Source organism: Polaribacter sp. (assembly GCF_965660385.1).
Lineage (GTDB): Bacteria > Bacteroidota > Bacteroidia > Flavobacteriales > Flavobacteriaceae > Polaribacter.
This window is the reverse complement of the sequence record NZ_CBFHZT010000001.1, coordinates 142,430-188,585: the sequence shown is the minus strand read 5'-3', so window position 1 is coordinate 188,585 and position 46,156 is coordinate 142,430. Positions and strand designations below refer to the sequence as shown.

Below are 46,156 nucleotides of genomic sequence, written 5' to 3'. Positions count from 1 at the left end.
TGTATTGCATCATCTTTACTTTTAGAGGGTGCAAATTTACGTTTATTCTTTGTAAGCGAAAAGAGGAAGTATTTTTAATTCTGGGCTATGATTTAAAAATACTAAATATCATATTTCTTGCATTTTTTTATTGATGAAACTATTTTTACATCTTAATAATTGTACTATTATTAATAAAAAACTTTCCATAAATTATAGAATCTTAAAGCTTTTGTGTAAACTTTTCTTGAAACATCTCTTTTTTTAAGCTTTTCTATTTAATAAAGAGTAGCTATTACTGTTTAGCATCCTTAATAGCTCTTTGTTGCATTTTTTCGTTAGGCACAATAGCTACATTAACTCGTCTGTTTTTTGCTCTACCTTCTGGAGTTGTATTGTCGTATTTTGGTTGCGTTTCACCATACCAAAGTGTTTCGAATCTTGAACTTGCTATACCATCACTAATTAAATAATTGGTTACAGATTTAGCTCTTTTTTCTGATAAAAGCATGTTGTATTCTTCTTTACCTGAGCTGTCTGTATGACCAACTACCAAGATTTTTGTATCTGGAAAATCTGTAAATACTTTTGCTAATTTATCTAAAGTTGCTTGAGATTTTGTATTGATATTAGCTTTATTCGTATCAAAATACACACCACTATTTTCATCAAAAGTAACCACAATAGAATTGTCTACACGTTCTACTACAGCTCCAGGAATCTCTGTTTCAATTTTTTTAGCCTGCTCATCCATTCGTTTTCCGATCAAAACTCCTGCTCCACCACCAAGAACGCCACCAATAGCTGCACCAAGTTTACTATTTTTTCCATTCCCAACATTATTCCCAATTATAGCGCCCAAAAGAGCACCACCTGCAGCACCAATAACTGCACCTTTTTGTTTGTTGTTTGCATTTTTTGTGGCTTCACAATTGGTAAGGGTGCATATAATTGTTAAGGCTAATGTAAATGTGAATATATTTTTTATTGATTTTTTCATTGTATTTATTGTTTTAAAAATTGCATATTAATTAAAAATGGAGTTCCGTTTACATTTATTTTTTGTCTCCAAAACATTGAGGTTTCTGTTAATTCCTTTAAATCAATTCTATACCCTAAATTATCTTCATTATTTTTAGGTTTTAACAAAAAGTCATAATATCCAGAAACAGGATCTACCTCTTGAATAACAAAAATAAAATCTCTATTACCTTCATTACAATCTGTATCGTTTACAGTATACACACCAGTGTTATTGTTGGGCACAAATTTCCATGTACTACCTTCTAAACAATCTTTAGTTGTATCATTAAAAAAGGTAACATTGTAATCACCTGTTTTACTAAAAGTAATGTTGGTAAGTGTCCAATTGCCTTTGATAATTTTGTGCTTTGCTTTTATATTTTTTGATGCTCCACAAGACAGTAAAGTGAGCGTTACAAATAGTATTACTAGTTTTCTCATAAAATAAGTGTTTTCACAAAGTACGTTTAAATTAAATTATATTTTGGACTCATAAGATTAAAAAAATGCTCCATTTAAAAAGAAATCACCTTAATATTTCATTTAAGTATTTCTAATGCTTTTACTTAAACTATCCCTTAGTTTTTTGTTCGTAGTACAAATCTATTTAATCGGTTTTGCACAACAATTTTTTTTCGATAAAGTGAGTTAAAAGCTCTTTAAATTATAGAGAAATTTGAGTTAAAAATAAATTTCTTGTGCTACACGAAATGTATTAGCATGCGCTTCTACAACAATATTTACGTCTTTAGAATACCCACCACCCATGGAACACATTACAGGGATTTTTGAGTCAAAACAAGTTTGTAGCACAAAACGATCTCGTTCTTTGCAACCCTCTATAGAGAGTGAAAGTTTTCCTAATTTATCCGTTTCTAAAACATCAACACCACATAAATAATAGATAAAATCTGGTTTTTCTTGGTTGATAAGTTTCGGTAGAATTTCTTTTAAAATTGATAAATATTCATCAGTTTGAGTATCATTTTTTAAAGCGATATCTAAATCTGATTGTTCTTTTTCAAAAGGATAATTGCTTTTTCCATGCATAGAAAAGGTAAAAACAGTGTTATCATTTTTAAAAATTTCTGCAGTTCCATTTCCCTGATGTACATCTAAATCAACAATTAATATTTTTTGAGTAAGACCTTTATTTTGTAAATATTTTGCTCCAATTGCTTGGTCATTTAGCATACAAAAAGCCTCTCCACGATTAGAAAAAGCATGATGTGTACCACCTGCAATGTTCATTGCAATTCCGTTTTGCAATGCAAATTCAGAGGCTTTCATAGTACCATCTGCAATAATCATTTCACGTTCAATTAAAACTTCTGATAAAGGGAAACCAATTTTTCTAGCTGCTTTTTGGTTAAGAGTAATGTTTAATAAATCGAAAAAATATTCAGGCTCATGAACAGTAAAAAAGTGTTTGTTGTCAGGAATTTCAGGTTCAAAGAAATTTTCTGGATTACAAGTGCCTTCATACAATAATTGTTGGGGCAGCAAATCATATTTTTCCATAGGAAAACGATGCCCTTCTTTTAAAGGATGGTTGTAAATAGGATGATGTGCTATTTTTAGCATTAACTAACTTCCTGCCCGTTTTTAACAGCCTTTTCAGGGGCAACAAAAGCCAATTTTCCATCAGGTGTATCTGTCATTAAAATCATACCCTGGCTTTCTACTCCTCTAATTTTTCTTGGTGCCAAGTTTACCAAAACTGAAACTTGCTGACCAATAACATCTTCAGGAGAAAAACTCTCTGCAATACCAGAAACAATGGTTCTTGTATCGATACCAACATCAACTTTAAGTTTTAATAACTTTTTGGTTTTAGCCACTTTTTCAGCTTCTAAAATAGTACCAATTCTGATGTCTAATTTAGTAAAATCATCAAATTCTATGGTTTTTTTTTGAGGAGTTACCACTTTATTTTCTTGCTCATTAGCCAATTTTGTTGCTTCTAACTTTGCTAATTGTGCATCAATGGTTTTGTCTTCTATTTTAGAGAAAAGTAATTCTGCTTTGTTAATTTGATGATTTGCTGGTATTAAAATATCTTTTTCAGTGATGTCTTTCCAAGAGTTCTCGACTGCGCTCGAACTGACATTTAAAATTGATTTTAATTTTGATGATGTAAAAGGTAAAAACGGTTCAGAAACCACAGCCAAGGCACTAGCTATTTGTAATGCAACATACATAATAGTTTTTACACGCTCTTCATCAACTTTAATCACTTTCCAAGGTTCTTCATCTGCCAAATATTTGTTTCCTAATCTGGCTAAATTCATCAATTCTTGAGAGGCTTCTCTAAAACGATATCTTTCTATAGATTTACCAATGATATTTGGAAACTCTTTTACTGCCGCTAAAACATCTTCATCAACTTCTGTAAAATTGTTGGGTTCTGGTATAATTCCACTATAATATTTATTGGTTAACACCACAACTCTATTGATGAAATTCCCAAAAATAGCCACCAATTCGTTGTTGTTTTTTGCCTGAAAATCTTTCCAAGTAAAATCGTTGTCTTTACTTTCTGGTGCGTTTGCAGTTAAAGTATATCTTAAAACATCTTGTTGATTCGGAAAATCTTCTAAATATTCGTGCAACCAAACTGCCCAGTTTTTAGAGGTGGATAGTTTGTTACCTTCTAAATTTAAAAATTCATTTGCAGGTACATTATCTGGCAAAATAAAATCGCCATGCGCTTTTAACATTGATGGAAAAATAATACAGTGAAACACAATATTATCTTTCCCTATAAAATGAACTAGTTTCGTATCGTCTTTTTTCCAATAATCTTCCCAGTTTTTACCTTCTCTTGCAGCCCATTCTTTGGTTGATGAAATGTAGCCAATTGGAGCATCAAACCAAACGTATAATACCTTGCCTTCAGCACCTTCAACTGGCACTGGAATTCCCCAATCCAAATCGCGTGTAACTGCTCTAGGACGCAAACCATCTTCAACCCAAGATTTTACTTGTCCGTAAACATTAGGTTTCCAGTCTTTTTTATGTCCTTTTAAAACCCATTCACGTAAAAAATCTTCGTGTTTATCTAAGGGTAAAAACCAGTGTTTGGTTTCTTTTACGGTGGGTACGTTTCCTGTTATAGCAGATTTCGGATTGATTAAATCAGTAGCATTATGACTTGTTCCACAGTTTTCACATTGGTCTCCATAACTTTCTTCAAATCCACATTTTGGGCAAGTTCCTACAACAAATCTGTCTGCTAAAAACTGATTTGCCTCAGCATCATACAATTGCGCAGTAACCTCTTCTACAAACTCGCCATCATCATACATTTTAGTAAAAAACTCTGATGCAGTTTGGTGATGAATTTTAGATGAAGTTCTTGAATAGTTATCAAACGAAATTCCAAAATCAGCAAAAGATTTTTTTATGATTGTATGGTATTTATCAATTATATCTTGTGGAGAAACACCTTCTTTTTTTGCTCTCATTGGTATGGCTACACCATGTTCATCAGACCCACAGATGTATGCAACATCTTTACCAATGTTACGTAGATAACGTGCGTAAATATCTGCTGGAACATAAACCCCTGCTAAATGCCCAATATGAATTGGTCCATTGGTATAAGGTAATGCAGCTGTAATTGTATATCTTTTTGGTGTACTCATCATAAGAAAATTTCGTTTGGCAAAAATAGAACTATTTTTACTTTATTTTCTTATTGAAATGAATCAATTAATCTTCAAAAATTTCACCGACATTAAATGATAAATCTGGAAAAATTGTGCTTGTAGCAGTTTCTTCTTCTATTAGCGGTTTTAGACCAATATAAATATCATCAATTAAAACAAAACGATAAATTACTTTTTCATGATAATCTACAATCCAATATTCTTTTACGCCATTTTCTTCGTACAATTCGTACTTGTTTTTCATCTCTTTTTTAGAGTTACCAGGCGATAAAATTTCGATGATTAAATCTGGTGCACCAATACAACCTCTTATATCGAGTTTATCTCTATCACAAATTACACAAATATCAGGCTGAAAAACATTAATAATATCCTCGTCTTTGGTGGAGTTTTTTCTTTTATCAATTAAGCGTACATCAAAAGGAGCCATATAAACTTCACAATTAGACTTATGAAAATGATTTAGAAATACTCTGCTCAATTGACTTACTATTTTTTGATGAGTTCTTGAAGGTGCAGGAGACATTTTAAAGACCTTCCCTTTTAAAATTTCAATGCGTTCTTTAAATCGCCATTGTAAATAATCTGCGTAGGTATAGGTTTTATCGTAATCTAAGATTGGTTCTTCAACTTTATTTTCCATATCCTTTTGTTTTTTTATAAAGTTACAATTTTTTAGAACAGTCGCAAAATTAGGATTATATCAGTATTTTTGATTTTATAATTTATGTAAACTATATGAAAAAGCTTACTTTTTTATTCTTTTTGATTGTCGCTACTACAAATGCTCAAGAAAAATTAAAAACTCCACCTTATTTAAAAATAGGTGATACTATTGCAATTGTTGCACCTGCTGGTATTTTAAAAAATAGACAAGCAACTATTGAAAAAGCTAAAAAATTAGCCCAAAGTTGTGGATTAAAAGTGGTTTTGGGTAAAAATATGTTTAATAATGGAAATCATTTTGCAGGTTCTGATGATGAGCGCTGTCAAGATTTTCAGGAAGCTTTAGACAACCCAAATATCAAAGCTATTTGGGCTGCAAGAGGTGGTTATGGCTCTGTAAGAATTTTAGATAAATTAGATTTTACAAAATTTCTAGAAAATCCAAAATGGGTTATTGGTTATTCAGATATTACAGCTTTTCATAACCATATTCATAACTTAGGTGTAGAAACTTTACACGGAATGATGGCAAGCAGTTTAGAGGAAGAACCATCAGCAATTATTGAAACAATTTCAAGCTTTAAGAATGCACTTTTTGGTGAGGAAATATCGTATACAATACCATCATCTAAATACAATAGAATTAAAAAATCAAACGAAATTCATGGACAATTGATAGGTGGGAATTTAGCCATTTTAACCTCAATGTTAGGTTCTGATAGTCAGTTGAATACTGAAAGTAAAATTTTGTTTATTGAAGAAATTGGGGAGTATAAATACGCTATAGATAGAATGTTGCAAAGTTTAAAACGTGCAGGATATTTTACAAAAGTACAAGCTGTTATTGTAGGTAATATGACTTCCATTAAAAAGAATTCCACAAAATGGGGTAGTTCTATTGAACAACTTATTCTAGATACAGTTCCCAGCGATATACCTGTTTTATTTGATTTTCCTGCTGGTCATGAAGCTGATAATAGAGCTTTGATTTTTGGGAGAGATATTCAGTTGACAGTTGGCAATATGCAGTATTCAGTAAAGTTTGTAGATTAAAATTATTTTTTTATTTCTTCCAAAATTTTTCTAGATAATTCCTTACCATTTTTGTCAATTTTAACAAACCAAACATTTGTTTTACATTTTCTATTGACATCAGTATTGTTTGGGCATTCTTGCTTTGTGCCTTTTAATAAAAAACCTTTATCTGTTTTTTCTGCTGAAAAACCATATTCGTTATAGAAATCTCCATACGTATTTTGCCAAATTTTGTTTCCTTTTTTATCAGTTTTAATAACAAACATATCATAATTACCATTTCCATAAGAACTTGTAGAACCAATAATTAAATAGCCATCTTTTGTGGCTAAAATAGAATTTGCTTTATCATAACTTTTACCTCCAAACTTTTTAAACCAAATTTCGTTTCCATTTGCATAATTTTTTGTTAACAAAATAGTTGAAGAATTTCCGTTTGTAGAACCAATTGTGGTAACTTGAATTGAGCCATTTTCTGTTTTGATTTTAGGTTGAAATTTTAGATTTGTTTTCTTCTTGAATTTGATATTTAAAACTCTATTTGTTGTCAATAAAATTTCTGTAACCCTATTAAATTGATCTCTTTGTATTTTTAAAATATAATCATTTATCAATAATTCATTTCTGTTTAAAATCTCAAGCTTTGATAACCTTTTTCTTTTACCAAAAGAAATTTTAAGCTGGTTGTCTTTCTCTAAATTTATATTAAAAAACACTTCTAATTCCTTAGAATAATATTTACCAACATAGCTTTCTAAATCTGCTTGTGTTGGTTTTTTACCTGCAATTTTTTTATATATTGATATTTTTCCAGATTCGTAAAAAACATTCAATTCATTTTTAAAGAAACCGACTTTTACATTCGGATTTCTTTTCATCTTATAAATATTTTGATTCTCTTGAACTAATTCTCTTGGATTATTATTTCCATTTCTCCAAAACAGTTTGTTTTCGTTTTTTTCAATTCGAATTAAATATGATCCTGGAGAAGTATATTGCCCCACAATATCATTAACCAGACTTAAATTTTGAGTGTTTTTAATTTTATCATCATAATTATTTTTCAACTCTTTAGAAGGCAACAAAACATTCGCAATTTCATCTGCAATTGCACCACTCCAAATTCTGCTATTGCTACTCATCACAAAAACAGTTATTTTTTCTTCTAAATATCTTACAACTTGAGAGTGATAAGAACCTGTTCCTCCTGAATGATGAACCGCATTTCTATTGAGTCTATCTTCTAATTCTAAACCAAAACCATAGGTTGCGATTTCGCTATTTTTTATAGGTTTTTGACTTTCGATTAATAGTCGATTGTTGTTATAATTTGCGTTTTGAACAGCTTGTTCAAATAGTAATTGGTCTTCTAAAGAAGTAAATAAAAATCCATCACCATACAAATTTGTAATCATTGGATATTGCTGCCAAACACCATCTCCCCAATCTGAATATGGCAAAACGATATTAGGAATTACATGCATATAATCTTTTAGAAATTGGGTGTTTTTCATTCCTAAATTTTCAAAAAAGTTTTTAGAATATTTATGAAAATCTTCTCTAGAAGCCACTGAAATAATTTTAGTTAAAATGGTATAACCAGAATTACTGTATAAATATCTAGAACCTGGTATGAAAGCTAAATCTTCTTGTTTTTCTAGCAATTCTAAAGCATCTTTATTATCTAAACCTTCTCTTCTCCACCAAGGATTTTGCTGAATGCTCATTAAATCGTAGAAATCTCGAATTCCACTTGTGTGATTTAGCAAATGTCTAATTTTTATTTTCTCCTTTACATTCGGGTAAAAAGTTGGTAAATATTTTCTAATATCATCTTCTAAACTTAATTTCTCTTCAATTGATAATTGTAAAATCATTAAAGCAGTAAATTGTTTTGCAGTTGATGCAATATTCGATACCGAATTTTTAGTTGCTTTAACTTGATGTTGTAAACTGGCTAATCCTTTCGATTTCTTATAAATAATTTTACCATCTTTTACAATCCCTAAAAAAAGAGCTGGATCATTATCATTTATTTTGGAGTTTAAAATCGAATCGATTTTTGATAATTCAGTTTGTTGCGCAGATAATAACATTGCGAAAAAAAGCATTACTGTAGTAATGTAAAGTTTCATAAGGATAAATTTGTTTTGATGCAAAGATGAAGTATAATTAGATTTTAAGCGCTTCAAATCTCGATTTGAGACTAATTTTTAGATAATTTTTGTATATAATCTTTGGGTGATATTCCTGTGCTTTTTTTAAATGCTCTGTTAAAAGTAGCTTTACTATTGAAACCACATTCAAGAGCAATGCCTAATAAAGTTGATGTTTTATGCTCACCATTTTTCAACTTTTCTTTTACAGCTTCAATTCTATAATGATTGATAAAGTCATTAAAGTTCATCTCAAATCCTGAATTGATACTACTAGAAATAGTTTTTGTATTTGTCTCTAATAATTTTGCTACATCAGAAAGTGATAGTTTTGGGTTTTTATAGACTTTCTCATCATATATTAATTGTAGAATTTTATCTTTCCAAAAATCAATATCAATACTTGTTACTGTTTGTTTTTCTTCTTCAATTAAAATAGGGTTTGTTATTTTTTGGGATACAAAAACAGAAGATTTAATGGTATTTTCATATCCTTTTAAGCCAATGTAAAAAGAAACAAAAGCAAAACTTAAAAAGTACCAAAAATGACTCCCAAATTCTGCCCATTGTTCATTAAAAATAAAAAATACTATTCTTAATATGATGAGTGTCAAAAAAGCGAATAAAAAATTTTGTATCCATTTAAATAAAATTGAATCAGCATAACTAACTGTATCAAAAATTACTTTTTTATACGTCTGATATGCTATCAAACTTTTGATTAAATAAAACGAAATAGAAACAAAACCAAGCAATTGATACCACTTTTTTAAGTCTTTGTCCCTGCCATCTGCGTAAAAATAAAATTCTTCTAAAATCAATTTATCAGTAACAAAAATAACGAGGCTATACAATAGGTATAAAATGGCTGGGATGAAATGAAACCACTCCTTTTTTGAAATTTTATAATCAGGATTTAATAAACATTTTGTGTAGCAATAAATGACAGGTCCAATTAGTAAAACCTGCATAAAAGGGATAAAATATAGAATTTCTCTTGTAGATTTAATCGAATACCAGCCTGCATAACCTAACATATAAGGAGCAATATACATTGCACATAAAAACAATAAGAAACTTAACCATTTGCTGGCTTTATTACTATTATGAATTCCTTTTCTAAACAGCAAAAAAGAAAATACGATTCCATGAAAAAAGAAAATTAATAAGAGTGAGCTTTTTTGCCCAAATCCAAATGGGAAATTCATGAATAAGTTTAAAATTGAAAACTATCCAAACTTACAAAAAATCAGGAATTAAATCTCCTTCTACGCTATATGGTTCAAAACGTGCAAATAACTCTTCTGAATACCATTGTAATTCTCTTGTTTTTTTTACCATTTCTGCATGTTTTGGATTTTGATAAGCATAATTCATCATTGCATCAGCAGAACTCCACAAAGAAAACGTGGCTTGCATTAATAAAGGGAATTCGCCAATTCCTTTAGAGAACACCAACTCGTTATAACCTTCCATTGATTTAGAAACCGAAGGCACGTATTTCCAAAATGTAAAAGCTAATTTTGGTTTAATGGTAGCTCTAGTAATTACTGCTAATGGCTTGTTTTTATCCATTTGAATAGCACTTTTAAACGGATTTTGCTTACTCCATTCACCATGACTTTTTATGGTTTTCATAAACACAATACTAAACTTTGCAGCTGTATTTTTATACTTTTGCATTGCCTCTGATTTTACAAAATTTTGAGCCTGCTCTTCTGTATTAAACACAGTAACAAAGCCATAAGTAGAAAAATCGGGTTTTATAGAAAAACCATTACCACTGCCTGTGCCTAATGGTTTAAAAAATGTAAGTCCTTCAATTTTATCAATAGCAATTGGTGGTCTTCCCATTCTTGCTAAAGCCTGCCAGCAATTTTTAAATCCTTGATATTTAAAAAAAGAAATAACCGTAGTTTGATGCATGGTTTGTTTTTAACAAATTTAATTAATCTGTTTTTGATGGTTCTAAAATTTATGTTATAATTCTTAACTTCGTTTTATGGCACAACACAATGATTTAGGTGAAAAAGGAGAACAACTAGCAGTGGAGTTTTTAATCAAAAATGGTTATAAAATTCTCGAAAAAAACTACCGTTATTTAAAAGCTGAAGTTGATATTATTGCGCAAAAAAATGATACGCTTGCTGCTATTGAAGTAAAAACGAGAACCTCATCTTATTTTGGAAATCCGGAAGAATTTGTAAATCCGAAGAAAATAAAACTACTAATATCTGCTATTGACCATTATGTTGTAGAACGTGATTTAGATGTTGAAGTTCGTTTTGATATTATCGCCATTATCACCAATAAAAAAGAAACCAAAATTGAACATTTAGAAGATGCTTTTTTGCATTTTTAAGTTTTATTAAAAGCATATTTTTTAATCTTTTTGTGCGCTACAAATACAAGCAAAAACTGAAGAAAAAAGTTAAATAAAAATAGAATAAAACTCACAAAAAGATGGGTTTCCAAATCATTTTCTTTCCTAAAAAATAAAAACACAATGCATACCATAGATAATAAGTATGACCGAAAATTTGGATAAGCAGTAACTAACTTTAATGAATTTTCTTGTTTCTTATAAACTAAATAGGGAGAAAAATAATCAGCTTTATTTTCAGGAAGATATAATATTATATATTTATAATTATCTCTAGATTTTACACTTATAGATGTTCCGTTTTTTAAAAATGTCTTTTTAAACTCCTTTTTTGAATAGGGTATAAAATTTCTTTTAATATGATACAAAATGTTAAATTACAATTTCTCCAAAAATGCCTTTACGTCTTTAATAACATTAGGTTTTGCGATTATTTTTTTGTTTTTATCTAACACCAAATAGGTTGGTGTAGAATATACTTGGTAGGTTCTTGCTATTTCATTTTCCCATTTGTTTAAACCTAAAATATTGTGCCAGTCTTTTAAATTATTCTTGGCATATGTTTCCCAAACCATGGCATCGTTTTCTAAAGCAAAAGCTATTACCTTCATATTAGGTTTGGTTTTCATATAGGTATGCAATTGTGGAATTTCTCGCAAACAATGTGAACAACTTGTGCTCCAAAAAACTAATACATAATATTCTGCATCATTTAAAGTAGATAATTTTAAGTTGTTCCCTTTTTCTTTCCAAGAAAAATCAGGTGCAATTCTACCAACTTCAATAGCAAATAAAGCTAATTTTTCTTTCTTATACTTAGCATCCTGCAAAGCAACAGGCAACTTATTATAATGATTTTCATATAAATAGTCAATAATCTCTAGGTTTTTAGTTTCCTCAAACTGTTCTATGATAAACTGAATAATATCTCTCTTATAAGCTTCATCATCAATTTTAGAAAGTATGGTTTTTATAGATTTTTTATGCAATTCTTGTTGCTCTTTGTCATCTTCTGCATAATTGATATAAAAAATATAATCTAATATTCTATTGGTGAGAAATGATGAATTTCTAAGACTTTGGCTAGAAAAATCAAGTCCGTCAAAAAAAGTATTGGAAACATTGTCTAAATAAGCATTTACGGAGGTAAACATTTCAGGTGGATTTGTTCTTGCACTTGCTTTTATAAAAGGTGCAATATATTTATCTGCTGCTATTTTCTCGTAAATAGCTTGTATTGAATCTACTTTTTTTAAAGATTTCTGATAATCTTTGGTTAAATCTAACGTAGGATTTTTTAAAACAGCCACTTGAATAGAATCTAATTTTTGTTGCTCATTTGAAATATCTGATATAAAATCTGCATACATTTTATTCTCTGATGATGCAGCAAATGCAATTGACTGCTGAGGATACTCTGGATTAAAAATAAACGTAACATCTTCTTTATTAAAGAAAAAATCTACAAAACCAGCATCTTGCAATTTATAGGTGGCTCTATATGCCCCTGGTTTTGCAGAAGAAGGTAATGGTATCTCAAAACTGCTTACGGCTTGTTTATTTCCACCAATTATGATAGAATCTGTTTTTATGATGGCATTGTTTACAAAAATTTGTTTTGTACCCTCTAATCTGTACAATATTACCCAGTCTGTTTCTATTTTTGGACTCATAGAGCCTTTAATAGTGTATTGAGCATACGATATTGAAGAAATTAAAAGGAATAGGAATAGTAACTTTTTGATCATTTTTATCAATTTTATTTATTTTCTTTTCAAGAAACATACCAAAAATACCATTTCTCTATTAAATTGAATATATTGTATCGTTAAATTAATTGATTATGTCTTTTTCTGATAAAATTATATGGATTACTGGTGCTTCATCTGGAATAGGAAAAGCCTTGGCTGTTGAATTATCCAACCAAAATGCTACATTAATTTTATCTTCTCGCAAAAAAGAGGATCTAATGTTGGTTAAAAATGCCTGTAAAAATCCTGATGCTATAAAAATCATCACATTAGATTTAGAAAAACATTCAACTTTACAAACAAAAGCAGATAAAGCAATTGCCGCTTTTGGTACAATAGATATTTTAATAAATAATGGAGGTATTAGTCAACGTTCTTTTGCGAAAGATACAAGCCTTGAAGTGGACAGACGTATTATAGATATCAATTATTTAGGTACTGTAGCACTTACCAAAGCCATTTTACCCCATTTTATAAAACGTAAAAGTGGGCATTTTGTAACTACGAGTAGTATTGTTGGAAAAATAGGAACTCCTTTACGATCTAGTTATGCTGCTAGTAAACACGCTTTACATGGTTTTTTTGATAGTTTACGTGCAGAAATTTATAAAGATAATATTGCTGTAACATTAATTTGTCCGGGTTTTGTAAATACTAATATTTCTAAAAATGCATTAACTGGAAATGGTACTCCACAACAAAAAATGGACACTGCTACAAAAAACGGAATAGCACCAAATACATTTGCTAAATTGATGGTAAAATCAATACAGCAAAGGAAAGAAGAGGTATATATTTCTGGAGCAAAAGAAAAATTAGGTGTTTATGTAAAACGATTTATTCCAAAAATATTTTCTGTATTAATTAGAAAGATGAGTGTTACTTAATACCATAAAAATTATAGCTTAACCAAACTTTAATTCAAATTACGTTTTTTTAAAACCTCATGCAAATCATTAGTTGTTTTCGGTTTTTTGATGAGTTTGTATAAAAAATAAATAGGTATTAACATTGGTATAAAAAAACCTATCCTTTTTTTTGGAGCTAGTAGCCAAGAAACTACTCCAAAAATTAAAACACCTGCAATAAAACCAATGAATACTGCATGTATTATTTTTGATTTTTTTAATTTCTTTTTTTCTTCTAGTAGTTCTTTATCTGTTAATTTTAGTAAATCTTCTTTTTCCACATTTGTTCTTGTTTACAAATTATTAGTTAAAATAGTCTATAGCCTCAAAATAAGAAACAATAGCTTCCTTCATTAAAACAGTTTGTTCACCAGGCTTTAGGTTGGGTAATTCTGTAAGTACTTTATAATGAGGCCAGCCATCATCATCAAAAAAATCGAATTCGTAATAGCCATAAGGCTCTAAAAGTTTACATATAGCAATATGCATCAGGTTCATTTTTTCGTCTTTTTTAAACTTTCTATGGCCTTGCCCCAACTCTTGTACACCAATTAAGTAAATGATGCCGTCTACATTTAATTCATCTCCTTCAGAAAAATCATTGGTGAGTTGATTTACCAAAAACGTCCATTTTTCCTTTAAATTACTTACTTTATCCATCAGAATTATTTAAAACGTAAAGATACAATGTGCATTTTTAAATTGTAAAAATAAGATGTAGATTTACACAAATTATTTAAAATGAATGTTTTTGACATCATCATTGCAGTTATTTTGCTTTTTGCAGCTGTAAGAGGGTTTATGAAAGGGTTATTTTCTGAAGTGGCTTCTTTAATTGCTATTGTTGCTGGTGTATTTTGTGCGATTCATTTTTCGTATTATGTAGAGTATTTTTTGAATGATTCTGTTTTAAAATGGTCTCACCAAACCAATAAAATTGTAGCCTTTGCAGTTACATTCTTAGCTGTGGTACTTTTTATTATTTTTATAGGTAAAGTATTGACCAAATTGGCAGATATTACATCTTTAGGCTTTTTAAATAAAATTTTAGGTGGTGTTTTTGCGGTATTAAAATCGGCAATAATTCTTAGTGTTATTTTTCTGTTTTTTGATAAATTCAATAAAACTATACCTTTTGTAAGTGAAAAAACCTTGAATGAGTCTGTATTATACAATTCTGTGAGAACTATTGTACCTACTTTGTTTCCTGCAATTATGGATAAAGACAACCCGTCTTTAAAGTTTATTAAGTAAATTTTACTTTTTTCTAGTTACAATTTTATTAATTTTCGAATTCAGCTTTGTGTGTGTGTGTGGATTTTTAAATCATAAACTATTTTTATGTATAATATAATAAAATTAAATAAAAATATATAAACAATAGGTATAGCTTTGCAGCATCAAACAGAGCAACTAATGAACGTAGATATTTTAATTAGCAACCTAACAAATCCTGTTTTGTTATTCTTTGTTCTAGGGATTATCGCTACAGCAGTTAAAAGTGATTTAAAAATTCCTGAATCATCCTCAAAGTTTATTTCTTTATATTTATTATTTGCTATTGGTTTTAAAGGTGGACAAGAACTTTCGCATAACGAATTTGATAATGAAATTTTATATTCTATTATTTTTGCGGTTCTTTTATCATCTTTAGTACCTATTTATACTTTTTTTGTTTTAAAAAGTAAAGTCGGTGTGCCCAATGCAGGTGCTATTGCTGCTGCTTATGGTTCTGTAAGTGCTGTTACTTTTGTTACAGCTGTATCATTTTTAGAAAATCAAGGTGTAGAATTTGGTGGACATATGGTAGCTATTATGGCTATTATGGAGTCTCCTGCAATTATAGTTGGTGTATTGTTAATTATACTTTTTGATAAACATAGAAATAAAAATGAGTCCATACCAAAACTAGTAGCCCACTGTTTTACTGGAGGTAGCGTACTAATGTTAATAGGAAGTTTACTGATTGGTTTAATTGCAGATGCAAATCAAGCAAGAGGAATTGAGCCTTTTACAACCGATATTTTTAAAGGGTTTTTATCGCTTTTTTTGTTAGAAATGGGTATGGTTACTGCTAGTAGAATTAAAGGTTTTAAAAAACACGGTTTATTTTTATTCGTTTTTGGGATAATTGTTCCACTTTTTAATGGTATGATTGTGGCTTATTTAAGTGGCTTTATCACTGAAAGCCCAGGAAACCGTTTATTATTTGCCATTTTAGGAGCTGGAGCATCATATATTGCTGTGCCTGCCACTATGAAATTAGCAGAACCAAGAGCAGATGCTGGTATTTATATTCCTATGGCATTAGGAATTACTTTCCCTTTTAACATTACCATGGGAATGCCTATTTATTACGCAATTGTGCAACTATTTTAAATTGATTATACTTTATAAAAAAACCATCAAAACTTGCTTGTTTTGATGGTTTTTAATTTTATGAGAATTGGTGGTTAATCTAAATCTAGTGTAAAGATATCATCTAAATGCGCTGCACTATCCATAGATACACGTAAGTCTTTAATAACGCCATCTTTAAGCCCATATACCCAGCCATGAATTTCTAAACCTGAATCATCTTTCCAGGCTTGTTGCACTATTGAGGTTTTTGCCAAATCGTAAACTTGTGCTATAACATTTAATTCTACTAATCTATCAAAGCGTTTTTGATCGTCTTTTATCTTTTTTAGCTCAGTATAATTATCATTATACACCTCTTTGATATTTCTAATCCATTTGTTAATTAATCCTAAAGATTTATTTTGCATGGCAGCTTGTACACCTCCACAACCATAATGTCCACAAACTATAATATGTTTTACTTGCAAAGAATTCACAGCATAATCTAAAACGCTTAACATATTCATATCTGTATGAACTACCATATTTGCAATATTTCTATGCACAAAAATTTCACCAGGTAAAGTACCTGTAATTTGATTTGCTGGTACTCTGCTATCTGCACATCCAATCCATAAAACAGGTGGTTTTTGTTTTTCAGCAAGAATTTTAAAATAATTCTCATCTTTTTTATGCATCTCTGCAGCCCAATCTTTATTATTTTGTAATAATTGATGGTAGTATGTGTTTTTCATAAAGTATTTTTAGTATTTATCTTTTACATTTTTATTAATCCATTCTATACATTCATAAAAATGATTAAAAATGTGTTCTCTTGGAATAAAATCTGGAATAATATCAATTCTTTCCATCATATATTTAGGTTGTTCTTGTAAGCCTACAAACAACACATCAACCTTTTTATTTTTTAAATCTAACAACATATCTTCCATTGCGTACAAACCAGATTGATCCATGTAATGCATTCTAACCAATCGCATAATAATTATTGATGCTGTATCAGGTATTTGTGTTGCCAGTTGCTGAAAATCACTTGTAGATCCAAAAAATAATGGTCCTTTAACGTGTTTTATAAACACCTCTTCTTTTAATTCCTTTGGAAAACTCTTTTCGTCTTGCCATGATTTTTCATCGATCGCTTTTACCAAACTTCTTTTACCAGTAATGTCTCCAATTTTTTTCATAAACATTAAAGAGGCAATTACCAAACCAATACCCACTGCATAAATTAAATCCCAAAAGGTAGATAACAGCAAAACCACAAGCATTATTAACACTTCTGAACTTACTTTTATAAAACCAATTTTAAGGTCTTTTGGTAAATGCGGTATTGCTTTTAGTCCTTTATAATCCATAACACCAATACCAACTGTAATTAAAATACCCGCTAAAACAGCTGCTGGAATTTTAGATGCTACTGGCCCTAATAAAAGCATAATTATAAGTAACATTACCCCAGCTATCATACCTGATAATTTGGTTTTTCCGCCTGCATTAATATTAACTACAGTTCTTATTGTTGCTCCAGCTCCAGGAATTCCGCCAAAAATTGCAGCGATACTATTTCCAATTCCTTGTCCAACCAATTCTTTATTTGGTTGATGTTTGGTTTTGGTCATATTATCTGCAACCACACTTGTTAATAATGAATCTATAGCCCCTAAAAGCGATAAGGTAAGTGCGGTAAAAATATAAGGCGTTATCGTGCTGAAACTAAAATCAGTGATAATTTCCCATTTTGGGATGGGTATCCCTCCAGGTATTTCTTGAATTGTTCTATAATCTAAACTAAAACCAACTGCGATTCCAGACATTACTATTAATGCCACCAAAGTGCTTGGTATGGCTGTTGTTATTCGTTTAAAACCATAAATAATAACAATAGTACCTAATGCTAAAATAAGTTCTAACCAATTGACATTTTTAATGGCTCTAGAAAATACTCGAATAGCCCCAATGGTACCAGAAGCATTTTTAGCTGCTAGAGTTTGTGCTTCTCTATTTATATCTTCTGGAGTAATCTTTTCTGCTCTATTGATGGTTTCTTTAAAATCTTCTAAAACTAAAATACCTTCACCAGCTTCATCTTTTAAGATATTTTCTAAAATAACCTCTTCTGCTTGAGCTTTAAATTTAGCAACAAACTCAGTATCTTCTTTTGGATAATATCCTAATGATGGTAAAACTTGAGTTAATAAAATAATAACTCCGATTGCAGTCATAAACCCAGAAACTACAGGGTAAGGTATATAACGAATGTATTTACCCAAGCCTAAAAATCCTAGCCCTATTTGAAATAAACCCGCCAACAAGAATACTGATAAAATAGCAGGTAATGCTTTAGAAATATCACCATCATTAGCAGCTACAATTCCTGCAATTACCACCATACTCACAGCTGTCATTGGCGCTGTTGGTCCAGAAATTTGAGTATTTGTTCCACCAAAAAGAGCTGCAAAAAAACTTATAAAAATAGCACCATACAAACCTGCTGTTGGACCTAAACCAGAAGACACACCAAAGGCTAATGCTAATGGTAATGCAACAATACCAGCAGTTATCCCCCCAAAAGCATCACCTTTTAGTTTAGCAAAAAAGTTTTTCATTTATGTATTTGTTTGATTGATTTAAAGAAGCAAGTTAACAAATCTATTTTAAATGAAAAGTTCTTTTTTAAATTCTAAAAACAGTTTGATAGTCAATAAAGATTCTTAAATGTAAAGCAGGTTTAGTGTTTAAACTATTGAATTTTGAAAACTATTTTATAACAATCTAGGCAGTTTGTTCTTTTTTATTCTTGTTGTGTAACACTTCATAAATTTCTGCAATAGTTGTTTTGTTAGCAATGCATAATTTATCATTATATCTCTTTGTAATAAAGTCGGTAATATTATCACTATTTAAGTTAAACAATCTTTTACGTTTTTGACCTAAGATGATAAAATCTGGATTATAACGTTGAATATGCTCAGCTATCTCGTTTTTAACATTACCAAATACAATAGTATTTTTTACTGGAAAAAATTCGTTTTTAATGATACTTCTTACTAAGTTTTTTGCTTGTTGGTCGGTTTTTACAAACTCACTTTTTACACTTCTTATTGCTGAAAGCTGACTGTGTGTGGTAACAACTTCATTGGGTTTTTTTACACAAAATAACTCAACTGCACCATTAATCTCTTTCGCAACTTTAATGGCGTAAGCGATAGTATCTTTAGCATGATCTTTAAGATCTGAAAGTACTAAAACTTTGTGCTTATTTCTATTCATCTTGTATAAAACTTTGTTTTTACACTATTCTAAAACACAAAGTTAGCTGAAAATCTGTATTAGTTTTTATTTATATATTAAATGATGATTATAATATATTTTAATGGAATGTGATTATAAATCAACGTAAAAGTAAAAAGTTTTTTTGGCAATACAAAGGAAGAAAACCAACTTAAATTAGGTTAGTTAACTATTTTAAAAAGTATCAATTAATTTTATTTCTGATGCAATAATCCAACCCAATTTACCGTCAGCAATTTTAATTTTTTTCCAGTCATCTATTGTATCTAAAACAATAACTTTTGTACCTTCGTGTAAGGTAAAGACTTCATCTGAATTTAGTGTTGGTGCATTTCTAACTTCTGTTTCTTCGGCAAAAACAATTGCTTCTTTATTGTTTTGAGCAAAAGAATATTGTTGATAGGTAACTACGAAAGCAAACAATAATAAAATAAAACTCAAGGTACTAACCACAAAATAAAATCGTTTTTTTGGTGGTGTATTTGCGAAATAGTAGCGTAAAAACAAAAAACTACCCAAAAAAGAAAATACCACCACAACAATTGCCCATTGGTTATAAGAGAGCTTTTGCAAAAGGTTCTCATTAATTTTTTGAAATACTGTTTTAGGTAATTCTTCAATATTATCTAAAGCCAAACGTTTTGCAAAAATTAAGTTATTGGCTGCATCTTCGTTTAAAGGATTTAACTTTAATGCTTTTTCATAATAATATATTGATGGCCCAACTTTATTTAATTTGTAATAAGCATTACCTAAATTGTAAAATAGTTCAGAAGATACCATTCCTTGCGCTTCTACTTGTTCATACAATTCAATAGCTTCTACTATTTGATCATTTTTGTATAAATCGTTGGCATCTTTAAAAAGCTCAACTGTATTTTGAGCACATATAGTGTTGGTAATCATCAACAATAAAAAAAGAAAATTTTTCATCTTACAACTGTTTATCTAATTCAACGATTACTTGTTTAGCTCTTTCAAATTCTTGTTTCATTTCTGTATCGGTTACAGGTGTATAACGTGCAAAGTCCGACGCTTTTAAAACATCTATAAAGTGCTTAATTGTTGTTTCACTTATATTTTTTTCTTCTAAAATTTTGGTAATATTTTCTTTACTTATATCACCAGTTTCTACCCCTAATTTTGCTTTTAAATAATTATGCAAAGCACGCTCTAAAGCTTCGTAAAAAGCCTCTTTTTTACCTAGTTGTTTTTGTGCTTCAGATAAATATTTCTTTGCTAATTTTTCGGCTCTTCTTAATTTTAAACCAACAACATCGCTATTGCGTTTTTCGTTGTTTTTGGCAATAATAATACCTAAAGGTATAATGATTAATGGTAAGAAAAGTAAGATGTAAAATAGATTTGATTTATAAAAATCATCATTTTCACTCGTTTCTAAATCAGTTTGAGTTTGTATGTATCTGAAATTTTTACCCGTTAAAACAACTGCTTTCTTTTCTACAGAATTTGTTGTATTTGCAGGCAATTCTTTACCTTCTGTTACATCAACATACAAATCGTTTGTGTTAATAGATTCGTATTTTTTTGTTTTTGGATTAAAGTACGAAAAGCCAACACTTGGTATTTTGTACTTTCCTTTATATTGAGGCACAACCGTATATACATCTGTTACTGAGCCTCGTAAACCATCTGTAGCAATTCTTACGTTTTCCTTTCTTTCTGGTTGATATTTTTCTAATTCAACAGGAGTAGTAACTTCTGGCAATTCAAATAGTTTTAAGTTTCCTTTGCCTGAAATTGCTACTTTTATTTGTGAAGATTCATTGGCTTTTAGTACTTCTTTACTCAAAGAAACATCAAAATTAAATTGCCCAACTGCACCTGTAAAATTCTCTGGTTTACCCTCTAAAGGAAGACTTTTGGGGCTTACTACTTTTTTTGGTGATGCAAATTCTTTTCGAATATTCTTAGTAATCACGTTTCCAAAAAAGTCTGCTCTACCTGTTGGAACACCAATTACAATATCCATTTTCATGGGATCAATAGTTAATTTACCTGTTTTTGTAGGAATCAACAGTGCTTTTTGTAGTACAATATATCTGTAATCTTCACCATTGTATTTTCCCATTTTTACAGGAAAACCGTTGATTTTGATTTCTTGGTTCCAGAAACCATTATATTGTGGTGCTTCTGTAACAGAAGTATCATAAACACTTATGTTTTCACTTACATAGAGTCTGTATTCTACATAAATTCCTTCACCTACAAAGGGTTTTGCTTTAGAAATTTCTGCAACTAAATGAATATTTTGCTGTGCAATGTATTCTGGATCATTTGGATTACTTGGTAAATCAATAGCATCTAAAACCACCACTTTAATCATTTTAGAATTGAGTGTGGCTCCATTTAATTTTATACTAGCAGGACCAATAATTAACTCACCTTTTCTTTTAGGTTTTATAATATAACTATATGATTTTGAAAAACTAACTTTACCATTGATCCAAGATTGACTGATGGATTGACTTGGCCCTTGAATTACTCTAAAATCGTCGAATTTTGGTGGTGTAAAGTCATCTGCACCTTGTTTATTGACAGAAAATTCTATTCTTAAGCGTTGATTTAAGCCCAATTTATTCTTACTAACACTTACTTTTAATTCTGGTTTTTGAGCAGATAAAGAAAGTGTAAGTAAAGTTATCAATAGCGATATGTAAAATTTCAACTTCATCTTCTTCTTAAAGGGGTCTAATTTACCAATCTTTTTCTTGTTTTACCTTTTTACCTTTTGCTTTTTTGGCATTCATTTTCTTTTGTGTCTTTTTTTCCTCATTATTTAAACTTTCTAGCAACTGCTTAATCTGTTGAGGAGACATTTTTCCTTGTTGTGGTTTAGGCTTTTGTTTTTGATCTTTTTGATCATCTTTTTTAGGATCTTGCTTTTTGTCTTTATCCTTATCTCCTTCACCATCTTTATCTTTGTCGTCTTTATCCTTTTTATCTTTCTCATCATCACCATCTTTCTTGTCCTTGTCTTTATTCTTATCGTCTTTATCTTTGTTTTCTTTATCTTTTTTGTCTTTGTTATCTTTATTGTCCTTATTCTTATCGTCCTTATTTTCCTTATTCTGCTTGTCTAACAATTTTTTAGCAACTGCTAAATTGTAACGCGTTTCATCATCATTAGGATTATTTCTCAACGAATTTTTAAACGCCTCAACTGCACCTTGATAATTTTTGGTTTCCATCATAGCATTTCCTAAATTATGATAGGCTTCTGCTTTTGTGTACTTGTCTTCTGCGGTTTTTGCAGTTAATTCGTATTGAGGAACCGCTTCTTTAAAATTTTTATTTTGATACAAAGCATTACCCAAATTATAGCTAGCTTTATCGTAATTTGAGTTATTGCCTAAGGCTTTTTGATATGCCACAGAAGCATCTGTAAATTGTTTTTGTTGATACAATTTATTGCCTTGCCTCACCATTTTTCTTGCTTTACGTTGTTGAGCAATAGAATCTTTTTGTGCTACAATTTCTTTTGATGAAAATAGCATTAAGCAAAGCACTACGATGTTTAAATAAATTTTCATTATTAATTATTGTTTTGATTTTTCTTCATTAAATAAATCAATCTTTTTTAACCATTTTGTTTTTCTATCTAACAAGAAAATATCTAACAGTAAAAACACGATAGCAATGGCTAAAAACCATTGAAATTGATCTTTATAATCTGAAAACTGTTTCGTTTCGAATTCACTTTTTTGTGCGTTGGCAATAATTTCTGAAATCTGTTTTACAGGATTTTCAGTAACATTACCATCAATATACCTACCATTGGCAACATCTGCAATATCTGCTAACACATCTGGCTGACGTTTTGTAATTACAGTTTCGCCTTTTCTGTCTTTTTTATAACCAATCATAGAGCCATTTAAGCGCATAGGAATTGGCCCTCCTTTTTCTGTACCAACACCAACTGTATATACTTTTACACCTTCATTAGACAAATTTTGTGCCATTTGTTTGGTTTCTTCTTGATGGTCTTCACCATCTGAAATAATGATTAAAAAACGGTTGGTTTGTTCATCATTATTATAATACGTTTTTGCCAATTCAAGGGCTTCATTTATGGCTGTACCTTGACTAGAAACCATATCTGGATTGGCGTTTTGCAAAAACATATTAGCGGCTGCATGATCTGTAGTAATTGGTAAAAGCGGATATGAATTACCTGCGTAAATGATAACACCTACCCTATCTGAACCTAGTTTATCAATAATTTTAGAGATGATTTGTTTCGCCTTTTCTAATCTGTTTGGTGCAATGTCTTCAGCCAACATACTTTTAGAAACATCTAAAGCAAAAACCACATCTACACCTTCTCTTTTAACCGTTTTTAGTTTAGAGCCCATTTTTGGGTTTACCAAAGCAATTACTAAAAAAGTGATTCCTAAAATTAGCATAATCAACTTTAACGTATTTTTAAACGTTGATGTATTGGGTGCTATTTTCTTTAATAATTCTGGATTTGAAAATTTACGTTGTGTTCTTTTTTTCCACCATAAAATCAATAGAAAAAAAACAATCAATATTGGAATGATTGCTAATAGATAAAAATAAGTTGGTTCTTCTAATTTGTACATTTCTATTTTTAGTTTAAAAGTTGAAAAGTAAAAACGTTATAAAGTAACTTTATAACTTTTGAACTTTCTTACTTTAAGAACTTATTTTAAATAAAACTCTTAAACACTGTATTTCTTAACAAAAACTCTAATAGTAATAAACCAAGGGCTAAAAACACCAAATCTCTATACATTTCTTGGTAATTGTAATATTTAAACTCTTCAATTTTTGTTTTTTCTAGTTTATCAATTTCATCATATATTTTAGCCAATTTATCGTTGTTTGTGGCTCTAAAATACTTTCCATTGGTTTCTGAAGCTATTTCTTTTAAGAGTGCTTCGTCAATTTCTACTTGTTGTTTTCTAAACTGTAATTGGCCTGTTCTTGGATCTTTTGCCCATGGAAAATCTGCCATTCCGTTTGTTCCAATTCCGATTGTATATACTTTTATACCCAATTCTTTAGCCAACTCAGTAGCCGTTCTTGGGTCTATATTTCCAGAATTGTTAACACCATCTGTTAACAAAATAATTACTTTACTTTTTGCTTTACTTTCTTTTAATCGATTTACGCCAGAACCCAAGCCCATTCCTATAGCTGTACCACCTTCTAATTGTCCCCATTGTAAACCTTCAATAGTTCTTTTTACAATAGATTTATCGCTTGTAATAGGTGTTTGCGTAAAACTTTCTCCTGCATATACCACGATTCCAATTCTATCATTAGGACGTTTATTTACAAAAGTAACTGCCACTTTTTTTAAGGCTTCTAACCTATTTGGTTTTAAATCTCTAGCCAACATACTTGCAGAAACATCAATTGCCATTACAATATCTATCCCCTTATTTGATTTTGTTTTTTTACTTACGGAAACATTTCTAGGTCTTGCTAAAGCAAAAATTATGGCAGCTAAGGCTAATAATCTTAAAACGTATAAAATTGGTTTTAATTTGGCTACTAAAGAGGTGTTTACTTGAAACCCTTTTATACTTGGTACCGTTAAAATTGCAGCATCTTTTTTGCGGACAATGAAATACCAAACTGCTAATAACGGAATGAGTATTAGCAACCACAAAAATTCTGGATTTAAAAGCTCGAAATTACTCCAATTCTTCATCCTTAATTACGGGTTTAGGTTTTAAATTATGCACAACTTGCTCTGCATCTTTTCTATCCTCTTCAATTTCTGATGCCAATGGTTTTGATTTTGCAAACTTCACCAAATCTGCTTCTTGAAACAAGTCTCTTAGTTTTTTAATGTTTTCTTGGGTGGTGTTAATGGTATTGGCTTCATAGAAATCGTTTAAAGTTTCTATAATTTCATCGGATGTTTTTTCTAAAGCTGGCACTTTCAATTCACGCTCTATGTAGGCACGAATAATATCTGTCAACTCACTATAATACTGTTTTACTTTGTTGTTTTGCCACAATAGTTTTTCGTCTAACTCATGTAATTTATGCATCGCTTCGTCATAAGGAGCCAAAGCAACATAAGTTGGTTTTTCTTCTTCTTCTTTTTTCTTTCGGATAACAAACCAATAAATCCAAAAACCAATAATTAATAAGGCAGCAATTAATAAATAAATATAAAGCACAAAATCATCAAAAACATAAGGTTCTTTTTTGATTGATTTAATTGGATATTTTTTAATTTTTGTAGTATCAATTGGTACTGTGGCTACATTTATTAAAATTGAATCTGTAAGATAAGCTTGATTTCTTATAAAAACTTGCTGCTGTGGAATGTAAAATGAACCACTATCAAAACCTGTAATTTTATACTTTTGAATAAGCATATAATTTATGGTATCAATTTTAGAAGAATCTACAACTTCTAAGCCTTTCAATTCTAATTTTGGTAAAATTACCTTGTCAACATCTTTTACTGTAATTTTATAGCTAAACTGCTCACCTATTCTGATATTCGAAGTTTCTACTTGTGCTTTTACAATTTTGTCTTGAGAAAAAGCAAAAGAAACACAAAAAATAATAAAAAGAAAGCTTATCTCTCTAACGCTATTTCCAAAGGAAAGAAAGCGTTTCGCTTGTGCTTCCTTATCACTTTTAGAAGGTTTGATATGTATGGTACTTTTTTTCAACTTTTTAAATTTTCCTTAATTTTTCGTCTACAACTCTTTCCCTTAATGCTGAAATAGGATAGGTTTTTATCTACCTTTATGTTTAAAATATCCTAACAGTTTTTTTACATAACTTTCGTCTACTCTTGTATTTATTGTACCTGCACCACTTCTTAAAAACGTATTGATATAATAATCTGTTAATCGTAAAGCATTTGCTTTATAATTTCTTCTTGTAGTTTTAGAAGCTGTATTTACCAATTGAACATTACCTGTTTCTGCATCTAACATAGGTACCATTCCTAAATTAGGGATTTCCTCATCGTGTTTATCGTAAACTCGAATGCCTGTTAAATCGTGTTTGCTTCCTGCTATTTTTGCACTTTTTTCATAATCATCATCCATAAAATCGGATAACATAAACACAATTGCTCGCTTTTTTAAAACGCTCGACAAAAACTTTAAAGCAACATCAATATTTGTTTTTGTACTTTTTGGTTTAAACTCTATTAACTCTCTAATAATTCTCAATACATGACTCTTTCCTTTTTTGGGAGGAATAAAAAGTTCAATATCATCAGAAAATAAAATCAAACCAACTTTGTCGTTATTTTGAGTGGCAGAAAAAGCTAAAGTTGCTGCAATTTCGGTAACTGTATCTTTTTTAAATTGATTGGTAGTTCCAAAAAGTTCAGATCCTGAAACATCTACCATTAACATCATGGTTAATTCGCGTTCTTCTTCAAAAACTTTAACATAAGGTTCGTTGTAACGTGCTGTAACATTCCAATCAATTCCTCTTACATCATCTCCAAATTGATATTGGCGCACTTCAGAAAATGTCATACCACGTCCTTTAAAAGATGAATGGTATTCTCCTCCAAAAATATCATTAGACAAGCGCTTTGTCTTAATTTCTATTTTACGAACTTTTTTTAGTATTTCTTTGGTATCCATATTTTAAGCTGTTGGCTTTTTGCTTTTCGCTGTTGGCTAATTGCTAAATGCTAAGAGCTAATTTTAAGGTACTTCTACTTCGTTGATGATTAAGTTAATGATATCTACAGAAGTTACATTTTCAGCTTCGGCTTCGTAAGTAATACCAATTCTATGACGTAAAACATCGGTTACTACCGCTCTTACATCTTCTGGAATTACATAACCTCTTCTTTTAATAAATGCATAACATTTTGCTGCCTTTGCCAAGTTGATACTTCCCCTTGGTGAAGCTCCAAAACTAATTAAGTCTTTTAAATCTGGTAAGTTGTATTTTTCTGGATAACGTGTTGCAAAAATGATGTCTAAAATATATTTTTCGATTTTCTCGTCCATATATACTTCATTAACAACCTCTCTTGCTCTTATAATTTCATCAACTTTTATTACCGGATTTACCTTTGTAAAACCACCTGACAAGTTTTGACGCATTATAATTTGCTCATCTAATAATTTAGGATAATCAATAACCACTTTTAGCATAAAACGATCTACCTGTGCTTCTGGCAAAGGATATGTACCTTCTTGTTCTACAGGGTTTTGAGTTGCCATTACTAAAAATGGTTCATCTAATTTAAAGGTAGTATCACCAATGGTTATTTGACGTTCTTGCATGGCCTCTAACAAAGCCGATTGTACTTTTGCTGGTGCTCTGTTAATTTCATCTGCTAAAACAAAATTTGCAAAAATTGGTCCTTTTTTAATTTCAAAGCTATTTTGCTGCATGTTGTAAATCATGGTTCCAACAACATCTGCAGGTAATAAATCTGGTGTAAATTGCACTCTACTAAAAGAACCCTGTACTGCTTTTGATAATGTGTTAATTGCTAAGGTTTTTGCTAAACCTGGCACACCCTCTAATAAGATATGGCCATTACCTAACAAACCAATTAACAAACTTTCAATCATTTGTTTTTGGCCTACAATTACTTTATTCATTTCTAAAGTAAGAATATCTATAAAGGCACTTTCTCTCTCTATTTTTTCGTTAATAGCTCTAACATCTACGTCCATTGTTTATAACAATTAATTATTAAATTTTGTGAAACAAAGCTACAATTTTAACAAAATTAATCTGTTAAAACAAGGTTAAAGATGATTAGTATTTTAGCGCTACTGCTAACTTAGTTGAAGTTCTTTAATTGTATGTTAGAATTTGCGAATTCTCCATAAGTAAAATGACTTACCCAATCTCCAAGATTAATATACCTACTATTATTGTTCAATTGAATATCTAATGGTAAATGCCTATGGCCAAAAACAAAAAAATCGTAATGATTGGCTTCTAGTTTTCGTTTGCAGTATTGCACCAACCACTCTTTTTCGTTTCCTAAAAACTTAACATCATCATCACCTGAAATCATTTTGTTTCTATGAGACATATACAAGCCTAATTTTATGCCTATATCTGGGTGTAACCATCGAAACATCCATTGAAATAGTGGAAAAGTAAATACTTTTTTTAGGCGTTTAAAACCTTTATCATGAGGCCCTAAACCATCTCCATGACCAATAAAAACCTTTTTTTTGTTGATGATAAAAACTTGTGGTTTATGATAAACAGGTATGTTTAGTTCTTTTTCAAAGTAATCATTCATCCATAAATCGTGATTGCCCACAAAGAAATAAATTGGGATTCCTGAGTCTTTAATTTCTGCTAATTTTCCTAAAACTCTTACAAATCCTTTAGGAACTACTGTTTTATACTCGAACCAAAAATCGAATAAATCACCTACTAAAAAAATAGCTGCAGCGTCTTTTTTTACTTCATTTAACCAAGCTAGAAACTTTTTTTCTCTTACAAAACTTTCGTTTGCAGTTGGTGCTCCCAAATGTTGGTCTGAAGCAAAATAAACTTTTTGGTCTTTAGATGTGGTTATTTCTATCATCTTTGCAAAGAAACGCTATTCCTTTTTACTTTCCAACTCTAATACTTTTTGCAACATTTTATCATCTTGATGAATGATTCTGTAAAAACCAACATCGCCAAAAAGTACATTGGCAATAGATGCATATAAGTATTTTTTTAGGCTTTTTTTAGTTTTGAAAGATGGTTTTGCACGGTCTTTTATTTTGGCTAAATAGCGATCAAATACAATTTCATCTTTATCAAACTCTTTAATAAAAGTATCTACTGTCCAACTTGAAAGTTTTGTTCTGTTATTATCTACATAATCAAAAGCAAAATTATTTATGGTATTAAAATAAAAGTTAGACATATAAGATGTAGTATCAATTGCAACAAAAACATCTGGAATAATACCACCACCTCCATACACAATTTTACCTTTTGGTGTTTTAAATTTTAAAGAATCGATTACTTTAATACTGTCTTTACTTAACAACTCGCCACTAGCTAATCTATTTTGATAATCTTTCCTGTAGTTTTTATCACCATTTTTACTGTATGGTTTTTGAATGGAGCGTCCTGTAGGTGTAAAATATCTTGCAGTAGTTAAACGCACTGCAGAACCATCACCTAAATCCATTTCTATTTGTACCAAGCCTTTTCCAAAAGAGCGCCTACCAATAATGGTACCTTTGTCATTATCTTGTAAAGCACCTGCCACAATTTCTGAAGCAGAGGCAGAATTTTCATCAATTAAAACATATAAACCACCTTTTTCGAACGCACCAATTTCTGTTGCTTCGTACTCCTCGATTTCGTCTTTATTATTTTTGGTGAATACCATTAATTTATCATCTTCTAAAAACTCATCGATAATTCTGGTGGCAATATCAATAAAACCACCTCCATTTCCTCGTAAATCGATAACCAAATCTGTCATTCCACTATCTATTAAAGTAGTTAAAGACGATTTAAATTCGCGATAGGTATTTCTTGCAAAACGATCTAATTTTATATACCCTAAAGAATCGTTAATCATATAAGCAAGGTCTACACTTTTAATATTTACTTTTCCACGAGTAATGGCTACATTAAATAAAGAATCGTTACTTTTTCTATACACTTGAAGGTTTACTTTTGTTTTTGGCTTGCCTTTTAAATATTTTGGTACTGTACCGCTTCTAAATTTTTTACCATACAAGGTATCTTTATTTGCCATTAAAATACGGTCACCAGCTTTGATACCTGCTTTAATACTTGGCCCACCTTTTATTGGTTGTACAACAGTAATGGAATCTTTTATCATTCTAAACTGCACACCAATCCCTACAAAATTACCTTGCATGTTCTCGATATTGGCTTGCTGATTTTCTTTAGGAATATAAACCGAATGCGGATCTAGTTTACCCAACATTTGCGTGATGGCACCATCTAATAAATCGTCTGTATTAACATCATCTACATAATCTTGTTCTATAAAATTGATGAGTCTTTTTATTTTTTGCTCTTGAGAAGGGTTTTTGGTAAATGATGTTAAGCCATTAGAATTTCCGCCAAAAAAAACACCAATTAAAATGCCTAAAATTACAGCTATTGCAAAATATATGGGTAAATTATTTTTATTCATAAGGTAAATTCTTAATTTCTACACCTGCTTTTTCTAAAAATTCGATTCCTGATAAATCTCGATATGCTTTTGCATACACCACTCTTTTGATTCCTGCTTGATGAATAAGTTTGCTACATTGCGTACAAGGCGATAAGGTAATGTATAAAGTTGCTCCTTTTGCAGATTGTGTAGATGAGGCCACTTTTAAAATTGCATTGGCTTCTGCATGTAAAACTTCCCATTTTGTTTTACCGTCTTCATCTTCGCAACAATTATCAAAACCAGATGGTGTGCCATTAAAACCATCAGAAATAATCATGCGTTCTTTTACGATTAAAGCGCCAACTTGTTTGCGCTTGCAATGCGATAGTTTGCCCCATTCTCTTGCCATTTTTAAATAGGCTATATCGTACTTTAATTGCTTTTTTTCTGTCATCAACAACGAAAATAAAAAGATTTGCAGAATAAAAACTCTTAATATAGAATTTTTAACCTAAAAATTAACGATTAGAAGGTATTGATAAAATGTTTAAACATTTTGAAATGATAAGATATTAAAACTAGTTCAATATAGACTTGTACTGCATATAATAGCTTAAAAGATTTTATCAAAACAATTCAAAAACAAAATTATATCAACTTGCTGACCAAGTTCAAGTCTACCAAAATACTCTTTCTACCATCATTTGAATAGCAAAACCAATAACGATGGATGACAAAACCAAAATCCAATCTCTTTTAGAAACTTTTAGGTGATTTTGCACCAAAGCCCCAATAAATAAAATACCAATTACAATAATTATTTGGGCAACTTCAATACCTAAGGCAAATTCTATTAATGGAAAGAGTTTACTTTCTTCTTTACCAATCATCATTTTAAAATAATTTGAAAAGCCCAAACCGTGAATTAAGCCAAAAAACAGCGCAAAAACTAAGTTGATATTATCTTTTTTTGTAGATCTTTTACTAGAATTATAGATGTTTACAACACCTGTAATAAAAATGGTAAGTGGTATTAAAAATTCGATAATGTCTACTCTAATTTTTAAAACTTCGAAGGCTGATAATGCCAATGTTAGTGAGTGCCCTAAAGTAAACAAAGTAACCAGCCATAATACTTTTTTTACTTCGTAGAAACTAAAAACTACGGCTAAAACGATTAAAAATAAAATATGGTCATAGGCTGTAAAATCTAGTACATGATTTAAACCCATTTTGAAATACAGAATAAAATCGTCCATTTAATGTCTTGGTTTATAAATGTATCAAATATATTTAAATGATTTTGAAGATAAAAATTGTAATCTGTAATTTTTAAATTTAAAATTACATTAAGTGACTTACAAATTATAACCAATACTAAACAGCAAGATTCTTGGTAAAATAAAGGTTTTAGTATCTGAAATTAAAAAATCTGAAAAGCTGTTACTTTGTTTAAATTGTGCATTCAACAAATTTTGAGCAGTAATTTTATAAGACCAAGCAGAATTTTCTTTTTTATAAGATAACGTTGCATTGGCAATTTCATAAGTATTTTTTTGCCCTAAGGTTTTATTTTGATAATCACTCTTTGTATAATCGAAATTAAAGATGAAATCTTCTAAAAAGTTATAATCTATATTGATGAATGGCTGAGTGGTTACAAATTTGGAAGTATTTGTACTAGCTGTAAAATTACCAATATCTTGTTTAAAACCTATTTCGATGGTTGGAAATTTATCAAACAGCGTTTCTAAAGCTACTTCATAATTGTAATTATTATTGGTATTCATTTGAATTGTATTATTCAGTTCTTGAATGTATTTAGAGTTGTTAAAACCAACATCGAACTTGTATTTGAGGTTTTTTATCGTTTTTTCTAAATGGATATTTCCACGCCAATCTTCTGATGGGTTATCGAATATTTTTACGGTTAAAAATTGATTGATATCATTAAAATCTACTGTATTTCTAATTCCTCTTATTTTCTTGTTGTAATTTAAATTGGCAAAAAGCATTAAACCTCTATACAAACTAAATCTGCTGTAATAAATTCTTGCTGCGTGAAAAAGGTTATTTTCTATATTTTCATTTCCTTTAAAAACGGAATTATACGACTGTAAATAAAAACGATTGGCAAATTTACTAGCATCAGAAAAAGAGGTTTTTAAATTATAATTTATGGTGATTTTTTTAGATTTATTAAATTCTATCTTGGCTAAAAAATCTGGTAAAACTACCCATTTATTTTTATCAACTGTAGGGCTTTGGTTGGTTTGCCAAGCATAATTATGTGCAACAAAACCTTGTTTTAGGGTAAAAATTCCTGTTCTGAATTTGTAATGTGCACCTAAAAACAAATCATTTAACTGAAAGTTTACATCATTTCCAAATCCGCCATTGACGAAATTAATAACAGAACCATCTTCTAAAAGTTGTGTATCTTCTGTAAAAAAATCTTCTTGCAAAAACTTGTTTCCTAAGGTTGTATAAATGTGATTGCTGTTGTTGATTTCCCAAAAGTGTTTGAAAATACCATCAAAATTATGTTCTTGAGTATTTTTTAATTGATTGATTCGTAAAAGCGTCTGACTGTTATCTGCAGGAATTAAACCTTGTAAAATTGGGTCTTGTGTTTTCCAAAAAGCCCTTTTATCACTTTTATTAAACGTGTAGTTCACTACTGATGAAAAGGTATTTTTGTCATTTTGTCTTTTGTGCCATTCTATATTTTGGTTGATGTAGGTTGCTGTTAAATCTCGATCTGTAGTTATGGTATTTGTATTGTTGTTGATAATACTAGTAAGACTTTGATTATTGCTATTATTGGTTCTTTTTACTTGTGTTCTTGCATAGAATTTCGATTTGGAATCTGGCGTATATTCTAAATTTAGGTTTCCAATTCCTAGTAAATTATCGAAATTCGTTTTGCGAGTTCTATCTTCTGTAAAGGCTGTATATTCGTTTTGATTTTCTACTAAACTTGCTGTTTTAGAATTTGAGAAGATTGCATATCCTGAAACATCAAACTGCTCTGTGGCTACTTTTGTAATGTTTAACGCGCCAAATTTTTGCTTACTAGAGAGTACATCATTACTCTCCATAAATTGTGCAAAATCTCCCCTATTCCAATTAAAGTTGCCACTAAAAACAGCGTTTACACCACCAGAAAAACTCATATAATCTCGAAACGTAAATGTTTTCTCGTTAATATTATTCAAGTTTCCTATAAAGTTAACATTGGTTTTTGGGGAATAATAAAACAAATTGGCACTGGTTTTATAGAAATCTTTATTGCCTTTACCTGCCTCAATATCTCCAAAAACAAAACGTTTTTTATCTTCTTTTAGGTTGATGTTCATTGCCATTTCATCAGAATCTGTTAAACCCTTTAGAAAAGCAACTTCATTATAATTATCAATAACTTCCACATTACCAACTGCATCTGCAGGAATATTTTCTACAGCTAGTTTAGAATTGCCTCCAAAAAACTTTTTGCCATCTACCAACATTTTGGTTACTTTTTTGCCTTGCACAGTAACTCCGCCATTTTTATCAACTTCAACTCCAGGCAATTTTTTTAATACATTTTTAAGTTTACGTTCAGAGCCATCAATAAATTTACTGGTTTTGTATGTAGTTGTGTCTCCTCTAACAGTTACTGGCATTTCTATGACTACTTCATCTAATTGCTCTGAAGATTGTTGTAAAATAAAATCTTTTTTGATTGATTTTAATGCGATAAATTCATACTCTAAAGGTTTATAACCCAAATAGGAAATACTAATGGTTATGGTATCTCCTTTTTGTAAGATTAGTTTGTAATACCCTTCATTATCTGTTATGGCAAACTGTAAGTTTTTAGAAACGTCTTTGGGTTTTGCAATTACGTTTGCATAAGATAATGGGTTTTGTACACTGTCTTTTACGGTGCCAGATAGCGATACAGTTTGAGTAAAACTTACATAAGTAAAAAACAAAAGTATTAGGGCTAGGGTCTTTTTTTTCATTGATAATTTTATTGTTTTCCCATTCTACTTTCAATTAACATATTCATATGTTCTCTAAATTTTTTTTCGCTTATTTTTTCGCCTTCTGTAGGCTTTTTGATAATTATTTTCCCTTTAGGGTTTAATTCAATTTTTGAAGCACTTAGAGTTCTACCACCTGCCATTTCAACCCTAATAACCAAACCTGGTAAGCCATTAAAATCTAAAGGACCAAAAGGAACAGGTAATTCTGGTGTAAACCAAACTACAGGTTTCATCTTTGTATTAGTAGATTCTATATCTATTGCCTTAAAGCATAAATATTTACCAATTTTCTTTGTTTCTTGCGTAATTTTCCATTTTTTATCATTCTTTTCAATCAATAAGTTATCTCTTCTATATTCTTGAAGATATTCTTTGGTTTTAATATTCTTATATACTTTATTGTTGTTACCTGCTGTAATTCTATTAATATTTAATTTGAACCTGCCATCTTATTTCATTTTTTGTTCTGCGTAATAAATTGATTCGCCATTAATAAACTCCAAATATGCATTAACATTGGGAGCATTTTTTAAAAGGTCGCGAATTGTTTTATTTACTTTTACATTTTTAAACTCACTCTTCTTAGATATTGAATCTATCATTTTATCTGAAATAGGAATTATCGAAACAACATAAGTGACTTTACCACTTAATTGTTGTGTAAAAATGATTGTTGAACTAAGTAAGAGCATCCAAGAAAGAAAAAATTTCATAGCTATTTTATTGATGGTTTATACTTTTAGAACGAAAATAATTTATGATAGTTTCGAAAGATAATAATCATTAACAAGCTGATATAGTTTTCATAATCATTTATGTAAAAACCTAAATTTTTCTTATTTAACATAACCATTAAATAAAATGGGGAAACTCTAAAATTCCCCCATTAATTTAATTTTTTAGATATTTTCCAAATTGTTCTTCTGCTTTTTTTCTGACAATTTTTTTAAATTCATTTTCTGTCAAAACTATTCCTTTATCAAAAGGTTTAATAAAATTACTTTTTTTAACACCTTTTTTTATAGTTATTTCTTTAACTTTTAGAATTATTTTACCATTGTCCAACTCTAAAATTAATCCAGGTAAACCAAAATAAAGGGAAGGTCCAAAAAAACTAGGTAATTCAGGACAAAACCAAGCAATAACTTCTTTTTTACTATTTCTTTTAGAATTAGAGTCTAAAAAAATTGCCTTGTAACATTTAAAATTATTAATGAATTTAAATTCGCTTAAGATTTCCCATTTTTTTACATTCATTTTCACGACAAAATCCTCACCTCCAAAATGTTTTTTGTTGAGGAAGATAGAATCTTTTTTATTAATGTAAAACTTTCCCTTAGTACCCCCAATTGAACCCGCCAAAGCTTTAATCCTATCATTAGAATTCTCCATTTTAAACTTGTTTGGTTCAAACATAGAAGTATGATTCAAAATTGACAGTTTATAAGAAACCTCCTTAGAATACTTGTTTAACAGAATATTTAAATTATTAATTTGATTCTTATATTCTCTTGTTTTAGTTGTATCAAGTTTAGAATTAAAGATTTTGGCATATGTGATTGTAAAGAGAGTGTTCTCTTGAGACATTAAACTTTTAGAGCTTAAAATTAAAATTAGGAATAGCAACAAAGAATTTTTCATATCTTATATCTAATTATAAATAACGACCAATTAAAACAAGCACTTCACATATTAATCTTGCATTATTACCCAAATCTACAGCATCTTCAAGACTCATATCATCATCAATAGCAGCTACAAAAACTGCAACTGAGAAATCTTCACAAGCACCAGTATATTCTTCAGATTTCTCTATTTGATTTTCAATTTTAATGGCTTTGTTATCCTGATTTTTTAATAACTCATTATCAAATGAACTTGTATTCATGACAAGAGCAAATACAAACACAAAACTTAACATTACTTTTTTCATTTTTTCTAATTTTTAAAATGATTTATAAAATATATTTTGATGTATTTAATTGATTCAACAAGTTTAAAAAACATCTAAAAACTTGTAGAAAAAATGGTACTTTTGCAACACTTCTTCTGCTTGTATTTGTTTTTTACATAGGCAATGGTTTTAAGTGATACATTTATTTGCAAGATTTTTATATTTCTTATTTCCGCAAGCGGAGGTTTTTAATTTCTTCTGCGTCTATTGTAATACATTTCCTTTACAATAGAATCATATTCTTTTAAAGTTACTTTTTCACCTTTATTTGGCTTTTTAATTTCAAGTTTCTTTTTAGGCTCTAATATTATTTTAGAAGTTTTTATTAATAAATTATCTTCTTGCAGTTCTAAGATTAATCCAGGTAAACCACTAAAATATTTAGGTCCAAAGTTATAAGGAATTTCTTCAGTGTACCAAGCTATAACTTTTCTTTCCATTTTACCATTACGCCCCTCTACAAACTTAGATGTTGTTGCTTTATAGCATATATATTTACCTATTTTCTTTTTTTCTTGGGTTAATTTCCAATTAAAAGAAGGGATTTCTATTAAAAATTCTTGACCTGAATAAAATTCGTGATGAATAATCTCTTTTAAATTTTTGTTGATATAATAAACACCTTTCCCCATTTTCCTCTCAGCAAAATTTAACCTCTCTTTTTCTAAATTGATAGTTTTATACTTTTCGAAGTAAGATTCTTCTCTATTAAAAACTAATCTATACCTCACTTTAGACTGATCTTTATAGATAGCTTCTAATGTCTCTTTCTGAGATTTACTAATAGAATCATTTTCTAATTTTTTTTTGAAGTCTATTGGTTTAATTTCTGCTTCATAAATTAATTCTCCACTTTGTGAATAAGAAGAAAAGATTATAAAAAAATAGAAATAGAATTTTAAAAATTTCATATTTGACGTAAAGTTTTAAATAAACAGGAGATATCCACCCTTAAAAATTAATTTTAAAAAGGCTGCTCCATACATAAGCTCATAAAATAAATGAGATCATCATCTTCTTCTTGAAAACTATTGTTATTCCATATTGCAATTATTCCAGCCATCTCACTAGCAAATTCGTAGCAAGCTTCCATATCTGGTTCACTATTTATATCTGCTTCACTTTTATTTTTATTTACGGCTTCTGTTCCACAAATAAATATTAAAGCAAACACTAAACTTAAAACTACTTTTTTCATTTTTTCTAATTTTTAAAATGATTTATAAAATATATTTTGTTGTATTTAATTGATTCAACAAGTTTAAATAACATCTAAAAACTTGTAGAAAAAATGCTACTTTTGTAGCACTTCCTCTGCTTGTTGTTGTTTATTTACATAGGCAATGGTTTTAAGTGATACATTTATTTGCAAGGTTTTTATATTTCTTATTTCTGCAAGCGGAGGTTTTTTATAAGACAGTAGACAGTAGACAGTAGACAGTAGACAGTAGACAGTAGACAGTAGACAGTAGACAAAACTAAAACAGTTGTGTTTATTAGCTTGTACTTTCAAAATAAATTTTCATAGCAATTTCTTTTGTCCAAATTTGAGAAAGATTTTTAATAGAAACAAGCAAATGACTTTCCATTTAGCCCTCCCCATTTATAGGGATAAAAACGCAAAATCCTCCCCATAAATGGGGAGGGCTAAATGGAACATTTTTTATGAAAAAAATTTACTAATTTTGCATTTGTGAAAAAGAATAACTACTTCACTTACTTTGTGAAAGACGAATATGAAGCTATTTTAAACAAACTACGCTTACTTAGAAGAGAAAAAGGGTTTACCCAGCATCAAATAGGTGAAAAAGTGTGTTTAACTAGTACAGCGTATTCAAAATTAGAAAATGGACATACTAAGTTAGATTTAGAACGTTTTCTAATGATCTTAAAAATCCTTGATACAAGCCTAAAAGATTTTTTTAAAGAAATATAGTTATAACTAAAAAACCCAAAACAATACTGTTTTGGGTTTAATTTTATTATGTCAATCTTAAGTTTTTTCGATTCTATTTTACTGTAAAATCGAACATTATTTTAAGCTAGATGTTAACGATTGCTTCGTGAAAACTCGAAAGGACGTTTTAAACTGACGCTTTCATCAACTCTCTGTTCATTCTTGCTATGTTGTCTAAAGAAATTCCTTTTGGGCATTCTACTTCGCATGCTCCTGTATTTGTACAGTTTCCAAAACCTTCTAAATCCATTTGTGCTACCATATTTTTAACACGATCTGCAGCTTCTACTTGTCCTTGTGGTAATAATGCATACTGAGATACTTTTGCACCCACAAATAACATAGCAGAACTGTTTTTACAAGTAGCTACACAAGCTCCACAACCAATACAAGTGGCAGCATCCATAGCAGTATCTGCAGCTTCTTTAGCAATTGGAATTGAGTTTGCATCTTGAGTATTTCCTGAAGTGTTTACAGAAATGTAACCTCCAGCATGTTGAATTCTATCAAAAGCAGAACGATCTACCACTAAATCTTTAATTACAGGAAATGCTGCTGCTCTAAATGGCTCAATAGTAATGGTATCACCATCATTAAACATACGCATGTGTAATTGACAGGTTGTTATACCTCTGTCTGGTCCATGGGCTTCACCATTAATATACATAGAGCACATACCGCAAATACCTTCTCTACAGTCATGATCAAAAGCTATAGGTTCTTCACCTTTAGCCACTAAACCTTCATTCAAAACATCAATCATTTCTAAAAAAGACATGTGTTCTGAAATTTCAGTTACTTTATAATCTACCATTTGACCCTTTGAATTAGCGTCTTTCTGTCTCCAAATTTTAAGTGTTAAATTCATATTTTTTAGTTTTTGGTTTCTAGTTGTTTGTTGTTAGTTTTTGTTTCCAGAAACCAACAACCATCAACCATCAACTATATTATTTATAACTTCTTTCTTTTACTTCTATGTTTTCGTACTCTAAAGCTTCTTTATGCAATACTGCATCTTTTGGCTCTCCTTTATACTCCCATGCAGAAACAAATTGGAATTCTTTTAAACGTTTTGCTTCTCCTTCTGGAGTTTGATATTCTTCTCTAAAGTGTCCTCCAGCAGATTCTTCTCTTACTAAGGCATCTTTTGCAAATAACTCTCCTAATTCTAGGAAATCTGCAACTCTACCTGCTTTTGCCAACTCTTCATTGTACTCATCAGCACCTCCAGGAACAGAAACGTTTTTCCAGAAATCTTTACGTAATTCAGATATTTCTTGAATTGCCTCTTTTAAACCTTCAGCATTTCTAGACATTCCACATTTATCCCACATAATTTTTCCTAATTTTTTGTGGTAATAATCTACAGAATGCGTTCCTTTATTGTTTACAAAAAAGTGGATGCTATCTTTTACTGATTTTTCAGCTTCGTCAAATTCTGGAGTTTCTGTAGAAATTTTTCCAGTTCTAATATCATTTGCTAAATAATCTCCAATAGTATAAGGCAATACAAAGTAACCATCTGCTAAACCTTGCATTAAGGCAGATGCTCCTAATCTATTTGCTCCATGGTCTGAAAAATTTGCTTCACCAATACAATAACAACCAGGTATTGTAGTCATTAAATTATAATCAACCCAAACACCACCCATAGTGTAATGCACTGCAGGATAAATCATCATTGGTGTTTCATATGGATTTTCATCTACAATTTTCTCGTACATTTGAAATAAGTTACCATATTTCGCTTTAACGATTTCTCTACCTAAATCTATAATTTGTTCTTTAGAAGGATTTTTTATCCCTTTTACCTTTGCTTGTTCAGCTCCATATCTTTCAAACGATGCTGCAAAATCTAAATACACAGCTTCACCTGTTGCATTTACACCATAACCAGCATCACAACGTTCTTTTGCTGCTCTAGAGGCTACATCTCTTGGTACTAAGTTACCAAATGCAGGATAACGTCTTTCTAAATAGTAATCTCTATCTTCTTCTTTTAAATCGGTAGGTTTTAATTTACCTGCTCTAATTGCTTCAACATCTTTTAAATGTTTAGGCACCCAAATACGACCATCGTTACGTAAAGATTCTGACATCAACGTTAATTTTGATTGATAATCTCCAGAACGTGGAATACAAGTTGGGTGAATTTGTGTATAACAAGGGTTTGCAAAATACGCTCCTTTTTTGTGGATTTTCCATCCAGCAGTTACGTTAGAACCCATTGCATTTGTTGATAAGAAATATACATTTCCATATCCTCCTGAAGCTACAACCACTGCATGCGCAGCATGACGCTCAATTTCTCCAGTAACTAAATTACGTGCTATGATTCCTCTTGCTTTACCATCAACAATAACAACATCTAACATTTCATGTCTGTTAAACATTTCTATTTTACCACGTGCAATTTGTCTGTTCATTGCAGAATATGCACCTAATAATAACTGTTGACCTGTTTGTCCTTTAGCATAAAAAGTTCTAGAAACTAAAACTCCACCAAAAGAACGGTTGTCTAACAAACCACCATAATCACGTGCAAAAGGTACACCTTGAGCCACACATTGATCTATGATATTTGCAGAAACCTCTGCTAAACGATATACGTTTGCTTCACGAGATCTATAATCTCCACCTTTTACAGTATCATAAAATAATCTGTAGGTAGAGTCTCCATCTCCTTGATAGTTTTTTGCTGCGTTTATACCACCCTGAGCTGCAATTGAATGTGCTCTACGTGGAGAATCTTGGTAAGCAAATGCTTTTACATTGTAGCCTAATTCTGCTAGAGTTGCAGAAGCAGAACCACCTGCTAAACCTGTACCCACCACAATAATATCTATATGACGTTTGTTGGCAGGATTTACCAAGTTAATTTTATTTTTATAATCTGTCCATTTATCTTTAAGTGGACCTTGAGGTACTTTTGAATCTAAAGCCATAATTGAATAAGATTAATGGTTAAGGTGATGATAAAGTGCAATAAAGATAAACCCTAAAGGCACTATAATTGAATATGCGACTCCTACTTTCTCTAATTTTTTTCTTAGAGAAGCTGCTCCAACTGATTGAAATGCAGAAGTAAAACCGTGTGCTAAGTGCAAGCCTAAAAAAACAAATGCTAAAACATAAGCACCCACTCTTAATGGACTTACAAATTTATGCACTAATTCTTCATGGTAACGCAAACCTTCAATGCCTTCCATAGTTCCTGACCAATCGCCTTGAATAAATTTGGTATTGATTTCTGGGAACCAAAAATCAATAAAATGTAAAAGGATGAATGCTAAAATGGTTAAACCACTCCAAATCATATTTCTACTAAACCAAGTAGAATTTGCAGCGCCATTATTTTTAGCATAACCAGCTCCGTTTGCTTTTTTGTTTTGCAATTCTAAGATAAAACCCATTACAAAATGAAATACTACAGCAAAGATTAAAACTGGCTGTAGTGCAAATTGCACAACTGGATTTGTACCCATGAAATGTGAAACTTCGTTGAATAAGTCTGGACTGAACACAGACAAAATATTAATTGTTAAGTGCTGTAATAAAAAGAACATCAGAAAAAATGCTGAGAGTGCCATTGACACTTTTCTTCCTATTGAAGATTTGAAAAATCCGCTCATTGTTTGTTGGTTAAAATTTTGAACACAAATTTACGGCTAAAGGAGTTGTATTACAAGGATTTTAGTGCGTTTTCACTCGTATTTAGAATTAATTTAAATAAACTGGTTAAACGTTTAACAAAAACTTGATTATTAGCATTATTTTGACGCTGATTTTAATTTGAAGCAACCAAACACTTATTGTTCTTCCACTTTCCAATTAATTCTTTAGGAGCTATTTTAGCACCATCACAAGTTAAAAAATTGCCTTTTTCATCTTTTTTGATGATTTTCATCTTACCCGTTTTTATGGCGTTTATAACTCTAAAAATCAATCCGCTTTTAGGAATTTTACTTCCTTTATTAATCAACTTTAACCCTTGTTCGTTGTTCCATAAATCCATTTTTGATGATATTTCATCTGGTGCAACACCATCTTCTAGCTTGTTTTCTTTAAAAGTGATATAATTCTCTTTTTCATGTGCTTTGCCTAAGCTTCTTGCAGCAGATTTCCCTAATTCTTGATGCAATCTTGCCATCCAAAAAGCGTGCCTAAAAGCATCTACTTTACCTCCTGAGCCATCACCATCTAGTAGGTTTGTTTTTTGGATAGAATCTGAAATTCGTTTTGCTTCTAAAGAAATTCTAAGTGCTTTTTTAGCTTTTAAAGGATGTAATAACACCCATTTTTTTGCAGGACCAGACAATACAAAAAAGTTTTTAGGATTGGACTGCCCAAATGAAACCATAACATTCAGCATTAGTATGCAAAACAAAAATTTCATTTAATTTTTTAGGTATTTTTTGGGGATATCTTTTCCTTCATTTAAACTCATTGTCCAAATCATATTGGCTATCCACCATCTATCATTCGAATAAATGAGTTGATAACTATTTACACCATAACCTTTAACACCTTCAGAGTCTTTGCCATAAAAACTCTCAATGACTTGTGCAATGCCATTATATTCTTCAATTATTTGACCTTGATTAACCTCAAAATAACCTTGAGTATAATATTCGTCAGTTAAACTTTCTAAAAAGTCATTCAAGTTCATGGTTTCGTGTATTTGTTTTCCATCTTCTTTGCCAACAACCGTGAAATGAGCTGTTGGTAAAAAGAGTTTTCTAAAAGCAGCCGTATCAATTTTTTGACCCTTTTTAACACTTACCAATTGTTGTGTTTCATTAGTGATTTTTTTTATGCTTTGATATACCTCTTTAGATTGCGAATTTGCTTGAATCGCAAAACATAGCATTACAAATAAAAGTACTATTTTCATCTATTTTATCTCGAATTTGTTTTTATCATCGTCAATTTTAATGGTATATTTTCCTTGTGGTAAATAAAATACTCCATTTTGTGCTGCACCAATTTTTGGTTTTTTAGACCGCTTTTTGTATTCTTTTAATCCTTTTTTAGAAAATGAAAGATTGTAAGTAGCTTCATTATATCCTTTATCTGCCTTAATTGTTATTGAGTTTAACTCCATATCTTCTTTATAAATACTTACAGTTACTTCTTTATTTGTATTTACATAAAAAGGAATAGTGATTTTTGGTTCGTAAGCATCTCTCCATTGCCCTCTTGAACGCCCCCAATTTCTGCTTTTTTTAATATCCTGAACATCAAAAATATGAATAGATTTTGCTAAAACTTTCGTTGTCATTTTTTGTAAAGGCTCAATATCTGCCTTGTATAAACTTCTACCATGTGTACCCACAATTAGGTGTTTTGCTTTGGGTTGAATCACCAAATCATGCACAGCAACATTGGGTAAATTTTTATCAAAAACTTGCCAAGAAGTTCCTTTATCAAAAGAAACATACAAACCATTATCTGTACCAAGGTATAAAATATCTTCGTTTTTAGGATCTTCTTTAATTACATTTACTGGTGAAGTAGGAATAGATTCTCCTATATTTTTCCAAGTTTGTCCATAATCATCAGACAGATATACATAAGGCGTAAAATCATCAAAACGATAACCATTTAAGGTTGCATAAACTCGCTCTTTTTTATGTGCTGATGCAATAACCCTAGATACCCATAAATTTTGAGGTAAATTATTGGAAACCCTTGTCCAACTTCCTCCTCCATTTTTTGTAAGATTGATATAACCATCATCTGATCCTGTATAAATTACACCAAATTGAAACGGACTTTCTGAAATTGTGGTTAAAGTTCCATAAGCAACATTTCCTTTTTTACCTCCTGTAGTTAAATCGTCTGAAATGGTTTCCCAATCATCACCTTGATTTAAAGAACGGTGCAATTTATTACCTCCTAAATATAAAATGTCTTGGTTGTGTTTTGATAAATGAATAGGTGTTTGCCAATTGAAACGATAGGGATTTTCACCCAAAGTATGTTTTGGTTGAATGTATTTTTGCTTGCCTTTTTCTCTGTTAATTCTAAAATAATTCCCAAATTGGTATCCAGTGTAGACAATATTTTGATCTCTTTCATCAACTTGAACTTGCATACCATCTCCACCCATAATTGACTCGTAAGGATTTTGTCCTCTTTGATGCCAACTTTTATCAATTCTTGCATTATGATCTGCAACCCAAACCCCATTGTCTTGCAAACCACCGTAAACTTTATAATTCTTTTGATTGTCTGCATACACCGAATAAAATTGCCCAACTGCTGGATCGTTTAGTTTTATCCAACTTTCTCCGTCATCATAAGACAAATTTAAACCACCATCATTACCGTTTAAAATATGCCCTGATTTTTTTGGGTTTACCCACAATGCTTGATGATCTGAATGTACATTTTCTCTACTAATTGAGGTAAATGTTTTACCACCATCTTTAGATTTTATAATTGGGACACCTAAAACATAAATTCCATTTTCATCTTGTAAATCTACTCTTATTTCACCAAAATAATATCCATAAGAACTGTATACCCCATTTAAATACTCTTTGTGCGTTTTTTTCCAAGATTTTCCACCATTGGTTGTTTTAAAAACCTCTGCGCCTATTACTTGTGTATCAAATAACATGGAATTTGCATCTTCTAAATATTTTGCTAAATCAATTGGTTTCACAGAACCAACTCGTACCATTTGTTTTACATTCTCTGCTCTATACTTTTCTTGAAAACCATTATTTTTTAAATAGGCATTTAATTTTTTGTTAGCAGTTTTTAAGAACTCTTCTTTAGACATGGTTTTAAAATCTTCCTTCGTTAAAGCATCCGAAGGTTTTTTATTTTTGTCTTTGGGTCTTCTAAACTGGCTATCGTGCAGAGCATATACTGTGTTTTCGTTAAAAACGGCTAAACCTATTCTACCTACGCCATCACCAACTGGGAAAACACTTTTCTCAGAAATTTTAGTCCAAGTATTTCCTGCATCTGTACTTTTATAAATTGATGAATTTTTTCCATCCCCGTCAAAATTCCAAGCTTTACGTTCTCTTTCCCAAGATGCTGCATACATTACTTTAAAATTATTAGGAGCCACAGCTACATCTATAATTCCAGTATCTTTATTGATGAATAAATTTTTGGTCCAAGTTTTTCCTCCATCTGAGGTTTTAAAAATTCCTCTTTCTTCATTTGATGAATACAAATGCCCAATAACCCCTACTACAACTTCGTTGGGATTTTTTGGGTTGATGAGAATTCTACTAATGTGATGCGAATCTAGCAAGCCAACATTTTGCCAAGTTTTGCCTTTATCAGGTGATTTTAGCATTCCAATACCTGCATAACTTGATCTTGATGAATTTTTTTCACCTGTACCCACCCAAATTGTGCCTGAGTTCCAATCTACAGCAATATCACCAATATTTTGTGTTGGAGAATTGTCTAAAACTGGTGTAAAAGTGGTTCCGTTGTTATTGGTGTACCATAAACCACCAGAAGCATACCCAACATAAAACTCAGTAGGGTTTTCTGGGTTTACTGCAACATCTGCAACTCGACCACTCATCACTGTTGGCCCAATGTTGGTAAAATTGATGTTTTTGACTAAAGAAGTTGCTGCTAATTTTGCCTTATTCTCTAATCCTTTTTGAATAGTTGAAGCTTTAGTTGGTGAACCTTGACTAAAAACTATTGCTGTAAAAAGAGTAAAGCTAAATACGACGATTTTTTTCATAAGTAGGTAGTTGTTTGGGTTGGTATGCATCAAAAAAAAGAAAATTTTTGACTAAAATATTAGTTTTAAAAGACAACTTTTCTTTTTTATTGTTAATTTTTACTAAATTGTACACAATTAATCACTTAAATTTTATAAAATGAACATTTTATACACATTAATT

46 protein-coding genes (1 of these 46 only partly in view) are annotated in these 46,156 nt (G+C 30.3%); 7 read left to right on the top strand and 39 right to left on the bottom strand.

The window, feature by feature from the left end:
- Window positions 1–274 precede the first annotated feature (274 nt).
- The 5 genes from ACTG3V_RS00870 to ACTG3V_RS00850 form a co-directional block, all read right to left on the bottom strand.
- Entirely contained in the window at window positions 275–979 is a 705-nt protein-coding gene (locus ACTG3V_RS00870; RefSeq protein ID WP_439130226.1) for an OmpA family protein, read from the bottom strand.
- 5 nt (window positions 980–984) lie between these two features.
- A complete protein-coding gene (locus ACTG3V_RS00865) occupies window positions 985–1,443 on the bottom strand; it encodes a lipocalin family protein (RefSeq protein WP_439130225.1) in 459 nt (152 codons plus the stop codon).
- Between the two features lie 240 nt (window positions 1,444–1,683).
- Window positions 1,684–2,586, bottom strand: coding sequence for a histone deacetylase family protein (locus tag ACTG3V_RS00860; RefSeq protein WP_439130224.1), 903 nt, complete (start codon window positions 2,584–2,586; stop codon window positions 1,684–1,686).
- The gene (gene metG / locus ACTG3V_RS00855) at window positions 2,586–4,649 is read right to left on the bottom strand and encodes a methionine--tRNA ligase (protein WP_439130223.1); all 2,064 of its coding nucleotides are present in this window, start codon (window positions 4,647–4,649) and stop codon (window positions 2,586–2,588) included. The genes ACTG3V_RS00860 and metG overlap by 1 nt, the downstream gene beginning before the upstream one ends.
- 67 nt (window positions 4,650–4,716) lie before the next feature.
- A complete protein-coding gene (locus ACTG3V_RS00850) occupies window positions 4,717–5,316 on the bottom strand; it encodes a Uma2 family endonuclease (protein ID WP_439130222.1) in 600 nt (199 codons plus the stop codon).
- Window positions 5,317–5,411: 95 nt separating this feature from the next.
- On the opposite strand from ACTG3V_RS00850, the gene ACTG3V_RS00845 reads away from it, so the two are divergent.
- On the top strand, window positions 5,412–6,392 hold the full coding sequence (locus ACTG3V_RS00845) for a S66 peptidase family protein (protein ID WP_439130221.1): 981 nt from the start codon (window positions 5,412–5,414) through the stop codon (window positions 6,390–6,392).
- 2 nt (window positions 6,393–6,394) lie between these two features.
- On the opposite strand, the gene ACTG3V_RS00840 is transcribed toward ACTG3V_RS00845, so the two are convergent.
- The 3 genes from ACTG3V_RS00840 to ACTG3V_RS00830 form a co-directional block, all read right to left on the bottom strand.
- Window positions 6,395–8,509 (bottom strand): serine hydrolase domain-containing protein, encoded by a 2,115-nt coding sequence (locus ACTG3V_RS00840; RefSeq protein ID WP_439130220.1) that lies wholly within the window; start codon window positions 8,507–8,509, stop codon window positions 6,395–6,397.
- A 71-nt stretch (window positions 8,510–8,580) separates the two neighbouring features.
- Window positions 8,581–9,738 (bottom strand): helix-turn-helix domain-containing protein, encoded by a 1,158-nt coding sequence (locus ACTG3V_RS00835; protein ID WP_439130219.1) that lies wholly within the window; start codon window positions 9,736–9,738, stop codon window positions 8,581–8,583.
- A gap of 31 nt (window positions 9,739–9,769) precedes the next feature.
- Window positions 9,770–10,456, bottom strand: a complete 687-nt coding sequence (locus ACTG3V_RS00830) for a hypothetical protein (RefSeq protein ID WP_439130218.1) — start codon at window positions 10,454–10,456, stop codon at window positions 9,770–9,772.
- A 76-nt stretch (window positions 10,457–10,532) separates the two neighbouring features.
- Between ACTG3V_RS00830 and ACTG3V_RS00825 the strand changes: the two genes are divergently transcribed.
- The gene (locus tag ACTG3V_RS00825) at window positions 10,533–10,892 is read left to right on the top strand and encodes a YraN family protein (protein WP_439130217.1); all 360 of its coding nucleotides are present in this window, start codon (window positions 10,533–10,535) and stop codon (window positions 10,890–10,892) included.
- 398 nt (window positions 10,893–11,290) lie between these two features.
- Here the strand turns inward: ACTG3V_RS00825 and ACTG3V_RS00820 are convergent, their stop codons facing one another.
- A complete protein-coding gene (locus tag ACTG3V_RS00820; RefSeq protein ID WP_439130216.1) occupies window positions 11,291–12,661 on the bottom strand; it encodes a TlpA family protein disulfide reductase in 1,371 nt (456 codons plus the stop codon).
- A gap of 95 nt (window positions 12,662–12,756) precedes the next feature.
- Between ACTG3V_RS00820 and ACTG3V_RS00815 the strand changes: the two genes are divergently transcribed.
- A complete protein-coding gene (locus ACTG3V_RS00815; RefSeq protein ID WP_439130215.1) occupies window positions 12,757–13,551 on the top strand; it encodes an SDR family oxidoreductase in 795 nt (264 codons plus the stop codon).
- Window positions 13,552–13,580: 29 nt separating this feature from the next.
- On the opposite strand, the gene ACTG3V_RS00810 is transcribed toward ACTG3V_RS00815, so the two are convergent.
- A complete protein-coding gene (locus ACTG3V_RS00810) occupies window positions 13,581–13,853 on the bottom strand; it encodes a hypothetical protein (protein WP_439130214.1) in 273 nt (90 codons plus the stop codon).
- Between the two features lie 22 nt (window positions 13,854–13,875).
- A complete protein-coding gene (locus tag ACTG3V_RS00805; RefSeq protein WP_439130213.1) occupies window positions 13,876–14,232 on the bottom strand; it encodes a hypothetical protein in 357 nt (118 codons plus the stop codon).
- Window positions 14,233–14,313: 81 nt separating this feature from the next.
- Here ACTG3V_RS00805 and ACTG3V_RS00800 point away from each other — a divergent pair, with 81 nt between their 5' ends.
- Together ACTG3V_RS00800 and ACTG3V_RS00795 are read left to right on the top strand one after the other, a co-directional pair.
- Window positions 14,314–14,826: a CvpA family protein gene (locus tag ACTG3V_RS00800; protein ID WP_439130212.1), complete on the top strand. Its 513-nt coding sequence runs from the start codon at window positions 14,314–14,316 to the stop codon at window positions 14,824–14,826.
- A 162-nt stretch (window positions 14,827–14,988) separates the two neighbouring features.
- Window positions 14,989–15,951, top strand: a complete 963-nt coding sequence (locus tag ACTG3V_RS00795) for a sodium-dependent bicarbonate transport family permease (RefSeq protein ID WP_439130211.1) — start codon at window positions 14,989–14,991, stop codon at window positions 15,949–15,951.
- A gap of 74 nt (window positions 15,952–16,025) precedes the next feature.
- On the opposite strand, the gene can is transcribed toward ACTG3V_RS00795, so the two are convergent.
- The 22 genes from can to ACTG3V_RS00685 form a co-directional block, all read right to left on the bottom strand.
- Window positions 16,026–16,667: a carbonate dehydratase gene (gene can / locus ACTG3V_RS00790; protein ID WP_439130210.1), complete on the bottom strand. Its 642-nt coding sequence runs from the start codon at window positions 16,665–16,667 to the stop codon at window positions 16,026–16,028.
- Window positions 16,668–16,676: 9 nt separating this feature from the next.
- Window positions 16,677–18,539 carry a SulP family inorganic anion transporter gene (locus tag ACTG3V_RS00785; RefSeq protein WP_439130209.1) on the bottom strand — a complete coding sequence of 621 codons (1,863 nt, stop codon included), beginning with the start codon at window positions 18,537–18,539 and terminating at the stop codon, window positions 16,677–16,679.
- A gap of 166 nt (window positions 18,540–18,705) precedes the next feature.
- On the bottom strand, window positions 18,706–19,203 hold the full coding sequence (locus ACTG3V_RS00780; protein WP_439130208.1) for a universal stress protein: 498 nt from the start codon (window positions 19,201–19,203) through the stop codon (window positions 18,706–18,708).
- A 195-nt stretch (window positions 19,204–19,398) separates the two neighbouring features.
- Window positions 19,399–20,157 carry a tetratricopeptide repeat protein gene (locus tag ACTG3V_RS00775; protein WP_439130207.1) on the bottom strand — a complete coding sequence of 253 codons (759 nt, stop codon included), beginning with the start codon at window positions 20,155–20,157 and terminating at the stop codon, window positions 19,399–19,401.
- Window position 20,158: 1 nt separating this feature from the next.
- Entirely contained in the window at window positions 20,159–21,892 is a 1,734-nt protein-coding gene (locus ACTG3V_RS00770; protein WP_439130206.1) for a BatD family protein, read from the bottom strand.
- A gap of 49 nt (window positions 21,893–21,941) precedes the next feature.
- Entirely contained in the window at window positions 21,942–22,778 is an 837-nt protein-coding gene (locus tag ACTG3V_RS00765; protein ID WP_439130205.1) for a tetratricopeptide repeat protein, read from the bottom strand.
- A 6-nt stretch (window positions 22,779–22,784) separates the two neighbouring features.
- Entirely contained in the window at window positions 22,785–23,831 is a 1,047-nt protein-coding gene (locus tag ACTG3V_RS00760; RefSeq protein ID WP_439130204.1) for a vWA domain-containing protein, read from the bottom strand.
- Between the two features lie 86 nt (window positions 23,832–23,917).
- Window positions 23,918–24,928: a vWA domain-containing protein gene (locus ACTG3V_RS00755; protein ID WP_439130203.1), complete on the bottom strand. Its 1,011-nt coding sequence runs from the start codon at window positions 24,926–24,928 to the stop codon at window positions 23,918–23,920.
- Complete coding sequence (locus ACTG3V_RS00750) at window positions 24,912–25,910, bottom strand: hypothetical protein (RefSeq protein ID WP_439130202.1); 999 nt, start codon at window positions 25,908–25,910, stop codon at window positions 24,912–24,914. The genes ACTG3V_RS00755 and ACTG3V_RS00750 overlap by 17 nt, the downstream gene beginning before the upstream one ends.
- Before the next feature lie 66 nt (window positions 25,911–25,976).
- Window positions 25,977–26,846: a DUF58 domain-containing protein gene (locus ACTG3V_RS00745; protein ID WP_439130201.1), complete on the bottom strand. Its 870-nt coding sequence runs from the start codon at window positions 26,844–26,846 to the stop codon at window positions 25,977–25,979.
- 63 nt (window positions 26,847–26,909) lie between these two features.
- On the bottom strand, window positions 26,910–27,899 hold the full coding sequence (locus ACTG3V_RS00740; protein ID WP_439130200.1) for an AAA family ATPase: 990 nt from the start codon (window positions 27,897–27,899) through the stop codon (window positions 26,910–26,912).
- Between the two features lie 110 nt (window positions 27,900–28,009).
- Window positions 28,010–28,774: a UDP-2,3-diacylglucosamine diphosphatase gene (locus ACTG3V_RS00735; RefSeq protein WP_439130199.1), complete on the bottom strand. Its 765-nt coding sequence runs from the start codon at window positions 28,772–28,774 to the stop codon at window positions 28,010–28,012.
- A gap of 15 nt (window positions 28,775–28,789) precedes the next feature.
- Entirely contained in the window at window positions 28,790–30,361 is a 1,572-nt protein-coding gene (locus ACTG3V_RS00730) for a S41 family peptidase (protein ID WP_439130198.1), read from the bottom strand.
- Window positions 30,354–30,779 (bottom strand): deoxycytidylate deaminase, encoded by a 426-nt coding sequence (locus ACTG3V_RS00725; RefSeq protein ID WP_439130197.1) that lies wholly within the window; start codon window positions 30,777–30,779, stop codon window positions 30,354–30,356. Before ACTG3V_RS00725 ends, ACTG3V_RS00730 begins: the two co-directional genes overlap by 8 nt.
- Window positions 30,780–31,002: 223 nt before the next feature.
- On the bottom strand, window positions 31,003–31,584 hold the full coding sequence (locus ACTG3V_RS00720) for a HupE/UreJ family protein (RefSeq protein ID WP_439130196.1): 582 nt from the start codon (window positions 31,582–31,584) through the stop codon (window positions 31,003–31,005).
- A gap of 99 nt (window positions 31,585–31,683) precedes the next feature.
- A complete protein-coding gene (locus ACTG3V_RS00715; protein ID WP_439130195.1) occupies window positions 31,684–34,332 on the bottom strand; it encodes a carboxypeptidase-like regulatory domain-containing protein in 2,649 nt (882 codons plus the stop codon).
- Window positions 34,333–34,340: 8 nt separating this feature from the next.
- Complete coding sequence (locus tag ACTG3V_RS00710) at window positions 34,341–34,775, bottom strand: GLPGLI family protein (RefSeq protein WP_439130232.1); 435 nt, start codon at window positions 34,773–34,775, stop codon at window positions 34,341–34,343.
- 30 nt (window positions 34,776–34,805) lie between these two features.
- Window positions 34,806–35,069 (bottom strand): hypothetical protein, encoded by a 264-nt coding sequence (locus ACTG3V_RS00705; protein WP_439130194.1) that lies wholly within the window; start codon window positions 35,067–35,069, stop codon window positions 34,806–34,808.
- Between the two features lie 178 nt (window positions 35,070–35,247).
- Window positions 35,248–35,997: a GLPGLI family protein gene (locus ACTG3V_RS00700; protein WP_439130193.1), complete on the bottom strand. Its 750-nt coding sequence runs from the start codon at window positions 35,995–35,997 to the stop codon at window positions 35,248–35,250.
- A 13-nt stretch (window positions 35,998–36,010) separates the two neighbouring features.
- The gene (locus ACTG3V_RS00695; protein WP_439130192.1) at window positions 36,011–36,289 is read right to left on the bottom strand and encodes a hypothetical protein; all 279 of its coding nucleotides are present in this window, start codon (window positions 36,287–36,289) and stop codon (window positions 36,011–36,013) included.
- Window positions 36,290–36,498: 209 nt separating this feature from the next.
- Window positions 36,499–37,221: a GLPGLI family protein gene (locus tag ACTG3V_RS00690; RefSeq protein WP_439130191.1), complete on the bottom strand. Its 723-nt coding sequence runs from the start codon at window positions 37,219–37,221 to the stop codon at window positions 36,499–36,501.
- Window positions 37,222–37,274: 53 nt separating this feature from the next.
- The gene (locus ACTG3V_RS00685; RefSeq protein ID WP_439130190.1) at window positions 37,275–37,508 is read right to left on the bottom strand and encodes a hypothetical protein; all 234 of its coding nucleotides are present in this window, start codon (window positions 37,506–37,508) and stop codon (window positions 37,275–37,277) included.
- Between the two features lie 525 nt (window positions 37,509–38,033).
- Between ACTG3V_RS00685 and ACTG3V_RS00680 the strand changes: the two genes are divergently transcribed.
- A complete protein-coding gene (locus tag ACTG3V_RS00680) occupies window positions 38,034–38,246 on the top strand; it encodes a helix-turn-helix domain-containing protein (protein ID WP_439130189.1) in 213 nt (70 codons plus the stop codon).
- 148 nt (window positions 38,247–38,394) lie between these two features.
- On the opposite strand, the gene ACTG3V_RS00675 is transcribed toward ACTG3V_RS00680, so the two are convergent.
- The 6 genes from ACTG3V_RS00675 to ACTG3V_RS00650 all read right to left on the bottom strand — a co-directional run bounded on the left by ACTG3V_RS00675 (window position 38,395) and on the right by ACTG3V_RS00650 (window position 45,993).
- The gene (locus ACTG3V_RS00675; protein WP_439130188.1) at window positions 38,395–39,135 is read right to left on the bottom strand and encodes a succinate dehydrogenase/fumarate reductase iron-sulfur subunit; all 741 of its coding nucleotides are present in this window, start codon (window positions 39,133–39,135) and stop codon (window positions 38,395–38,397) included.
- A 79-nt stretch (window positions 39,136–39,214) separates the two neighbouring features.
- Window positions 39,215–41,215, bottom strand: coding sequence for a fumarate reductase/succinate dehydrogenase flavoprotein subunit (locus ACTG3V_RS00670; RefSeq protein ID WP_439130231.1), 2,001 nt, complete (start codon window positions 41,213–41,215; stop codon window positions 39,215–39,217).
- A gap of 9 nt (window positions 41,216–41,224) precedes the next feature.
- Window positions 41,225–41,899 (bottom strand): succinate dehydrogenase cytochrome b subunit, encoded by a 675-nt coding sequence (locus tag ACTG3V_RS00665; protein WP_439130187.1) that lies wholly within the window; start codon window positions 41,897–41,899, stop codon window positions 41,225–41,227.
- Window positions 41,900–42,054: 155 nt separating this feature from the next.
- Entirely contained in the window at window positions 42,055–42,663 is a 609-nt protein-coding gene (locus ACTG3V_RS00660) for a DUF6973 domain-containing protein (protein ID WP_439130186.1), read from the bottom strand.
- Window positions 42,664–43,161 carry a hypothetical protein gene (locus ACTG3V_RS00655; protein WP_439130185.1) on the bottom strand — a complete coding sequence of 166 codons (498 nt, stop codon included), beginning with the start codon at window positions 43,159–43,161 and terminating at the stop codon, window positions 42,664–42,666. It abuts the gene before it with no gap.
- Window positions 43,162–45,993, bottom strand: coding sequence for a VPS10 domain-containing protein (locus ACTG3V_RS00650; protein WP_439130184.1), 2,832 nt, complete (start codon window positions 45,991–45,993; stop codon window positions 43,162–43,164). It abuts the gene before it with no gap.
- Window positions 45,994–46,132: 139 nt separating this feature from the next.
- Here ACTG3V_RS00650 and ACTG3V_RS00645 point away from each other — a divergent pair, with 139 nt between their 5' ends.
- Window positions 46,133–46,156, top strand: partial view of a GlsB/YeaQ/YmgE family stress response membrane protein gene (locus ACTG3V_RS00645; protein WP_439130183.1) — the beginning only. The gene runs 243 nt beyond the window's last position; only the first 24 of its 267 coding nucleotides appear in the window; the start codon lies at window positions 46,133–46,135; its stop codon lies beyond the right edge, outside the window.

Bases quoted from the DNA above. Each gene is read 5' to 3' on its own strand.
- ACTG3V_RS00870 (WP_439130226.1), bottom strand. From the start codon at position 979: ATGAAAAAATCAATAAAAAATATATTCACATTTACATTAGCCTTAACA.
- ACTG3V_RS00865 (WP_439130225.1), bottom strand. From the start codon at position 1,443: ATGAGAAAACTAGTAATACTATTTGTAACGCTCACTTTACTGTCTTGT.
- ACTG3V_RS00860 (WP_439130224.1), bottom strand. From the start codon at position 2,586: ATGCTAAAAATAGCACATCATCCTATTTACAACCATCCTTTAAAAGAA.
- metG (WP_439130223.1), bottom strand. From the start codon at position 4,649: ATGAGTACACCAAAAAGATATACAATTACAGCTGCATTACCTTATACC.
- ACTG3V_RS00850 (WP_439130222.1), bottom strand. From the start codon at position 5,316: ATGGAAAATAAAGTTGAAGAACCAATCTTAGATTACGATAAAACCTAT.
- ACTG3V_RS00845 (WP_439130221.1), top strand. From the start codon at position 5,412: ATGAAAAAGCTTACTTTTTTATTCTTTTTGATTGTCGCTACTACAAAT.
- ACTG3V_RS00840 (WP_439130220.1), bottom strand. From the start codon at position 8,509: ATGAAACTTTACATTACTACAGTAATGCTTTTTTTCGCAATGTTATTA.
- ACTG3V_RS00835 (WP_439130219.1), bottom strand. From the start codon at position 9,738: ATGAATTTCCCATTTGGATTTGGGCAAAAAAGCTCACTCTTATTAATT.
- ACTG3V_RS00830 (WP_439130218.1), bottom strand. From the start codon at position 10,456: ATGCATCAAACTACGGTTATTTCTTTTTTTAAATATCAAGGATTTAAA.
- ACTG3V_RS00825 (WP_439130217.1), top strand. From the start codon at position 10,533: ATGGCACAACACAATGATTTAGGTGAAAAAGGAGAACAACTAGCAGTG.
- ACTG3V_RS00820 (WP_439130216.1), bottom strand. From the start codon at position 12,661: ATGATCAAAAAGTTACTATTCCTATTCCTTTTAATTTCTTCAATATCG.
- ACTG3V_RS00815 (WP_439130215.1), top strand. From the start codon at position 12,757: ATGTCTTTTTCTGATAAAATTATATGGATTACTGGTGCTTCATCTGGA.
- ACTG3V_RS00805 (WP_439130213.1), bottom strand. From the start codon at position 14,232: ATGGATAAAGTAAGTAATTTAAAGGAAAAATGGACGTTTTTGGTAAAT.
- ACTG3V_RS00800 (WP_439130212.1), top strand. From the start codon at position 14,314: ATGAATGTTTTTGACATCATCATTGCAGTTATTTTGCTTTTTGCAGCT.
- ACTG3V_RS00795 (WP_439130211.1), top strand. From the start codon at position 14,989: ATGAACGTAGATATTTTAATTAGCAACCTAACAAATCCTGTTTTGTTA.
- can (WP_439130210.1), bottom strand. From the start codon at position 16,667: ATGAAAAACACATACTACCATCAATTATTACAAAATAATAAAGATTGG.
- ACTG3V_RS00785 (WP_439130209.1), bottom strand. From the start codon at position 18,539: ATGAAAAACTTTTTTGCTAAACTAAAAGGTGATGCTTTTGGGGGGATA.
- ACTG3V_RS00780 (WP_439130208.1), bottom strand. From the start codon at position 19,203: ATGAATAGAAATAAGCACAAAGTTTTAGTACTTTCAGATCTTAAAGAT.
- ACTG3V_RS00775 (WP_439130207.1), bottom strand. From the start codon at position 20,157: ATGAAAAATTTTCTTTTTTTATTGTTGATGATTACCAACACTATATGT.
- ACTG3V_RS00765 (WP_439130205.1), bottom strand. From the start codon at position 22,778: ATGAAAATTTATTTAAACATCGTAGTGCTTTGCTTAATGCTATTTTCA.
- ACTG3V_RS00760 (WP_439130204.1), bottom strand. From the start codon at position 23,831: ATGTACAAATTAGAAGAACCAACTTATTTTTATCTATTAGCAATCATT.
- ACTG3V_RS00755 (WP_439130203.1), bottom strand. From the start codon at position 24,928: ATGAAGAATTGGAGTAATTTCGAGCTTTTAAATCCAGAATTTTTGTGG.
- ACTG3V_RS00745 (WP_439130201.1), bottom strand. From the start codon at position 26,846: ATGGATACCAAAGAAATACTAAAAAAAGTTCGTAAAATAGAAATTAAG.
- ACTG3V_RS00740 (WP_439130200.1), bottom strand. From the start codon at position 27,899: ATGGACGTAGATGTTAGAGCTATTAACGAAAAAATAGAGAGAGAAAGT.
- ACTG3V_RS00735 (WP_439130199.1), bottom strand. From the start codon at position 28,774: ATGATAGAAATAACCACATCTAAAGACCAAAAAGTTTATTTTGCTTCA.
- ACTG3V_RS00730 (WP_439130198.1), bottom strand. From the start codon at position 30,361: ATGAATAAAAATAATTTACCCATATATTTTGCAATAGCTGTAATTTTA.
- ACTG3V_RS00725 (WP_439130197.1), bottom strand. From the start codon at position 30,779: ATGACAGAAAAAAAGCAATTAAAGTACGATATAGCCTATTTAAAAATG.
- ACTG3V_RS00720 (WP_439130196.1), bottom strand. From the start codon at position 31,584: ATGGACGATTTTATTCTGTATTTCAAAATGGGTTTAAATCATGTACTA.
- ACTG3V_RS00715 (WP_439130195.1), bottom strand. From the start codon at position 34,332: ATGAAAAAAAAGACCCTAGCCCTAATACTTTTGTTTTTTACTTATGTA.
- ACTG3V_RS00705 (WP_439130194.1), bottom strand. From the start codon at position 35,069: ATGAAATTTTTTCTTTCTTGGATGCTCTTACTTAGTTCAACAATCATT.
- ACTG3V_RS00700 (WP_439130193.1), bottom strand. From the start codon at position 35,997: ATGAAAAATTCTTTGTTGCTATTCCTAATTTTAATTTTAAGCTCTAAA.
- ACTG3V_RS00695 (WP_439130192.1), bottom strand. From the start codon at position 36,289: ATGAAAAAAGTAATGTTAAGTTTTGTGTTTGTATTTGCTCTTGTCATG.
- ACTG3V_RS00690 (WP_439130191.1), bottom strand. From the start codon at position 37,221: ATGAAATTTTTAAAATTCTATTTCTATTTTTTTATAATCTTTTCTTCT.
- ACTG3V_RS00685 (WP_439130190.1), bottom strand. From the start codon at position 37,508: ATGAAAAAAGTAGTTTTAAGTTTAGTGTTTGCTTTAATATTTATTTGT.
- ACTG3V_RS00675 (WP_439130188.1), bottom strand. From the start codon at position 39,135: ATGAATTTAACACTTAAAATTTGGAGACAGAAAGACGCTAATTCAAAG.
- ACTG3V_RS00665 (WP_439130187.1), bottom strand. From the start codon at position 41,899: ATGAGCGGATTTTTCAAATCTTCAATAGGAAGAAAAGTGTCAATGGCA.
- ACTG3V_RS00660 (WP_439130186.1), bottom strand. From the start codon at position 42,663: ATGAAATTTTTGTTTTGCATACTAATGCTGAATGTTATGGTTTCATTT.
- ACTG3V_RS00655 (WP_439130185.1), bottom strand. From the start codon at position 43,161: ATGAAAATAGTACTTTTATTTGTAATGCTATGTTTTGCGATTCAAGCA.
- ACTG3V_RS00650 (WP_439130184.1), bottom strand. From the start codon at position 45,993: ATGAAAAAAATCGTCGTATTTAGCTTTACTCTTTTTACAGCAATAGTT.